This is a genomic window from Streptomyces beijiangensis, from assembly GCF_017315755.1.
In the GTDB taxonomy this organism is placed as follows: Bacteria; Actinomycetota; Actinomycetes; order Streptomycetales; family Streptomycetaceae; genus Streptomyces; species Streptomyces beijiangensis.
Genome location: NZ_JAFLRJ010000075.1, coordinates 1 through 57,671, shown reverse-complemented (window position 1 = coordinate 57,671; position 57,671 = coordinate 1). Strand labels below are relative to the sequence as shown.

At 70.1% G+C, this 57,671-nt stretch carries 50 protein-coding genes (1 of these 50 running past the window's edge); 11 read left to right on the top strand and 39 right to left on the bottom strand.

Annotation, left to right across the window (positions count from 1 at the left end):
- Positions 1-1,755 carry the 3' portion of an MMPL family transporter gene (locus J0695_RS08775; protein WP_307798506.1) on the top strand. 753 nt of this gene lie to the left of the window's left edge, so 1,755 of the gene's 2,508 nt are visible here — the last part of the coding sequence; its start codon lies off the left edge, out of view; it ends in the stop codon at positions 1,753-1,755.
- On the opposite strand, the gene J0695_RS08770 is transcribed toward J0695_RS08775, so the two are convergent.
- Positions 1,735-3,177, bottom strand: a complete 1,443-nt coding sequence (locus J0695_RS08770; RefSeq protein WP_206961311.1) for an RsmB/NOP family class I SAM-dependent RNA methyltransferase — start codon at positions 3,175-3,177, stop codon at positions 1,735-1,737. The two genes, J0695_RS08775 and J0695_RS08770, sit on opposite strands and share 21 nt — an antisense overlap.
- Before the next feature lie 102 nt (positions 3,178-3,279).
- A complete protein-coding gene (fmt, locus tag J0695_RS08765) occupies positions 3,280-4,212 on the bottom strand; it encodes a methionyl-tRNA formyltransferase (RefSeq protein WP_206961310.1) in 933 nt (310 codons plus the stop codon).
- Between the two features lie 230 nt (positions 4,213-4,442).
- Between fmt and J0695_RS08760 the strand changes: the two genes are divergently transcribed.
- Positions 4,443-4,991: a hypothetical protein gene (locus J0695_RS08760; protein WP_206961309.1), complete on the top strand. Its 549-nt coding sequence runs from the start codon at positions 4,443-4,445 to the stop codon at positions 4,989-4,991.
- Between the two features lie 80 nt (positions 4,992-5,071).
- Here J0695_RS08760 and J0695_RS08755 read toward each other — a convergent pair whose 3' ends face one another.
- A complete protein-coding gene (locus J0695_RS08755; RefSeq protein WP_206961308.1) occupies positions 5,072-7,213 on the bottom strand; it encodes a primosomal protein N' in 2,142 nt (713 codons plus the stop codon).
- Between the two features lie 195 nt (positions 7,214-7,408).
- Here J0695_RS08755 and J0695_RS08750 point away from each other — a divergent pair, with 195 nt between their 5' ends.
- Genes J0695_RS08750 through J0695_RS08735 form a run of 4 tightly spaced genes read left to right on the top strand, consistent with a single transcriptional unit; the run spans position 7,409 to position 12,570 of the window.
- Positions 7,409-8,677 carry a helix-turn-helix domain-containing protein gene (locus J0695_RS08750; protein ID WP_206961307.1) on the top strand — a complete coding sequence of 423 codons (1,269 nt, stop codon included), beginning with the start codon at positions 7,409-7,411 and terminating at the stop codon, positions 8,675-8,677.
- A gap of 32 nt (positions 8,678-8,709) precedes the next feature.
- The gene (locus J0695_RS08745) at positions 8,710-9,450 is read left to right on the top strand and encodes a toll/interleukin-1 receptor domain-containing protein (RefSeq protein ID WP_206961306.1); all 741 of its coding nucleotides are present in this window, start codon (positions 8,710-8,712) and stop codon (positions 9,448-9,450) included.
- Positions 9,443-11,440 (top strand): hypothetical protein, encoded by a 1,998-nt coding sequence (locus J0695_RS08740; protein ID WP_206961305.1) that lies wholly within the window; start codon positions 9,443-9,445, stop codon positions 11,438-11,440. The genes J0695_RS08745 and J0695_RS08740 overlap by 8 nt, the downstream gene beginning before the upstream one ends.
- Positions 11,437-12,570 carry a hypothetical protein gene (locus J0695_RS08735; protein WP_206961304.1) on the top strand — a complete coding sequence of 378 codons (1,134 nt, stop codon included), beginning with the start codon at positions 11,437-11,439 and terminating at the stop codon, positions 12,568-12,570. The genes J0695_RS08740 and J0695_RS08735 overlap by 4 nt, the downstream gene beginning before the upstream one ends.
- Positions 12,571-12,639: 69 nt before the next feature.
- On the opposite strand, the gene metK is transcribed toward J0695_RS08735, so the two are convergent.
- The 13 genes from metK to pyrR form a co-directional block, all read right to left on the bottom strand.
- Positions 12,640-13,848: a methionine adenosyltransferase gene (gene metK / locus J0695_RS08730; protein WP_206961303.1), complete on the bottom strand. Its 1,209-nt coding sequence runs from the start codon at positions 13,846-13,848 to the stop codon at positions 12,640-12,642.
- A 241-nt stretch (positions 13,849-14,089) separates the two neighbouring features.
- Positions 14,090-15,292, bottom strand: coding sequence for a bifunctional phosphopantothenoylcysteine decarboxylase/phosphopantothenate--cysteine ligase CoaBC (coaBC, locus tag J0695_RS08725; protein ID WP_206961302.1), 1,203 nt, complete (start codon positions 15,290-15,292; stop codon positions 14,090-14,092).
- Between the two features lie 99 nt (positions 15,293-15,391).
- Positions 15,392-15,664 (bottom strand): DNA-directed RNA polymerase subunit omega, encoded by a 273-nt coding sequence (rpoZ, locus tag J0695_RS08720; RefSeq protein ID WP_028814064.1) that lies wholly within the window; start codon positions 15,662-15,664, stop codon positions 15,392-15,394.
- A 26-nt stretch (positions 15,665-15,690) separates the two neighbouring features.
- Positions 15,691-16,248 (bottom strand): guanylate kinase, encoded by a 558-nt coding sequence (gene gmk / locus J0695_RS08715; protein WP_206961301.1) that lies wholly within the window; start codon positions 16,246-16,248, stop codon positions 15,691-15,693.
- A gap of 38 nt (positions 16,249-16,286) precedes the next feature.
- Positions 16,287-16,610 carry an integration host factor, actinobacterial type gene (locus J0695_RS08710; protein ID WP_206961300.1) on the bottom strand — a complete coding sequence of 108 codons (324 nt, stop codon included), beginning with the start codon at positions 16,608-16,610 and terminating at the stop codon, positions 16,287-16,289.
- A gap of 356 nt (positions 16,611-16,966) precedes the next feature.
- The gene (gene pyrF / locus J0695_RS08705; RefSeq protein ID WP_206961299.1) at positions 16,967-17,806 is read right to left on the bottom strand and encodes an orotidine-5'-phosphate decarboxylase; all 840 of its coding nucleotides are present in this window, start codon (positions 17,804-17,806) and stop codon (positions 16,967-16,969) included.
- Complete coding sequence (locus J0695_RS08700; RefSeq protein ID WP_206961298.1) at positions 17,803-18,915, bottom strand: quinone-dependent dihydroorotate dehydrogenase; 1,113 nt, start codon at positions 18,913-18,915, stop codon at positions 17,803-17,805. The genes pyrF and J0695_RS08700 overlap by 4 nt, the downstream gene beginning before the upstream one ends.
- 55 nt (positions 18,916-18,970) lie before the next feature.
- Positions 18,971-22,279: a carbamoyl-phosphate synthase large subunit gene (gene carB / locus J0695_RS08695; protein ID WP_206961297.1), complete on the bottom strand. Its 3,309-nt coding sequence runs from the start codon at positions 22,277-22,279 to the stop codon at positions 18,971-18,973.
- On the bottom strand, positions 22,272-23,444 hold the full coding sequence (carA, locus tag J0695_RS08690; RefSeq protein ID WP_206961296.1) for a glutamine-hydrolyzing carbamoyl-phosphate synthase small subunit: 1,173 nt from the start codon (positions 23,442-23,444) through the stop codon (positions 22,272-22,274). The genes carB and carA overlap by 8 nt, the downstream gene beginning before the upstream one ends.
- Entirely contained in the window at positions 23,441-24,028 is a 588-nt protein-coding gene (locus J0695_RS08685; RefSeq protein WP_206961295.1) for a PH-like domain-containing protein, read from the bottom strand. Before J0695_RS08685 ends, carA begins: the two co-directional genes overlap by 4 nt.
- Positions 24,025-25,311 (bottom strand): dihydroorotase, encoded by a 1,287-nt coding sequence (locus J0695_RS08680; RefSeq protein WP_206961294.1) that lies wholly within the window; start codon positions 25,309-25,311, stop codon positions 24,025-24,027. The genes J0695_RS08685 and J0695_RS08680 overlap by 4 nt, the downstream gene beginning before the upstream one ends.
- Positions 25,311-26,291 (bottom strand): aspartate carbamoyltransferase catalytic subunit, encoded by a 981-nt coding sequence (locus J0695_RS08675; RefSeq protein ID WP_206961293.1) that lies wholly within the window; start codon positions 26,289-26,291, stop codon positions 25,311-25,313. Before J0695_RS08675 ends, J0695_RS08680 begins: the two co-directional genes overlap by 1 nt.
- A gap of 79 nt (positions 26,292-26,370) precedes the next feature.
- The gene (gene pyrR, locus J0695_RS08670; protein ID WP_206961292.1) at positions 26,371-26,958 is read right to left on the bottom strand and encodes a bifunctional pyr operon transcriptional regulator/uracil phosphoribosyltransferase PyrR; all 588 of its coding nucleotides are present in this window, start codon (positions 26,956-26,958) and stop codon (positions 26,371-26,373) included.
- Between the two features lie 221 nt (positions 26,959-27,179).
- Here pyrR and bldD point away from each other — a divergent pair, with 221 nt between their 5' ends.
- Positions 27,180-27,680 carry a transcriptional regulator BldD gene (gene bldD, locus J0695_RS08665; protein ID WP_206961291.1) on the top strand — a complete coding sequence of 167 codons (501 nt, stop codon included), beginning with the start codon at positions 27,180-27,182 and terminating at the stop codon, positions 27,678-27,680.
- Between the two features lie 158 nt (positions 27,681-27,838).
- Here the strand turns inward: bldD and J0695_RS08660 are convergent, their stop codons facing one another.
- From J0695_RS08660 to J0695_RS08585, 16 genes are all read right to left on the bottom strand, one after another.
- Positions 27,839-29,275 carry a pyridoxal phosphate-dependent decarboxylase family protein gene (locus J0695_RS08660; RefSeq protein ID WP_307798504.1) on the bottom strand — a complete coding sequence of 479 codons (1,437 nt, stop codon included), beginning with the start codon at positions 29,273-29,275 and terminating at the stop codon, positions 27,839-27,841.
- Entirely contained in the window at positions 29,272-30,654 is a 1,383-nt protein-coding gene (locus J0695_RS08655) for an MFS transporter (protein ID WP_206961290.1), read from the bottom strand. The genes J0695_RS08660 and J0695_RS08655 overlap by 4 nt, the downstream gene beginning before the upstream one ends.
- A gap of 93 nt (positions 30,655-30,747) precedes the next feature.
- Positions 30,748-31,179: a transcription antitermination factor NusB gene (gene nusB, locus J0695_RS08650; protein WP_206961289.1), complete on the bottom strand. Its 432-nt coding sequence runs from the start codon at positions 31,177-31,179 to the stop codon at positions 30,748-30,750.
- Positions 31,180-31,181: 2 nt separating this feature from the next.
- A complete protein-coding gene (gene efp / locus J0695_RS08645) occupies positions 31,182-31,748 on the bottom strand; it encodes an elongation factor P (protein ID WP_206961288.1) in 567 nt (188 codons plus the stop codon).
- A gap of 49 nt (positions 31,749-31,797) precedes the next feature.
- Positions 31,798-32,913 (bottom strand): aminopeptidase P family protein, encoded by a 1,116-nt coding sequence (locus J0695_RS08640; RefSeq protein WP_206961287.1) that lies wholly within the window; start codon positions 32,911-32,913, stop codon positions 31,798-31,800.
- Between the two features lie 63 nt (positions 32,914-32,976).
- Positions 32,977-33,795 (bottom strand): AAA family ATPase, encoded by an 819-nt coding sequence (locus J0695_RS08635; RefSeq protein ID WP_206961286.1) that lies wholly within the window; start codon positions 33,793-33,795, stop codon positions 32,977-32,979.
- Positions 33,796-33,898: 103 nt separating this feature from the next.
- Positions 33,899-34,348 (bottom strand): type II 3-dehydroquinate dehydratase, encoded by a 450-nt coding sequence (gene aroQ, locus J0695_RS08630; protein ID WP_206961285.1) that lies wholly within the window; start codon positions 34,346-34,348, stop codon positions 33,899-33,901.
- Positions 34,345-35,439, bottom strand: coding sequence for a 3-dehydroquinate synthase (gene aroB / locus J0695_RS08625; protein WP_206961284.1), 1,095 nt, complete (start codon positions 35,437-35,439; stop codon positions 34,345-34,347). Before aroB ends, aroQ begins: the two co-directional genes overlap by 4 nt.
- Entirely contained in the window at positions 35,436-35,951 is a 516-nt protein-coding gene (locus tag J0695_RS08620; protein WP_206961283.1) for a shikimate kinase, read from the bottom strand. Before J0695_RS08620 ends, aroB begins: the two co-directional genes overlap by 4 nt.
- Positions 35,948-37,132, bottom strand: coding sequence for a chorismate synthase (gene aroC, locus J0695_RS08615; protein WP_206961282.1), 1,185 nt, complete (start codon positions 37,130-37,132; stop codon positions 35,948-35,950). The genes J0695_RS08620 and aroC overlap by 4 nt, the downstream gene beginning before the upstream one ends.
- A 148-nt stretch (positions 37,133-37,280) precedes the next feature.
- Complete coding sequence (locus J0695_RS08610) at positions 37,281-38,114, bottom strand: shikimate dehydrogenase (protein ID WP_206961281.1); 834 nt, start codon at positions 38,112-38,114, stop codon at positions 37,281-37,283.
- Positions 38,107-39,798 (bottom strand): endolytic transglycosylase MltG, encoded by a 1,692-nt coding sequence (mltG, locus tag J0695_RS08605; protein ID WP_206961280.1) that lies wholly within the window; start codon positions 39,796-39,798, stop codon positions 38,107-38,109. The genes J0695_RS08610 and mltG overlap by 8 nt, the downstream gene beginning before the upstream one ends.
- Before the next feature lie 101 nt (positions 39,799-39,899).
- Complete coding sequence (ruvX, locus tag J0695_RS08600) at positions 39,900-40,364, bottom strand: Holliday junction resolvase RuvX (RefSeq protein WP_206961279.1); 465 nt, start codon at positions 40,362-40,364, stop codon at positions 39,900-39,902.
- On the bottom strand, positions 40,364-43,033 hold the full coding sequence (gene alaS, locus J0695_RS08595) for an alanine--tRNA ligase (RefSeq protein ID WP_206961278.1): 2,670 nt from the start codon (positions 43,031-43,033) through the stop codon (positions 40,364-40,366). Before alaS ends, ruvX begins: the two co-directional genes overlap by 1 nt.
- Complete coding sequence (locus J0695_RS08590; RefSeq protein ID WP_206961277.1) at positions 43,033-43,371, bottom strand: DUF6167 family protein; 339 nt, start codon at positions 43,369-43,371, stop codon at positions 43,033-43,035. The genes alaS and J0695_RS08590 overlap by 1 nt, the downstream gene beginning before the upstream one ends.
- Before the next feature lie 7 nt (positions 43,372-43,378).
- Entirely contained in the window at positions 43,379-43,807 is a 429-nt protein-coding gene (locus tag J0695_RS08585) for a DUF948 domain-containing protein (protein ID WP_206961276.1), read from the bottom strand.
- Between the two features lie 117 nt (positions 43,808-43,924).
- Between J0695_RS08585 and J0695_RS08580 the strand changes: the two genes are divergently transcribed.
- Positions 43,925-46,102, top strand: a complete 2,178-nt coding sequence (locus tag J0695_RS08580; RefSeq protein WP_206961275.1) for an ATP-binding protein — start codon at positions 43,925-43,927, stop codon at positions 46,100-46,102.
- Here the strand turns inward: J0695_RS08580 and rpsD are convergent.
- Positions 46,090-46,704, bottom strand: coding sequence for a 30S ribosomal protein S4 (gene rpsD / locus J0695_RS08575; protein ID WP_206961274.1), 615 nt, complete (start codon positions 46,702-46,704; stop codon positions 46,090-46,092). The genes J0695_RS08580 and rpsD overlap by 13 nt on opposite strands.
- Before the next feature lie 189 nt (positions 46,705-46,893).
- On the opposite strand from rpsD, the gene J0695_RS08570 reads away from it, so the two are divergent.
- Complete coding sequence (locus tag J0695_RS08570; protein ID WP_206961273.1) at positions 46,894-47,574, top strand: DUF2470 domain-containing protein; 681 nt, start codon at positions 46,894-46,896, stop codon at positions 47,572-47,574.
- 1 nt (position 47,575) lies between these two features.
- Here J0695_RS08570 and J0695_RS08565 read toward each other — a convergent pair whose 3' ends face one another.
- From J0695_RS08565 to J0695_RS08545, 5 genes are all read right to left on the bottom strand, one after another.
- On the bottom strand, positions 47,576-48,283 hold the full coding sequence (locus J0695_RS08565; RefSeq protein WP_206961272.1) for an HNH endonuclease family protein: 708 nt from the start codon (positions 48,281-48,283) through the stop codon (positions 47,576-47,578).
- A gap of 24 nt (positions 48,284-48,307) precedes the next feature.
- Entirely contained in the window at positions 48,308-49,678 is a 1,371-nt protein-coding gene (locus tag J0695_RS08560; protein WP_206961271.1) for a replication-associated recombination protein A, read from the bottom strand.
- A gap of 9 nt (positions 49,679-49,687) precedes the next feature.
- Positions 49,688-50,308, bottom strand: coding sequence for a vitamin K epoxide reductase family protein (locus J0695_RS08555; protein WP_206961270.1), 621 nt, complete (start codon positions 50,306-50,308; stop codon positions 49,688-49,690).
- 433 nt (positions 50,309-50,741) lie between these two features.
- The gene (gene hisS / locus J0695_RS08550) at positions 50,742-52,004 is read right to left on the bottom strand and encodes a histidine--tRNA ligase (protein ID WP_206961269.1); all 1,263 of its coding nucleotides are present in this window, start codon (positions 52,002-52,004) and stop codon (positions 50,742-50,744) included.
- 10 nt (positions 52,005-52,014) lie between these two features.
- On the bottom strand, positions 52,015-52,701 hold the full coding sequence (locus J0695_RS08545; RefSeq protein ID WP_206961268.1) for an MBL fold metallo-hydrolase: 687 nt from the start codon (positions 52,699-52,701) through the stop codon (positions 52,015-52,017).
- Between the two features lie 139 nt (positions 52,702-52,840).
- Here J0695_RS08545 and J0695_RS08540 point away from each other — a divergent pair, with 139 nt between their 5' ends.
- Both J0695_RS08540 and J0695_RS08535 read left to right on the top strand, forming a co-directional pair.
- Positions 52,841-53,629 (top strand): peptidylprolyl isomerase, encoded by a 789-nt coding sequence (locus J0695_RS08540; protein ID WP_206961267.1) that lies wholly within the window; start codon positions 52,841-52,843, stop codon positions 53,627-53,629.
- A 152-nt stretch (positions 53,630-53,781) separates the two neighbouring features.
- A complete protein-coding gene (locus J0695_RS08535; protein ID WP_206961266.1) occupies positions 53,782-55,011 on the top strand; it encodes a DUF349 domain-containing protein in 1,230 nt (409 codons plus the stop codon).
- A gap of 81 nt (positions 55,012-55,092) precedes the next feature.
- Here the strand turns inward: J0695_RS08535 and J0695_RS08530 are convergent, their stop codons facing one another.
- On the bottom strand, positions 55,093-57,576 hold the full coding sequence (locus J0695_RS08530) for a RelA/SpoT family protein (RefSeq protein ID WP_206961265.1): 2,484 nt from the start codon (positions 57,574-57,576) through the stop codon (positions 55,093-55,095).
- Positions 57,577-57,671: the final 95 nt, after the last annotated feature.

Here is a 57,671-nt window from a genome sequence, read left to right as displayed (position 1 = left end):
CTCCCGGGCGTCCTGCGCCGCCGACCGCGCGAGGTGGCGGCCGTACTGGTCCCGGCCGCGGCCGTCGTCGCCCTCACCTATCTCCCGTACGTCCTCGCATCCCGCTCCTCCGTGTTCGGCTACCTCGGCGGCTATGCGCAGGAGGAGGGATACGACGACGCGGGCGCCCGCGACCGCTACGCCCTGCTCCGGCTCCTCCTGCCCGACAGCTGGGCGCTGCCCGCGGTGATCGTCGTCATGGCGGCGGTGTCCGGCCTCGTCCTGTTCAGAGGTGACCCCGAGCGCCCCTGGCGCGGCTGCCTGCTGGTGACGGGGACGGCCTTCCTGCTGATGACGCCCGGCTACTCCTGGTACGCGCTGCTGCTCGTCGCCCGCTACCGGGAGGAACTGCGCAAGCACGAGGACCGGCACGAGGCGATGGCGCTCGCGCTGCACCGTGCGGGCCCCGCCGTCCTGGCGAGCGGCGCCACCGTCGTCCTGGGGATGCTCGTCCTGATGGCGGCCGAGATGAACTCCACCAGGGGCCTGGGACCGGTCGCCGCGATCGGCGTGGCCATCGCCCTGCTCACCATGCTGACGCTCTTCCCGGCCCTGCTGGTGATCTTCGGCAGGTGGATCTTCTGGCCCGTGAAGCCCCACTACGGCTCGCCCGAGCCGACCGTGAGCGGCTTCTGGGCGCGTACGGGAGACCGCATCGCTCTGCGCCCGCGGGCCGTCTGGGTGGTCACCGCCCTGGTGCTCGCCGGGCTGTCCTTCGGGCTGCTGCAGCTGCGTGCGGACGGGATCGGCAACGCCGACGCCTTCACCGGGAACCCTGACTCGGTCGTGGGCCAGAAGGTCCAGGCCCAGTACTTCCCGGCCGGCAGCGGCGACCCGGTCGTCGTCATCGCGAATGCGGATCAGGCCGACGCGGTACGCAAGGCAGTGGCGGCGGATCCGGGCGTGGTCCCGGCGTCCATCGGCGTACCCCCGGGCTCGAAACCGGTGGTGAACGGGCGCGCGCTCTTCGAGGCCACCACGGTCGCCGCGGGCGACAGCGAAGCGGCCCAGCAGACCGTGAAGCGGCTCAGGCACACCGTGCACGGCATCCCGGCTGCCAGGGCCGAGGTCGGCGGGACCACCGCGACCCTGATCGACATGAACGCCGCGACCCGCCACGACAACATGCTCATCATCCCGCTGGTGCTGCTGGTGGTGCTGGTGATCCTCGGCGTACTGCTGCGCGCCCTGGTGGCACCGCTGCTGCTGATCGCGACAGTCGTGCTGTCGTTCGCCACCGCGCTGGGGATCAGCGCCCTCGTCTTCCGCTATCTCTTCGACTACGCGGGCGAGGGCACCGACCTGCCCCTTTTCGTCTTCGTCTTCCTGGTCGCGCTCGGCATCGACTACAACATCTTCCTGTCGACCCGTATCCGCGAGGAGGCGGGCCGACAGGGCGCCAGGAAGGGTGTGGTGACCGGTCTGGCGGCGACCGGCGCGGTCATCACCTCGGCGGGCCTGGTCCTGGCGGGCACCTTCGCGGTGCTCGGCACGCTGCCGATGGTCGCCTTCGCCGAACTCGGTTTCGCGGTCGGCCTGGGCGTGCTGCTCGACACCTTCGTCGTACGGTCGGTGCTGGTCACGTCGCTGTTCCTGGACGTGGGCCCACGGGTGTGGTGGCCGCACCGCCTCGCCCACGACGCCGCGGCCCTGGACGCCGCCGGCGCCGACCGCAGGACCGAGGTGCCGTCAGCCTCAGGCAGTACGCCGCAGTAGCGCCATGTACATCGCGTCGGTGCCGTGCATGTGCGGCCACAGCTGTACGTCGGGACCGTCGCCCAGCGCCGGAACACCGGGCATCAGCGGCCGTACGTCGATCCACTCGGCCTCGACCGGCTGCCCGCCGCGCCCCTTGAGCACATCCTCCACGACCACCCGCGTCTCGGCGAGGTGCGGCGAGCAGGTCGCGTAACCGACGATGCCCCCGATCCGCACGGCGCTCAGCGCCTCACGCAGCAGCCCGCGCTGGAGCGGCGCGAAGCCCTCCAGATCGCCGGGACGGCGACGCCAGCGCGCCTCGGGCCGACGGCGCAGCGCCCCGAGCCCCGTGCAGGGCACGTCCATCAGGACCCGGTCGAAGGATCCGGGCAGCCACGGCGGCCGGGTCCCGTCGGCGGCGATCACCTGGTACGGACCCGGGTTGCCCGCCAGCGCGCGCTCGACCAGGCGGGCGCGGTGCGGCAGCTTCTCCGAGGCCAGCAGCGCCGCACCACGCTTCGCGGCGAGGGCGGCGAGCATCGCGGCCTTGCCGCCGGGGCCCGCGCAGCCGTCGAGCCAGCGCTCGTCGCGGCCCTCGATCTCCGCGTTGGCCAGGGCGATCGCGACCAGCTGGCTGCCCTCGTCCTGGACGCCGGCGCGTCCGTCCCGCACCGCTTCGATCGCGCCGGGCTCGCCGCCCTCGGCCATCCGTACGGCATAGGGGGACCAGCGGCCCGGCAGCGCGGAGTCCTCGCCCACGACATCCAGCAGTTCTTCGGTGGTGGAGCGGCCGGGCCTGGCCACCAGCGTCACCTCGGGCCGCTCGTTGTCGGCCTCCAGGAGGTCCTCGATCCCGGCGCGGCCGCCGCCGAGGGAGTCCCAGAGCGCGGAAACGATCCAGCGGGGGTGCGAGTGGACGATGGCGAGGTGTTCCTCGGCGTCCTCGTCGTAGGGCGGCGCGACCCGCTCCAGCCAGCCTTCGAGATCCTCCGCGGAGACCTTGCGCAGCACCGCGTTGACGAACCTGGCCCGCCCGTCGCCGAGTACCACCCGCGCCAGTTCCACGCTCGCGGAGACCGCCGCGTGGGTGGGGATACGGGTGCCGAGGAGCTGGTGCGCGCCGAGCGCGAGCACATCGAGCACCGGCGGGTCGACCTCGCGCAGCGGCCGGTCGACGCAGGCCGCGATGATCGCGTCGTACGTCCCCTGGCGGCGCAGCGTCCCGTACACCAGCTCGGTCGCGAGCGCCGCGTCCCGCGCGTCGAAGTCGCCCTTGTCCCGGGCCTTCTTCAGCAGCGGCGGCAGGACGAGGTTGGCGTACGCGTCGCGCTCGTCGACCGCCCGCAGCGCCTCGAACGCGAGGATGCGCACCGGGTCCTTCTTGGGGCGGCGGTGCCCCTTCGGCTGCTGGGCGGGACGGCTACGAGGCTGGTCGTTCACGTGAAAGGTGCTCCGCTGATGGTGTCGGGGGACGAACCCTCTCAGCGTACTTCGGCGGCGCCCACATGCCCGCCCGTCACCCGGCCCCCCTCACGGACAGCGCTACGCGCCGAGAGTCTCACTCGGGGCGATCCGCACCCCGCGGGCCCAGTCCGCCGCGCGCATCGGCTTCTTGCCCTGCGGCTGGACCCAGAGCAGTTCGACGGCGTGCGAACCGGTGCCGACGTACACATTGTTCTTGGCCGCGGAGAGCTCGCCCGGGGCCAGGTCCGTGCGGTCGGGCACCGGCGTGACGGCGACGAGCTTGAGCCGCTCGCCGCGGAAGACGGTCCAGGCACCGGGCGCGGGCGTGCAGCCGCGGACGAGGCGGTCCACGCGGAGCGCCGGGGCAGCCCAGTCGGTCCGGGCGCCTTCGACGGTGAGCTTCGGGGCGAGCGAAATGCCCTCGTGCGGCTGCGGTACGGCGTGCAGCGTGCCGTCCTCGATGCCGTCCATGGTCGCGGCGAGCAGTCCGGAACCCGCGAAGGCGAGGCGGGTGAGCAGGTCGCCGCTGGTGTCGGTGGGCCGTACCTCCTCGGTCAGCACGCCGTACACAGGACCGGAGTCCAGGCCCTCCTCGATCAGGAAGGTGGAGGCACCCGTCACCTCGTCCCCGGCGATGATCGCGTGCTGTACGGGGGCCGCGCCGCGCCAGGCGGGCAGCAGCGAGAAGTGCAGGTTGACCCAGCCGCGGGCCGGGACGTCCAGGGCGGCCTTGGGCAGCAGGGCGCCGTACGCGACGACCGGGCAGCAGTCGGGGCCGATCTCGCGCAGCCGCGCCAGGAAGTCCTCGTCGCGCGGCTTCACCGGCTTGAGGACCTCGATCCCGGCCTCCTCGGCGCGCTGCGCGACGGGGCTGGCAACCAGCTTGCGGCCGCGTCCCGCGGGTGCGTCGGGCCGGGTGACGACGGCGGCCACCTCATGCCGGCCGGAGGCGATCAGGGCGTCCAGGGCGGGAACGGCGACCTCGGGGGTGCCTGCGAAGACGAGTTTCACTGATGTACCTCTCAGACCGGTCGGACCGGTGCGTACGACGGCGAACAGCGCACCAGTCTATGGGCCTCGGGCCTGGGGGGCGTACGCACGGCCGCGCGCCCCTCGCATATGCCCATACGCCCCCGCAGCGTGACCACAACAGCGGGTAGCGCGTTGGTCAAACGAGATTGACCGAAATGGGCCGCAGCGGCGGCCCGATTCCTTTCAACGCCGGTTCGAGAGGCTTGTTCATGGCCGACCACGCAACCCACGACGCCCAAGCGCGGGCCAGCCTGCACCTGTTGGTGCGGGACATCGAGCGGGTCCGCCGGCAGGTGGACGCACTGCGCACCCTCACCGCCCAGCTGGGCAACGTCTACCGCCCGCGCCGCTCCGGCCCTTCCACGGGCTTCGTCGTCTACGGCAGGGCTCCGGCCCCGACCGTCCGCCTCGCCCAGGAACTGCGGGACAGCGTCGAGACCCTGGTGACCGCGGCGGTGGACTTCGACCGCTCGCTGGGCTTCTCGTGGGACGCCGTGGGCTCCGCACTCGGCGTCACCAAGCAGGCGGTGCACCGCCGTTACGGCGCACGGCGCGCCGGTACGCAGGTCGACGCCGCAGAGCCGGAGCACTCCACGGCCGAGGCGCCTGTCGTCGCACCGACCCGCACGATGCCTGTCGGTACGGGGATCCCCGCGGTCCCCGCCGCCCGTGCCATGCCGTCCCAGCCGTCGGCGGGGACCCATTCCCTGCGAGAGGAATTCCGCCCCAACGCCTTCCCCGGTCCGCGCAACGGCTGACCCTTTCACCAGCTGCCCCTGCCGTGTCCGCACGGTCAGGGGCAGCGGTGTATCGAAAGCAGCAGTACGGCCGGCCCCGCTCAGCCGATGTCCGGCGGATCGACCCTGATCCGTACCGGATCGTCGCCACGCGTCAGCCGGGCCGCCTGCGCGCTCTTCAGCGCGGCGGCCAGCGCGGCCCCGCTGCCCGGCGGGACCCGAAGCAGCACACGCTCCCAGCTCTCCCCCGGCGGCGCGTCCCCCGGCCTGCGCGGCCTGCCCGGATCGGCGACCGGCATCGGGACAGGACCCAGCACCTCGGCATCACCCGGCAGTTCGACGGCGCCCAGAAACTCGGTCAGCGTCTCCGCTCTCCCCGACACGGCCGCCATCCGTGACACGGGCGGAAATCTCAGCTCGGCCCGCTCGGCCAGCTCACGCACCGCGTGCCCGACGGGATCCCAGCGCACCAGTGCCTGTACGGGCCTGAGCGTGGGCTCCGCGACCACCACGACCGTGCCCCCCTCGCCCTGTCCCCGGACCAGCGAGGCGGCGTCGATCCAGCGCCGCAGCGCCTCCTCGCCGGCCCGCAGGTCGGGCCGCCCGAGCATCGCCCAGCCGTCGAGCAGCAGCGCGGCCGCATACCCGCCGTCGGCGACCGGCTCGGCGCCCGGCGTGGAGATGACCAGCGCGGGCTGCCCCGGCACGGTGTCCAGCACATGGTCCCGCCCCGAGGTCCGCACCGGTACGGCAGGGAACGCGCGCCCCAGCTCCTCGGCGGTCCGCCGCGCCCCCACGATCTGCGCCCGCAGCCGATTGCTCCCGCACTCGATGCAGTGCCAGCCCGCCTCGCCACGCCCGCACCACGCGCAGTGCAGCGCCCGTTCGTCGGGGGCCTCCAGCGGCCCTGCGCAGTGCACACACCGCGCAGGCGTACGGCAGCGCTCGCAGGCCAGCCTCGGTACGTACCCCCGGCGGGGCACCTGCACCAGCACAGGACCGGTCTTCAGCCCGTTCCGTACGACCTCCCAGGCGAGACTGGGCAGCCGCGCCGCCCGAGCCGCCTCGTCCCGCGCCACATCGATGTCGCCCACGGTCCGTACGAGAGGAGCCGCGGCCCGCACCTGGTCCCGGCCGGCGGCGAGCGGCGCGGCCCAGCCGCTCTCCACCAGCTGGGCGGCCTCCACCGTGCAGCTCGTACTCCCCAGCAGGAACGCGCACTTGTCATGCGCGGCCCGCAGCAACAGCACCTCGCGCGCGTGCGGCAGCGGGGCATGCGGCTCGCTGTGACTGGAGTCCCCGTCCTCCCAGATCACCACCAGCCCAAGATCCTTCACCGGCGCGAACATCGCGGCCCGCGTCCCCACCACGGCCCGCACCGCCCCCCGCCGCACGGCGAGCCACTGCCGGTACCGCTTCTCAGGACCGGCCTCCGCGGTGAGCACCGCGTGCCGTCCCTCCCCCAGCACCCCGGTCAGCGCCGCGTCCACCCGCGCCGCGCTCCGCCCGTCGGGCACCACGACCAGCGCCCCCCGCCCGGACGCCAGCGCCGCCGCGACGACACGCGCCAGTTCGTCGGGCCAGTGCGGCCCGGGCAGCGCGGTCCACACGGCCCGCGGAGCCCCACCACCCGCCAGCGCCGCCAGGAACCCCGGCCCCTGCGCGTACCGCTCCCACGTACCCGCCGCCGGAGCCTCCGGCGGCGGCAAAGGCTCGGGGGACGGCTTCGACTCGGCCCGTGCGTTGCGCGGTGGCACGGCCAGCTGCAGCACGTCCGCCAGACTCCCCGCATACCGGTCGGCAACGGCCCGCGCCAGCCCCAGCAGTTCAGGACTCAGCACCGGCTCGTCCGACACGACCCCGGCCAGCGCGGCCAGTGTCCCCTCATAGTCCGACTTGGCAAGCCGCTCGATGACGAACCCGTCGATCAGCCCGCCGCCCTCGCGCCGCCCGTCGTGCACATTGCGGTTCCCGGCCCCGAACCGCACCCGCACTCGCACACCCGGCTGCGCGGCCTCGTCGAGCTCCTCGGGAACCGCGTAGTCGAAGTACTTGTCGAGATGGAGCACGCCCTTGTTCACCAGCACCCGCGCCACCGGTAGCTCCTTGGCCAGCGCGGCCCCGCGCCAGGTGCGCGGTTTGGCCCTGGGCACCTTGGCTTTCCGCACGGTCTCCCGAATCAGCGCAAGCTGCTCCGGCGCCTCGCCCCCAGGGCCCCCGGACTGCTCGTTCTCGCTGCTCACACCCGAATTCCTATCAGAGACCACTGACAGTCCCCATCAGCGGCGGGCCACGAGCCACGTGGCTGGTTTCCCCTTCTCGACACCTCTCCCCGGATCCGGTTCCCTCCAGTTCCGGAAACGGGAAACTCCGCGGACTGTCTTGCCCGTGCCGGCCGGACAAGCCGACTCTGGCTCACAACACCACCAGGGGGACATGTGCTGGAACGACCGCAGACCTTCGGCAGCGCGTTACGACGGGCACGTCTGAGCGCCGGGCTGACGCTGGCCCAACTCTCGGACCGTGTCCATTACAGCAAGGGACAGCTCAGCAAGGTTGAGACGGGGCACAAGCGGCCGACCGAGGAACTGGCCCGCCTGTGCGACGGCCAGTTGGACGCGGACGGCGTTCTGCTGGCCCTGCTCCCACGGCCCGCATCGACGGACAACGCGGCAGGCGGCCCGGAGTACGCCGGATCTCCTCCGCGACCGCACACCGTAGGGCGGCGCGACGTGATGACCACCGGCATGGCGTCCGCCCTCGGGCTGGCCGCGTTCGGCGGTACCGCTGCGCCCCAGGGGACCGCGGACGGAACGCTGCTCGACGTGTGGCAGTCCCTCTTCGACCAGTTCCGTCGGCTCGGTCAGTCGGCACCGCCCGCGGCGGTACTGCCCGCCCTGGCGGAGCAGACTCGGGCTCTGCGTGCACTGGCGGCCCGCAGCGGTCCGAGAACCGGTCGTTGCCTGATCGCTCTCTGCGCACGGTACGCCGAGTTCGCCGGGTGGATGGCCCAGGAATCCGGGGACGTGCCCGCCGCACAACGCTGGACCGATCACGCTGTCGACCTCGCCGATGCTGCCGGGGAGACCGAGCTCGCCTCGTACGCACTGGTCCGCCGGGGACTCATCGCCTACTACAAGGGCGATGCGGCCGACACCATCGCGCTGGCGCGGGCAGTCCCGTCCCGAGGGACGCCCGCCAGGGTTCTGGGCCTGGCCGCCCAGCGCGAAGCCCAGGGCCACGCCCTCACCGGGGACTACGGCGCTTGTATGCGGGCCCTGGACCGGGCACGGGTCCATCTGTCCCACGACGCCATGGACACGGACCGTCCGGTGCTCGGTACGACCCATCTTGCCGACCCGGTGGCGATGGTCACCGCATGGTCGCTGCTCGATCTGGGCCGCCCCGTACAGGCCGCAGCCGCCCTGGACACCGAGATGGCACACATCCCCCCGGGCGCGCTGCGTACCCGGGCCCGATACGGCACACGGCAGGCTCTTGCCCACGCGCTGTCCGGGGAGATCAGGCACGCATGCGAGTTGTCTGCACAACTCATGGACGCCGCACACCTCGTGGACTCCTCGACCATCGCGCACGACCTCCGCAGGCTCGCCCGCGTCCTGGGACGCCACCCCTCCCACCCCTCCGTTCACGAGCTGTCCCCGCTGCTCACTTTCGTCCTCTCGCCCGCCTCACCGCTCAGCTGACAACGCGCCCACAGTCCCTAGGAGGGCATGCCATGGCCGACGTCTTCATCAACTACCGCACCGGCGACGGTGAGGAAACCGCCACCACCCTCGAACGGGATCTGACCCGGCGCTTCGGCGCCGGGCGGATCTTCCGGGCGTCCCAGTCGATACAACCGGGAGAATTCTTCGACGACGAACTCCTCACCGCGGTGCGACGCAGCTCCCTGCTGATCGCTGTCATCGGAAAGGAGTGGGCCGGATCCCCCCGGCTCCAGGATCCCAAGGACTGGGTGCGCAAGGAGATCGTGGAGGCGTTCCGCTGTGCGATCCCCGTGGTGCCTGTCCTCGTGGGTCGCGGTACGGACCGCCTGGACTCAACTCAGCTTCCGCGCGCCCTCGGCAAGCTGGCGCGCTGTCACTCGGTGCGATTCGACACCCAGAACGCCGAATACGACATCTTGCGCATCGGTGACTTCCTCGCAAAGCGCCTACCGGAGCTGGCGGCCGCCGACAGGGCCGACGCGCCTTCTCCCGTACCGGAGTCCGGTTCGGTGCACCACACCGTCCAGGGCGATGTCGGCGAGTGGTCGGTGCAGGCCAGGGACATCACGGGCGACATCGGTGGAACCGTGATCCGGGAGGCACATGGCCCGGTGCACACGGGCACCGGCGATCAACATCTGCCGCATCTCTCGGGCGACGGAGCACAGTACGTCGCCGGGGACCATCACGGCGGAGTACACCAGCAGTTCGGCAGCGGGCGACGATCCGAGGCGAAGCCCGGTGAGTGAGTTCACCGCAACCTGGATCGGCGGGTCGAGCGGCCCCACGCACACGGGCTCAGGAACCCAGAACAATTTCATATCGCCGGAGAGTCTGACGAAGAATGCGAGCGGCCAGACCCCGCGGGCTGTCGCCAGAAGCGAACTCATCTGGCTCGACCGCCATTTCATCGAACCCGAGGGCTATCCCGATGCGTACGACACTCTGGTCGGCCGCCGCACCGTACTCCTGGACGGAGCGAACGGTGACGGCAGGCATGCGACGGCGCGGTGCCTGCTGCACAGGCTGCCGCCCGGTGGGGGTGCCCTGCACGAGATCCTCCTGGAGCGTGAAGAAGGATCGTCCCTGCTGCTGGATCCGGAGGTGGTGGCCGACGACGACCGCCTGCTGCTCGACCTGGCGGCCTCCGGGGAGCGACTGGGTGCCGCCGCCTTGGACGAGCTCTCGGCCTTCCGCAAGGCTGTGGAGGAGCGGGGGGCGGGCCTGGTGGTCGTCCTCCCCGCCGAGGCCCGGCATCTGCTCACACCCCAGCTCAATGATCTGCGCCGTGAAATCTCCAGGCCTCCGGAACGGGAGCTGGAACTGAGCATCATCGGACGGCACTTGCGCTACGCCGGCCGTGACCCCAGAGGGGTCGAACGCCTTCCGCCGGACGTCATGGCCTATCTCGGCACGGCGCCCCGTCTCTCGGACGTGGCAACCTTCGCCCAGTACCTCTGCGATGCGGCGCACAGGGCAGGCACGTTCACCGAGCAGTGTGCCTTGGCACTGAAAGGTCTGCAGGAACAGCCGCGTCTTGCAGTGGAGACTCTGCGCACGATTCGGAAGGGCGCACCCCGTGCCCTCCTCATCACCACCGCCATGCTGTCAGGTGCACGCGCCGACGCGGTCCACAAAGGAGCAGCGATGCTGCTCGACGACCGTCAGGCGTCCCCCCACATGCGGTACCTGCTGGAACGCCGCTCTCTTGCCGATCGGCTCGGCGCGATCAAAGCGGAGATCGGTCCCGCGGGCCTGGCCCGTTTCGAGTCCATCGGCTACGACAGCGCCGTCCGTATCCAGGTCTGGGAGAACTTCCCCGACCTCAGGGATCCTCTGCGGAACTGGGTGGCCAGGGTGTTGTCCCTGCCCGGACTCACCGACGGCAATCGTGACCAGCTGGTCGAAAGGTTCGCCGAGCAGTGTTTGAGCACCAACGACGCCACAACACTCCTCGACCTCGCGAAACACTGGGCGTCCCCCGAGAGCGGTACACCCCCACTCACCCGGCTCCGAGGTGCCGCCCACGCCCTGGAGTACGGCCTGAACAGCAGCCGGTGCGGCGGGGAGTTCCGGCACAAGATCTACGAGTGGGCGACGAGGCCGGTCGCCGCCCCCTTCCGGAAGGTCCTGGTGGGGGTCTGCGCCGAGACCATGACCGTGCGCCATCCCGAAGCGGCGCTGGTGCGGCTCCATCACCTCGCACGCCGGGAACCGCCGTCCGCCGAGGCGCGAAATGCCCTGATCGCTCTTGTACGCGAGGACCACCGTCTGCACAGACGCATGTTGAACCGGCTGGCACGGGGTCTTGAGTCCGGCGGCTGGGCGGCCGACACGGAGCTCTTCCTCGACCTCGCGGCGCCCGAACAGCTCGGCAACCCCGGCATCCGAGCCCACCCATTGATAGCCGAATCCGGCGTACGGAACGACCTGCTCGTCTGCTGGACGGCAGTCCTCAGAGCCCCGGCAGACGAGCAGTGGACGACACTCGCGGAGGCCTGGCTGGAAGCTGCCTGCGGCGACCCTCACGCCGCGGACCGTTTCCTCGATCTGCTCGTCACCGCGTGCGACCGACGAGGCGACCGTCTCGGTGTTCTCTACCGCGTAACCAGAGACTGGTCGGCTCGCCAGCCGGCAGGTCAGGGAGTGGCATCAGAACTGCCCTCCGTCCTGCTCCGGAAAATGCGCGCCTCCCCACACGTCAGGGTCACTCCACAGCAGGAGGCGACAGCCCCATGAGTTCCGGCCAGAAGACCGTCACGGCCTTCCTCACTCTCATCTCCGCCCTGCTCTTCGTCATCCTGGGCATCTGCGGCAGCTGGCCGCCCTGGATCTGGGCCGCCCTGGGCGCCGTACTCATCGCCGCTCCCGTCGTGGCGGTGTATGTCGCGGGCCAGCGCAAGGATCCGTTCCCCACGGAGCTTCTGCGGGAGCCCGATCTGCCCATCCCTCCGCTGGAGCGCCGTGAGCTGCGGATCACTGATGTCCTGCTGCCGAGTGTCTCGGAGGACTACGACTTTCTGTTCTCGGCCACGATCCGTTGGTGTCCTGTCCCCGTACCGACCGGATCCGCGCCGATCAACGCGAGCGGCCTGGCCGTCGACGCCGTGCTGGAGCGGGCGCGTCAGGTGACTGCGGTCCGAAAGCCCTCCCGTAGTTCGCTCGTGCAGCACGAGCTGAACGGGGTGCTGGGAGTGATGGCCGACGACGCCACAGGCCGAGTGGAGGCACTGGCCCTGGACGTCACGCTCACCCTGTCGGACCAGGACCGCGACAGGCTCGCGAAACTCGCAGCCGTTCGCAAGGACGAGGCGGTGTGGGAGCACGAACGCAAGTACGAGCAGAGCCGCCGTACCTATCTCGGCGACGACGTACTGAAGAACACCGGCAGCGCGATGGTGTGGTGGCTGCACCGCAATGACGACCAGGTCGACAAGGCGGTGAAGGACCTCGGTCTGCTTGCCCAGCTCACGTCTGCGGCCAACAACCAGGACATCGACGAGAGGTACCGCCACCTCATCGAGGGCCCTCCGGAACACGGCCCCGACGATCCGTCCGCCGGTGGGCCGGCCTTCTCGCCCGGCCTCGACGGGCCGCCCCGGCCACCGGGAGCGGCATCGCTGTATCCGCCCTCCGGCACCGGCCCCGGAGCCGCCTTCTTCTGGCTCCTGCACACGGTCGGGGTCTCTCCGGACGACCCCGTCGCCACGCTGCTGGCCGATCAGGTGACCGATCTGCTGGGCCATGTCGAAGGCGATCCGGCCGCAGAGATACGGGAGCGGTTCAGCCCGCGCCCACCCGAGCGGGAGGGAAAGGGAACGGGCCCCACAGCCGCCCCTCCACCACCGGAGTCCCTGTTCCCACAGTGAGACAGACGGAGGCCCGGCACCCCGCCGAGGGGGTACCGGGCCTCTGTGTCGTGCGTTTGCCGGTCGCGCCTAGAGGCCGGCTGCCTTGCGCAGGGCGTCCACGCGGTCCGTGCGCTCCCAGGTGAACTCGGGGAGCTCGCGGCCGAAGTGGCCGTACGCCGCGGTCTGGGCGTAGATCGGGCGGAGCAGGTCGAGGTCGCGGATGATCGCGGCGGGACGGAGGTCGAAGACCTCGCCGATCGCCGTCTCGATCTTGTCCGGGTCGACCGTGGCGGTGCCGAAGGTCTCGACGAAGAGACCGACAGGCTCGGCCTTGCCGATCGCGTACGCGACCTGGACCTCGCAGCGTGCGGCGAGGCCGGCGGCCACCACGTTCTTGGCGACCCAGCGCATCGCGTACGCGGCCGAACGGTCCACCTTCGACGGGTCCTTGCCCGAGAAGGCGCCGCCGCCGTGGCGGGCCATGCCGCCGTACGTGTCGATGATGATCTTGCGGCCGGTGAGGCCGGCGTCGCCCATCGGGCCGCCGATCTCGAAGCGTCCGGTCGGGTTGACCAGCAGGCGGTAGCCCTCGGTCTCCAGCTTGATGCCGTCCTCGAGGAGCTGCTTGAGGACGTGCTCCACGACGAACTCGCGGATGTCGGGGGCGAGCAGCGACTCCAGGTCGATGTCGCTCGCATGCTGCGAGGAGACGACGACGGTGTCGAGGCGGACGGCCTTGTCGCCGTCGTACTCGATGGTGACCTGGGTCTTTCCGTCGGGGCGCAGGTAGGGGATCGTCCCGTTCTTGCGGACCTCGGAGAGACGGCGCGCGAGCCGGTGTGCCAGGTGGATCGGCAGCGGCATCAGCTCGGGCGTCTCGTCGCAGGCGTAGCCGAACATCAGGCCCTGGTCGCCGGCGCCCTGCTTGTCGAGCTCGTCCTCATCGCCTTCGACACGCTTCTCGTACGCGGTGTCGACGCCCTGCGCGATGTCCGGGGACTGCGCGCCGATGGACACCGAAACGCCACAGGAGGCGCCGTCGAAGCCCTTCTTCGAGGAGTCATAGCCGATCTCGAGAATCTTGTCGCGCACGAGCTGCGCGATCGGCGCGTAAGCCTTCGTGGTGACCTCACCGGCCACGTGCACCTGGCCCGTGGTGATGAGCGTCTCCACGGCGACCCGGGAGGTGGGGTCCTCGCGCAGAAGCGCGTCGAGGATGGTGTCGCTGATCTGGTCAGCGATCTTGTCGGGGTGGCCCTCGGTGACGGACTCCGAGGTGAACAGGCGACGGGACACAACGCTCCCTGGGGTTGCAGCGGCTGCTGGCTGATCATTGGCGGAACGGCCGGGGGCTGCGCCCGACATCATTCCGAGACCAGTTTATCGGTCACTTCCGGCCGCTGGACCACGCGTCTCGCTCCGTGGGAGCAGTGTGATCCGCGACACTGCATTGTGCAGTATGACGATCGCCGGGCACCAGGGGGTTAAAGGCCGGATTTGCCGGACTTTTCCCGCCCGATGGGGCGAAACAAAGAATTCATCCGAGCCTGGGGACGACCAGATCCCAGACGGTGTCGGCGAGGGCTTCCTTCGGTCCGTACGGCACCGGGGTCTCGCCGCCGTCCGCCGCGAGGACAACAGCTTCGTTCTCCTCCGACCCGAACGTCTTGCGCTCCCCCACCTCATTGACGACGAGCAGGTCGCAGCCCTTGCGGCGCAGCTTCTCCCGTCCGTTGGCGAGGACGTCGTCGGTCTCGGCCGCGAAGCCGACCACCACCTGTCCCGGCCCGGCACGCTCGGCCGAGATCTCGGCCAGGATGTCCGGATTGCGGACCAGGGCGACCGGCGCGGGCTCCTGGCCGTCCTTCTTCTTGATCTTCCCGGTGGCGTACGACTCCGGCCGGAAATCGGCCACGGCTGCGGCCATGACCACGGCATCGGCGTCCGCGGCGGCCTTCAGTACGGCCTCACGCAGCTGTACGGCGGTACCGACGTGGACCACATCGGCACCCGCCGGGTCCGCGAAGCCGGTGTTCGCCTCGATGAGCGTCACCCTGGCGCCGCGCGCGACAGCCGTACGGGCGAGGGCGTACCCCTGCTTGCCCGAGGAACGGTTGCCCAGATAGCGGACAGGGTCGAGCGGCTCACGGGTGCCGCCCGCGCTGATCACGACGTGCTTCCCGGCCAGATCGGGCTCGGTCACGCCCCGGGCCAGGACCCTGCGGCAGACCTCGAAGATCTCGCCCGGGTCGGGCAGCCGTCCCTTGCCGGTGTCGACGCCGGTCAGACGGCCCACGGCGGGCTCGATGACGACGGCGCCCCGGCGGCGCAGCGTGGCGACATTCTCCTGAGTGGCGGGGTGCTCCCACATCTCCGTGTGCATCGCAGGTGCGAAGACCACGGGACAGCGCGCGGTGAGGAGCGTGTTGGTGAGGAGGTCGTCGGCGAGCCCGTGGGCCGCCTTGGCCAGCATGTCGGCGGTGGCGGGCGCGACCACGACCAGGTCGGCGCCCTGCCCGATCCGTACGTGCGGGACCTCGTGGACGTCGGACCACACCTCGGTCGAGACGGGGTGGCCGGAGAGGGCGGACCAGGTCGCGGCTCCGACGAAGTGCAGTGACGCGGCCGTGGGCACGACGCGTACGTCATGGCCCGACTCGGTCAGCCGCCGCAGCACCTCGCACGCCTTGTACGCGGCGATGCCACCGCTGACCCCCAGAACGACCTTCGGCTTGGCCACAGCGTCTCCCCGCACTCGGTTCCGTACGACTCCATCACACACCACAGGCCCGGCAGTCGCGCTGCCGGGCCTGTGGTGACGGTGCTTGGTGCTACTTGCCTACTGGGCGGGGCCCTCAATGGCCTCGGAGGTCAGCAGACCCGCGTTGATCTCGCGAAGCGCGATCGAGAGGGGCTTCTCGTGGACGTGAGTGTCCACCAGGGGACCGACGTACTCGAGCAGGCCTTCGCCGAGCTGCGAGTAGTACGCGTTGATCTGGCGCGCGCGCTTGGCCGCGTAGATCACAAGGCTGTACTTGGAGTCGGTTGCTTCGAGGAGCTCATCAATCGGCGGGTTGATGATGCCCTCGGGCGTGGAGATGGAAGAGGACACTCTCTGCCTTCCGATGGGTTAAAAAACTAAAGAACCTTCATCAAGGCTAGCAGCTCACGGGCCACGTCCTCGACGGAGGTGTTGACGAGGGTCGTATCGAACTCCGATTCGGAGGCCAGTTCGACTTTCGCGGCCTCCAGACGGCGTTCGATGACCTCAGGCGCCTCGGTCCCCCGGCCGGTGAGCCGGCGGACCAGTTCGTCCCAGCTCGGAGGGGCCAGGAAGACCAGCTGAGCCTCGGGCATCGACGCCCGCACCAGCCGGGCGCCCTGGAGATCGATCTCCAGGAGCACCGGCTCCCCCGCGCTCAGGCGGTCGAGCACAGCCTGGCGCGGGGTGCCGTAGCGGTTGCCCGCGAACTCGGCCCACTCCAGCAGTTCGCCATTGGCGACGAGCTTCTCGAACTCCTCGTCGTCCACGAAGAAGTACTGGACGCCGTGACGCTCGCCGGGGCGTGGCTTGCGGGTCGTTGCCGACACCGAGAGCCATACCTCGGGGTGGACTTTGCGCATATGGGCGACGACCGTGCTCTTGCCGACCCCGGAGGGGCCGGAGAGCACGGTCAACCGCGGACGTTCGTTCATGCGGCGATTATTCCAGCTTCCCGGGGGTGCCCAGGACGTCAGGCGCCAGCGCCGCCGAACTCGCGCTCCAAGGAGGCGATCTGATTGGAGCCGAGACCACGCACTCGGCGGCTTTCGGAAATCCCGAGCCGCTCCATGATCTGCTTGGCGCGGACCTTGCCGACGCCGGGCAGGGACTCAAGAAGAGCGGAGACCTTCATCTTGCCGATGACGTCGTTCTCCTGGCCCTGCTTGATGACGTCATGGAGCGAGGCACCGGAGTGCTTGAGTCGATTCTTGACCTCGGCCCGCTCCCGGCGAGCCGCGGCGGCCTTTTCGAGCGCGGCTGCGCGCTGTTCAGGGGTAAGGGGCGGAAGAGCCACGCCTACGTCACCTCGGATGTCGATCTGTCGGATACGGACCGGTGAGGAACCTAGTCGCCCCACACCAGGGGAGCAACGAGCAAAGCACTGCCCGTTCGCTCTCGACGGAGACTAGCGGTCTGCGCCGCTCCAGTCAGCGAGAACAGACGAAAAGTCCTGGTCAGCTGCGACCCGATGGGATATTTGGTGCATAACACCCAGGTTTTCGGCCTGTGAGACGGCAAAGAATGTTCAACGTGGTGAGTGCACGCGTCCAAAGGCGTCTTCCAGAGGCGCGAATCCGTACGCGACGAGCACCGATCGGTGCTCGTCGCGTACGCCGGGACCGCGAAAACCCCCGCCGTCCCGGCCCGCGCTCACGCCCCTGCGACCGCCACGCGCACCTCGTCCGCGAACCGCGCCGCGGACTCCCGCAGTCCGGTCACGTCCGGGCCGTGCCGCAGCACACCGCGGCTGACGCTCGGGACGACGTTGCCCACCGACGAGCCGAAGACTCCGGGGAGGTCCGCCGGGGTCGCTCCCTGGGCGCCGATGCCGGGTGCGAGGAGCGGGCCGTTGATGGCCAGATCCACTCCCGCGTCGCCGAGCGTCGCCCCGACGACCGCACCCACGGAGCCGAGCGGCGTCGCGCCCTCGTTCTCCGCGGCCATGTGGTCCAGCATCAGCTGCGCGAGGGTCCTGCCGTCCGCGGCGGTCGCGCGCTGCACCTCGGCGCCCTCCGGGTTCGACGTCAGGGCGAGGACGAAGACGCCCGCACCGCTGATCCTGGCCGCGTCCAGGGCCGGGCGCAGCGAGCCGAAGCCGAGGTACGGGGAGACTGTCACCGCGTCCGAGAAGAGCGGCGACTCCTTGTCGAGGTACGTCGCCGCATAGGCGCCCATCGTCGAGCCGATATCGCCGCGCTTGGCGTCCATCAGGACCAGCGCACCGGCCGCACGCGCCTCCTCGACCGTCTTCTCCAGGACCGCGACACCGCGCGAGCCGAAGCGCTCGAAGAAGGCCGACTGCGGCTTGAGCACGGCGACCCGGTCGGCCAGGGCCTCGACGACCGTGCGGGAGAAGCGCTCCAGGCCCGCGATGTCGTCGTTCAGGCCCCAGGCGGAGAGCAGCGAGGCGTGCGGGTCGATGCCCACGCAGAGCGGGCCCCTGGTGTCCATGGCGTGGCGCAGACGGGCGCCGAAGGGTTCTAGGGTCACGGCTGGGTCGCCTTCCGGTTGTCGGCGCCGACGGCCTCGGCGAGGGTGGCGTACGGGCTGGCCTGGAGGCGGGCCGCGAGGCCCTTGTGGATGGCGCGGCTCCAGAAGGGGCCCTCGTAGATGAAGGCGCTGTAGCCCTGGACGAGCGTGGCACCGGCGAGGATCCGCTGCCAGGCGTCCTCCGCGGTCTCGATGCCGCCGACCCCGACGAGGGTGATCCCGTCGCCCACACGGACGTGCAGACGGCGCAGGACCTCCAGGGAGCGCTCCTTGAGGGGGGCGCCGGAGAGGCCGCCGGTCTCCTTGATGATCGCCGGGTCGGACATCAGGCCGAGTCCTTCGCGGGCGATGGTCGTGTTGGTGGCGATGATGCCGTCCAGGCCGAGCTCGACGGCGAGGTCGGCGACCGCGTCCACGTCCTCGTCGGCGAGGTCGGGGGCGATCTTCACCAGGAGCGGTACCCGGCCCGAGGTGACGGTGCGGTCGGCTGCTTCACGTACGGCCGTCAGCAGCGGTCGCAGCGACTCGGTGGCCTGGAGGTTGCGGAGTCCGGGCGTGTTCGGGGACGAGACATTGACGACCAGGTAGTCGGCGTGGGCGGCGAGACGCTCGGTGGAGGCGACGTAGTCGCCGACCGCCTCTTCCTCCGGGACGACCTTGGTCTTGCCGATGTTGACACCGACCGTCGTCCGGAAGACCGGGTTACGGGCCTCCAGGCGGGCCGCCACGGCCGCGGAGCCCTCGTTGTTGAAGCCCATGCGGTTGATGAGCGCGCGGTCCTGCACAAGGCGGAACAGACGCTTCTTGGGGTTGCCGGGCTGGGGCTGGGCGGTGACCGTGCCGATCTCGATGTGGTCGAAGCCGAGCATGGTCATGCCGTCGACAGCGACAGCGTTCTTGTCGAAGCCGGCGGCGAGCCCGAAGGGGCCGTGCATGCGCAGGCCGAAGGCCTCCGTGCGGAGCTCCTTGTGGCGGGGCGCGAGAAGGGCCGCGACGCACGTCCGCAGTACGGGGACGCGGGCCGCGAGACGGATCCAGCGGAAGGCCAGGTAGTGGGCGCGCTCCGGGTCCATCCGCTTGAAGACGAGATTGAAGAACAGCTTGTACATGGTGACGTCCTCATGAAAGAGGGGGACACCGGTTCGGTGTCCCCCTCGTGGGCTGCTAGTCGCGGGCCGCGGTCAGTCGTTCCGCGTGTTCCTGGAGGGAGCGCACGCCGACGTCTCCGCCGTTGAGCGCGTCGATGCCCTGCACGGCGGCCGCGAGGGCCTGGACCGTGGTGAGGCAGGGGACGGAGCGGGCGACGGCCGCCGTACGGATCTCGTAGCCGTCGAGGCGTCCGCCGGTGCCGTAAGGGGTGTTGACGATCAGGTCGACCTCACCGTCGTGGATCAGCTGGACGATGGTCCTCTCGCCGTCCGGGCCCTCGCCCTCGCTGAGCTTGCGCACCACGGTGGCGTTGATGCCGTTGCGGCGCAGCACCTCGGCGGTGCCCGAGGTGGCGAGCAGCTCGAAGCCGTGGGCGACGAGTTCGCGCGCCGGGAAGATCATCGAGCGCTTGTCGCGGTTGGCGACCGAGATGAACGCGCGGCCCTTGGTGGGCAGCGGACCGTAGGCGCCGGCCTGCGACTTGGCGTACGCCGTGCCGAAGACCGTGTCGATGCCCATGACCTCACCGGTGGAGCGCATCTCCGGTCCGAGCACCGTGTCGACGCCGCGTCCGTGGATGTCGCGGAAGCGGCTCCACGGCATCACAGCCTCCTTGACGGAGATCGGCGCGTCCAGCGGCAGGGTGCCGCCGTCACCGTTCCTCGGCAGCATGCCCTCGGCGCGCAGTTCGGCCACGGTCGCGCCCAGGGAGATACGGGCGGCGGCCTTGGCGAGCGGCACCGCGGTCGCCTTCGAGGTGAAGGGGACGGTGCGCGAGGCGCGCGGGTTGGCCTCCAGGACGTAGAGGATGTCCCCGGCCAGCGCGAACTGGATGTTGATCAGTCCGCGGACGCCGACGCCCTTGGCGATGGCCTCGGTCGAGGCGCGCAGCCGCTTGATGTCGTGGCCGCCGAGGGTGATCGGGGGCAGTGCGCACGCCGAGTCCCCGGAGTGGATCCCGGCCTCCTCGATGTGCTCCATCACGCCGCCGAGGTAGAGCTCGGTGCCGTCGTAGAGCGCGTCGACGTCGATCTCGATGGCGTCGTCGAGGAAGCGGTCGACCAGGACCGGGCGGGTGGGGCTGATCTCGGTGGACTCTTCGATGTACGAGGCGAGGCGGGTCTCGTCGTACACGATCTCCATGCCGCGGCCGCCCAGTACGTAACTGGGGCGGACCAGCACCGGGTAGCCGATCTCGTCGGCGATCTTCTTCGCTTCCGTGAACGTCGTCGCGGTGCCGTGCTTGGGGGCGGGGAGGCCCGCCTCGGCGAGGACCCGGCCGAACGCGCCGCGGTCCTCGGCGGCGTGGATGGCCTCCGGCGGGGTGCCGACAACGGGGACGCCGTTGTCCTTGAGCGCCTGGGCGAGGCCCAGCGGCGTCTGGCCGCCGAGCTGGACGATGACGCCCGCGATCGGGCCCGCGAGGGACTCGGCGTGGACGATCTCCAGGACGTCTTCGAGGGTGAGCGGCTCGAAGTAGAGGCGGTCGGAGGTGTCGTAGTCGGTGGAGACCGTCTCCGGGTTGCAGTTGACCATCACGGTCTCGTAGCCGGCGTCGCTGAGCGCGAAGGAGGCGTGGACGCAGGAGTAGTCGAACTCGATGCCCTGGCCGATGCGGTTCGGGCCCGAGCCCAGGATGATCACGGCGGGCTTCTCGCGCGGCGCGACCTCGCTCTCCTCGTCGTAGGACGAGTAGAAGTACGGGGTCTTGGCGGCGAACTCGGCCGCGCAGGTGTCGACCGTCTTGTAGACGGGACGGACACCGAGGGCGTGGCGCACCTCACGTACGACGTCCTCACGCAGCCCGCGGATCTCGCCGATCTGGGCGTCGGAGAAGCCGTGGCGCTTGGCCTCGGCGAGGATCTCGGGGTCGAGCTTCTCGGCGGCGGCCAGCTCGTCCGCGTACTCCTTGATGAGGAACAGCTGGTCGACGAACCAGGGGTCGATCTTCGTCGCGTCGAAGATCTCCTCGGGCGTCGCACCGGCGCGCATGGCCTGCATGACGGTGTTGATCCGGCCGTCGGTGGGGACCTTGGCGGTCTCCAGGAGGGCGGCCTTGTCGCCGGGCTCGCCGATGAAGGTGAACTGGCTGCCCTTCTTCTCCAGCGAGCGGAGCGCCTTCTGCAGCGCCTCGGTGAAGTTGCGGCCGATCGCCATGGCCTCGCCCACCGACTTCATCGTGGTGGTGAGGGTCGCGTCGGCCAGCGGGAACTTCTCGAATGCGAAGCGCGGGACCTTGACGACGACATAGTCGAGGGTCGGCTCGAAGGAGGCCGGGGTCTTCTCGGTGATGTCGTTGGGGATCTCGTCGAGCGTGTAACCGACGGCGAGACGGGCCGCGATCTTCGCGATCGGGAAGCCCGTCGCCTTCGACGCGAGCGCCGAGGAGCGGGAGACACGCGGGTTCATCTCGATGACGATGATCCGGCCGTCGACGGGGTCGATGGCGAACTGGATGTTGCAGCCACCGGTGTCGACACCGACCTCGCGGATGATCGCGATGCCGATGTCGCGCAGTCGCTGGTACTCGCGGTCGGTCAGCGTCAGCGCGGGTGCGACGGTGATCGAGTCGCCGGTGTGCACGCCCATCGGGTCGAAGTTCTCGATGGAACAGACGACAACGACGTTGTCGTTCTTGTCGCGCATCAGCTCCAGCTCGTACTCCTTCCAGCCGAGGATGGACTCCTCCAGGAGCACCTCGGTGGTCGGGGAGAGCGTGAGGCCCTGTCCGGCGATGCGGCGCAGCTCCTCCTCGTTGTGCGCGAAGCCGGAGCCGGCTCCGCCCATGGTGAAGGAGGGGCGGACGACGACCGGGTAGCCGCCGAGGGTGTCCACGCCGCCGATGACGTCGTCCATGGAGTGGCAGATGACCGAGCGGGCGGACTCGCCGTAACCGATCTTGGCCTTGACGGCCTCGACGACGCCCTTGAAGAGCTGGCGGTCCTCGCCCTTGTTGATCGCCTCGACGTTGGCGCCGATGAGCTCGACGCCGTACTTCTCCAGCACACCCTGCTCGTGCATGGAGATCGCGGTGTTGAGCGCGGTCTGGCCGCCGAGGGTGGGCAGGAGCGCGTCGGGGCGCTCCTTGGCGATGATCTTCTCGACGAACTCGGGGGTGATCGGCTCGACGTACGTGGCGTCGGCGATCTCCGGGTCGGTCATGATCGTCGCCGGGTTGGAGTTGACCAGGATGACCCGCAGGCCCTCGGCCTTGAGGATGCGGCAGGCCTGGGTACCGGAGTAGTCGAACTCGGCGGCCTGGCCGATGACGATCGGGCCCGATCCGATGACCAGGACGGACTGGATATCGGTGCGCTTAGGCACGCTGGGCTCCCTTTTCGGACATGAGCTCTACGAAGCGGTCGAACAGGTACGCGGCATCGTGCGGGCCCGCGGCTGCTTCGGGGTGGTACTGGACGGAGAAGGCGGGCTGGTCGAGCAGTTGGAGGCCTTCGACCACGTTGTCGTTGAGGCAGACGTGGGAGACCTCGGCACGGCCGAAGGGCGTGTCGCTGACCTTGTCGAGGGGCGCGTCGACGGCGAAGCCGTGGTTGTGCGCGGTGATCTCGACCTTGCCGGTGGTGCGGTCCTGGACGGGCTGGTTGATGCCGCGGTGGCCGTACTTGAGCTTGTACGTGCCGAAGCCGAGCGCCCGGCCCAGGATCTGGTTGCCGAAGCAGATGCCGAACAGCGGGGTCTTCTTCGCCAGCACGGCCTTGACGACGGTGAGGTCGACCGTGGACGGGTCGCCCGGGCCGTTGGAGAGGAAGAAGCCGTCGGGGTCGATCGCGTACACGTCCTCGACCGTGGCGGTCGCGGGCAGCACGTGCACCTCGATGCCGCGCTCGGCCATGCGGTGCGGGGTCATGCCCTTGATGCCCAGGTCCAGGGCGGCGACCGTGAACTTCGCGCTCCCGATGGGCAGGGCTTCGCCGCCGGGCCCGATCGCGGGGACGACGTACGTCTCCTTGGTGGAGACCTCGGTGGACAGGTCGGCGCCGGTCATCTCGGGCGCCTCCTTCACCCGGGCGAGCAGCGTGGCCTCGTCGGCGAGTGCCTCGCCGGAGAAGATGCCGACGCGCATCGCGCCGCGCTCGCGCAGATGGCGGGTGAGGGCGCGGGTGTCGATGCCGCTGATGCCGACGACGCCCTGCTTGACGAGCTCGTCGTCGAGCGAGCGCTGCGAGCGCCAGTTCGAGGGGACGCGCGCGGGGTCGCGTACGACATAACCGGCGACCCAGATCTGGCCCGACTCGGCGTCCTCGTCGTTGACGCCGGTGTTGCCGACGTGCGGCGCGGTCATCACGACGACCTGGCGGTGGTACGAGGGGTCGGTCAGGGTCTCCTGGTAACCGCTCATGCCGGTGTTGAAGACCGCTTCGCCGAAGGTCTCCCCCACGGCCCCGTAGGCGCGGCCGCGGAAGCTGCGGCCGTCCTCCAGGACGAGTACGGCGGGAGCCTTGGTGGCTCCCCGGGTGGAGGTCGTCATCGTGCGATGCCTTCCGTCGTGAGGGATGTCGTCGTGAGGGATGTGGTGCGCATGGAGTTGATGGCCTCGACCCAGGCGGCGTGCTCGGCCGCCCTTTCCGAGCGGAAGCCGGAGTCGATCATTTTGTCGCCGTGCTGCCAGGTGACGATCAGCAGACCGCCCTCGGCGAGGACCTTGCCGGCGATGCCCTTGTCGAGCCGGGCCTCGCGCAGCGCGTCCCTGGGGACGAAGAAGTCGGTCGCCCCGGGGCGTACGACGTCCAGGCCCTCGTCGGTGAGCGTCAGCTCGACCTTGCTGCGCGTGCCGAGGCCGCGCGCGACAATCCGGTCGAGCCACTGACCTGCGGTGGTCGAGCCGTGGTACCGGCCGCTCAGTTCAAGTTTCGGCTCACCGGGCCCGGACGGCGCGGTGGGGAGCTCGGGCAGGTCGCCCTGGAGCGTGCCCCGCCACTTCCACCCCTCGCGCATCAGCCAGTACACGAGTGCGATGAAGAGCAGCAGCCCGACGACCCAGCCGATGCGTCCGGCCCAGTCGGTCACGTCCGCCGACTTCTGCTCGGCTGCCAGATTGATGAGAGGTGTCACGCCAGCTTCCCGTCCACGACCGTTGCCCGGCCCCGGAGCCAGGTGTGAGTGACACGTCCCGGCAGCTCACGACCCTCGTAGGGGGTGTTGCGGCTGCGCGAGGCGAAGCCCGCGGGGTCCACCTCTCCACGGTAAGCGGTGTCGACGAGGGTGAGGTTCGCGGGCTCACCTGCCGAGACGGGGCGTCCGTGGCCGGTGAGCGAGCCGATGCGGGCCGGCTTGTACGACATGCGCTCGGCGACGCCGGACCAGTCGAGCAGCCCGGTCTCCACCATCGTCTGCTGGACGACGGAGAGCGCGGTCTCCAGGCCCACCATGCCCATGGCGGCGGCGGCCCACTCGCAGTCCTTGTCCTCGTGCGGGTGCGGGGCGTGGTCGGTGGCGACGATGTCGATCGTGCCGTCCGCGAGGGCCTCGCGCAGCGCCAGGACGTCGGCCTCGGTGCGCAGCGGCGGGTTCACCTTGTAGACCGGGTTGTACGAGCGGACCAGCTCGTCGGTCAGCAGCAGGTGGTGCGGGGTGACCTCGGCGGTGACGTCGATGCCGCGCGACTTGGCCCAGCGGATGATCTCGACCGATCCGGCGGTCGACAGGTGGCAGATGTGCACCCGCGAGCCGACGTGCTCGGCGAGCAGGACGTCCCGGGCGATGACCGACTCCTCGGCCACGGCCGGCCAGCCGCCGAGGCCGAGCTCGGCGGAGACGATGCCCTCGTTCATCTGGGCGCCCTCGGTGAGGCGGGGCTCCTGGGCGTGCTGGGCGACGACGCCGCCGAAGGCCTTCACGTACTCCAGCGCGCGGCGCATGATCACGGCGTCGTCGACGCACTTGCCGTCGTCGGAGAAGACGGTGACCTGGGCGGCGGAGTCGTGCATGGCGCCCAGCTCGGCGAGCTGCTTGCCCTCCAGGCCGACGGTGACGGCGCCGATGGGCTGCACGTCGCAGTAGCCGGACTCCTTGCCGAGGCGCCAGACCTGCTCGACGACGCCGGCGGTGTCGGCGACGGGGAAGGTGTTGGCCATGGCGAAGACCGCCGTGTAACCGCCGCTCGCGGCGGCCTGCGTACCGGTGAGGACGGTCTCGGAGTCCTCGCGGCCCGGCTCGCGCAGGTGGGTGTGGAGGTCGACGAGGCCCGGCAGGAGGACCTTGCCGTCGGCCTCGATCACCTGGGCGCCCTCGGCGATCAGGCCCGTACCGACCGCCTCGATCGTCTCGCCGTCGATCAGCACGTCCTGCGGCTCGCCGCCGAGGACCTTGGCGCCACGGATCAGGATCTTGCTCATCAGTTGTTCTCCTCGGTACGGGTCGTGCTGATGGCGGGCTCGGAGCCGCCCAGAAGCAGATAGAGGACGGCCATCCGGGCCGAGACACCGTTGGCGACCTGCTCGACGGCCGTGCAGCGGTCGGAGTCGGCGACCTCGGCGGTGATCTCCATGCCGCGGACCATGGGGCCGGGGTGCATGACGATGGCCTCGCCGGGCATCTTCGCCATCCGGTGGCCGTTGAGGCCGTACCGGCGCGAGTACTCGCGCTCGGTCGGGAAGAACGCCGCGTTCATCCGCTCGCGCTGTACGCGCAGCATCATCACGGCGTCGGACTTCGGCAGTACGGCGTCGAGGTCGTAGCTGACTTCGCACGGCCAGCTCTCGACGCCCACGGGGACGAGCGTCGGCGGGGCGACCAGGGTGACCTCGGCGCCGAGGGTGTGCAGCAGCAGGACGTTGGAGCGGGCGACCCTGCTGTGCAGTACGTCGCCGACGATCGTGACCCGGCGGCCGTCCAGGCCCTTGCCCATGCCCGCGTCGCGGCCGACGAGGCGGCGGCGCAGCGTGAAGGCGTCGAGGAGAGCCTGGGTGGGGTGCTCGTGGGTGCCGTCGCCCGCGTTCACAACGGTGGAGTCGATCCAGCCGGAGTTGGCGAGGCGGTAGGGGGCGCCGGAGGCGGGGTGGCGGATGACGACCGCGTCGGCGCCCATGGCCTCCAGGGTCAGCGCGGTGTCCTTGAGCGACTCGCCCTTGGAGACCGAGGAACCCTTGGCGGAGAAGTTGATGACGTCCGCGGACAGCCGCTTGGCGGCGGCCTCGAAGGAGATCCGCGTCCGGGTCGAGTCCTCGAAGAAGAGGTTGACGATCGTACGGCCGCGGAGTGTCGGCAGCTTCTTGATCGGCCGGTCGGCGACCCGGGCCATCTCCTCGGCGGTGTCGAGGACGAGGACGGCGTCGTCACGGGTGAGGTCGGCGGCCGAGATGAGGTGACGCTTCATCTGATTGCAGCTCCAGTGAAAGCGGAGATTTCGGGCATGAGGGCGCGCGGAGAGACCACCGGAAGGTGGTCCTGAGGGGTTACGCGCCGGTGGTCTGCTGCTTGGAGCCGAGCAGCACGGTGTCGCGACCGTCCTCCTCGGCGAGCTGGACCTTGACCGTCTCCCGCAGCGACGTGGGGAGGTTCTTGCCGACGTAGTCGGCGCGGATCGGGAGTTCGCGGTGGCCGCGGTCGACCAGGACCGCGAGCTGCACGGCGCGCGGGCGGCCGAGGTCGCCGAGGGCGTCCAGGGCCGCACGGATGGTACGGCCGGAGAAGAGCACGTCGTCGACGAGGACGACGAGTCTGCCGTCGAGCCCGTCGGCGGGGATCTCGGTGCGGCCCAGGGCCCGCGCGGGCTTCATGCGCAGGTCGTCGCGGTACATGGTGATGTCGAGGGAGCCGACCGGAATCTTGCGGCCGGTGATCTCTTCGAGCTTCTCGGCCAGCCGGCGGGCGAGGAAGACACCGCGGGTCGGGATTCCGAGGAGCACGACGTCTTCGGCGCCCTTGGCGCGCTCGACGATCTCGTGCGCGATGCGGGTCAGAACCCGCGCGATGTCCGGGCCCTCGAGTACCGGGCGGGCATCGGTGTTGCCTGCTGTGCTTGCGTCCGTGCTTGTGTCCATATGAAACGGACCTCCTTCTCCGCCTCACGGGACGGACCTTAAAGGACGTCAAAATTACGTTCTCCACGGTACCAGGGGGTCTGCGGCCCTTCTCACGACCCCTGGGAGGGGGGCGGTACGGACCATTCGGCTTGACGCATCCAAGTAACGCTGCGTAACCTCACAGTGAGTTACCAGCCGCGCGGCGGAGCCGCACATTGACTCAGTGTCCGGGGAGCCTTATGTCCAGCGAATACGCAAAACAGCTCGGGGCCAAGCTCCGTGCCATCCGCACCCAGCAGGGCCTCTCCCTCCACGGAGTGGAAGAGAAGTCCCAGGGCCGCTGGAAGGCCGTCGTGGTGGGTTCGTACGAGCGCGGCGACCGTGCCGTTACCGTGCAGCGCCTTGCCGAGCTGGCGGACTTCTACGGCGTCCCGGTGCAGGAGCTGCTGCCGGGTACGACGCCGGGCGGGGCCGCCGAGCCGCCGCCCAAGCTCGTCCTGGATCTCGAGCGCCTCGCGCACGTCCCGCCGGAGAAGGCCGGGCCGCTGCAGCGTTACGCCGCCACGATCCAGAGCCAGCGCGGCGACTACAACGGCAAGGTGCTGTCGATCCGCCAGGACGACCTGCGCACTCTCGCCGTCATCTACGACCAGTCGCCCTCGGTCCTGACCGAGCAGCTCATCAGCTGGGGCGTGCTGGACGCGGATGCCCGCCGTGCGGTCGCGCACGACGACGTCTGATCGTCTCCCGGTTTTTAGCGGAAGAAACGTCACGCCCGAGGGCGGACCCGCCTGTGGCGGGTCCGCCCTCGGGCGTTGTCCGGCCTGCGCGTTCTGTACGGCGCGGTCCGTCCTGTGCGGTCCGTCCTGTGCGGTCCGGCCTGTGCGGTCCGGCCGGCTCAGGTGTAGAGCCGGCCGATGAGCTCGGGCAGCAGCCGTTCGGTGAGCTTCGGCGGCAGCACCTGGAGCACGGCGAGCACCGGCGCCATCCGCTCGGGCAGCTCCCCGCCCTCGCCGACCCCTGCGAGGCCCAGGGCGAGGGCCGCCTCCTCCGAGGTCAGGGTGTCGGGGTCCAACAGGCCTGCCGCCGCGACCAGTTCGGGGTCGATCTCGACCGGGCCGAGCGCCCTGGCAGCTCCGACGGCCTCGGCGAGGTCGGCGAGCAGTTGCCGTACGGTCTCCTCCCCCGCGACCGCCGCGGTCACCGTCAGATGCAGATTGGCCGGGGATCCGCCGAAGGCAGGCTGCGGCTGCAGGTACCAGCCGCGCCCGCGCATCTCGTCGGCCACCACGAAGGGGTCGATGCCGGGACCGTCCGCGGCGACGGCGATCAGTGAGGACTCGGGGCTGCCCAGGACGCGCAGGCCCTCGATCCCTCGGACGCCCTCCGCCAGTGCGGCGGCCGCGAGGTGGACCCGTCTCGACAGATCGACATAGCCCTCGGTGCCGATGCGCTCCAGGACCGCCCAGGCGGCGGCGAGCGGCGCGGCCGACTTCGTGCCCTGCAAGGTCGCGTTGACCACCGGGTATCCGGGCCACGACGCATGCGCGAACCAGCCGTGGCGGCGCAGTTCGGCATCCCGGAAGAGCAGCACCGATGCGCCCTTGGCCGCGTAACCGTACTTGTGAAGATCCACGGAGAGCGAGGTCACCCCCGCCACGGACAGGTCGAACGGCGGCAGTCGGGGTGCGTCGGCCGCCAGCCGCAGATGTCCCAGATACCAGCCGCCGATGCAGGCGTCGACATGGCAGAGCACCCCGCGCCGGGCCGCTTCCGCGGCTGCCTCCGCCACCGGGTCGATGACCCCGTGCGCGTAGGAGGGCGCGGAGAGGACGACCAGAGCGGTGTTCCCGGTGATGGCCGCCGCGATGTCCCCGGCGCGGACCTTGTACGTCTGCGGGTCCGTCGGCACCACGACCGGCTTCAGGCCGAAGAGCGCCGCCGCCTTGTGGAAGGCGGCGTGCGCGGTGTCGGGCAGGACCAGTTCGGGCGCCTCGACGCCGCGGGTCCGCCGTGCGTGCTCGCGTGCCGTGTACACGGCGAGCAGACAGCTCTCGGTTCCACCGCTGGTGAAGGTGCCCGCCGTTTCCGTGTCCCCGCCGAGCAGCCGCGCCGCGCGTCCCACGATGTCGTTCTCCAGCGCCACCACGCTGGGGAAGACCGTCATGTCGAGCCCGTTGACCCCCGCGAACCTGGCGGCGGCCTCCGCCGCCAGCTCCTCGATGCCCTCAAGACCCGAGTCGTAGACGTACGCCATGGTGCGCCCGCCCTTCACGGGCAGGTCGGCCGCACGCAGGGCGCCGAGCCGGTCGAGTATGTCTCGGTCTGTGCTCACAGTTGCTCCACGGTCGATACGGACGGATCGGTTCCGGCGGCGTCGCGCAGCCGGATCAGTTCGCTCTCGCTCAGCCGGTAGCGGCCGAGCAGGGGCAGGCTGAGCAGAAGGAGGCAGGCGGGCAGCGCGCCGAAGCCCATGACGATCGCGGTGAGTGCGGATCCCGGCTGGTGGACGCGGTGGTCGGCGTCGGAGGAGACGAAGCCGCCGAGGGTCAGGACAAGGCCGAAGAGGCCGGGGCCGAGGGCGAGTCCGAGGGTCTCCCCCGCCGTCCAGAGCCCGGTGAACAGCCCGGCCCTGCGCCGCCCGCTGGTGTAGGCGTCGGCCGCTATGGCGTCGCCGAGCATGGCCATCGGCAGCATCTGCATCCCGGCGTAACCGATCCCGGCCAGTGCGACAGCTCCGTACACCGCGCCGCTCGGCACGTGCCTGGCAAGCGCCGCGACCACCGCGCCCGCCAGGAAGCAGCAGGAGGCGGCGATCGCCGCGGTGCGCTTGCCGGTGCGCCGCCCGGTGGCCAGCCAGAGCGGCATGGCGAGCAGCGAGGGCACGATCAGACAGGCGAAGAGCAGGGTCGTGGCGCTCGGTCTGCCCAGGATGTACGTGGCGAAGTACTGGGTCCCCGCCAGCATCAGCCCGGTCGCCGCCGCCTGTACGACGAAGGCGGACAGCAGCCAGAGGAAGGGCCGGTTGGTGCGGGCTGCCCTGAGCTGGGCGGGGAGTCCGCCCTCACTGGTCGTACGGAGCACCCCACGGGCCCCTGCGGTGGCGGCGAAGGCCGCGAGCATCCCCGCACAGAGCAGAGCGCCGACGACCACCCCCATCAGCCGGTAGCCGCCCGGTGTGCCCCGTTCGTCGTCGGTGGCCCCCGCGAGCAGCGGCGCCACGGCTCCGGAGAGCAGGATCGCCGTACCGAGGAAGGCGACGCGCCAGGACATGATGCGGGCGCGCTCGTCCGGATCGTCGGTGAGCTCGGCGGGCAGGGCGACGTAGGGCACCTGGAAGCAGGCGTACCCGGTGGCCGTCAGCAGGAAGAGCAGCGCCACGTAGGCGGCGGCGGGGCCGGTGCCCAGATCCGGTGCGGCGAACATCGCGGCGAAGCAGAGCGGCATGGTGAGGGCGCCCAGCAGCATCCAGGGACGGCGCGGGCCCCAGCGGTGCTCGGTGCGGTCGGAGAGGCTGCCTATCCACGGGTTGAGCAGGACGTCCCACGCCTTGGGCAGGAAGACCAGCAGCCCCGCCACCCCGGCGGCGACGCCCAGGATGTCGGTCAGGTAGTAGAGCAGCAGCAGGCCTGGGACGGTGCCGAAGGTGCCGGTGGCGAACGAGCCGAGCCCGTAGCCGATCCGGACCCTGGCTCCCAGCGCGGGTTCGGGCATGGGCCGAAACCTAGATCACCACTCCGGACATGCACCAGGCCCGGAGCTGAAGATTGTTCATCTTCTGCTCCGGGCCCGGGAAGAGCTGTACCCCTAGTCGCGGCGCAGGCTCGGCTTGAGGTCCTTGAATCGGGCCAGCAGGCCGTTGATGAAGGACGGCGACTCGTCGGTGGAGAACTCCTTGGCGAGTTGCACCGCCTCGTCGATCACTACCGCGTCCGGCGTGCCGTCGACCCACACCAGTTCGTACGCACCGAGGCGCACGATGTTGCGGTCGACGACCGGCATCCGGTCGAGCGACCAGCCCACCGCGTAGGTGGAGATGAGGTCGTCGATGCGGTCCGCGTACTCCGCGTACCCCTCGACGAGCTCCATCGTGTACTCGCTGACCGGCGGCTGTCGGTCGTCGCCGCTGCGGGAATGACGGATCCAGTCCGCGAGGACCGTCTGCACGGATACCCCGCGCTGGTCGGCCTCGAAGAGGATCTGGAAGGCGCGCTTGCGCGCCGTGTTCCGGGCAGCCACGGTTAGCTGTTCACCCGGCCGAGGTAATCGCCGGTGCGGGTGTCGACCTTGATCTTCTCACCGGTCGTGATGAACAGCGGAACACCGATCTCGTACCCGGTCTCCAGCGTCGCCGGCTTGGTGCCACCGGTCGAACGGTCGCCCTGGACGCCCGGGTCTGTGTGCTGGATGACGAGCTCGACGGCGGCCGGCAGCTCGACGTAGAGCACCTCGCCCTCGTGCTGCGCGACGGAGGCGGTGAAGCCCTCGATCAGGAAGTTGGCGGTGGTGCCGACGGACTTGCGGTCGACCATGAGCTGGTCGAACGTGCTCATGTCCATGAAGACGAAGTACTCGCCGTCCATGTACGAGAACTGCATGTCACGGCGGTCGATGGTGGCCGTCTCGACCTTCGTGCCGGCGTTGAACGTCTTGTCGACGACCTTGCCGGACATCACGCTCTTGAGCTTGGTGCGCACGAAGGCAGGGCCCTTGCCGGGCTTGACATGCTGGAACTCGACGACGGACCAGAGCTGGCCTCCGTCGAGCTTGAGCACCAGGCCGTTCTTGAGGTCGTTCGTGGAAGCCACGGTTGAGGTTCTCCTGGACTGCGCGTATGTGGGACCGAGGGTCCGCACGCTAGAGAGCGAGCAGTTCCTTGGTCGTAATGGTGAGTAGCTCGGGTCCGCCGTCCGCCTCGGGGCGGACGACCAGCGTGTCATCGATCCGGACTCCGCCCCGGCCAGGGAGGTGGACCCCCGGTTCGACGGTGACCGGCACGCAAGCGTCCAGTTTACCCATGGCCGCAGGTGCCAGCTGCGGGTCCTCGTCGATTTCGAGCCCGACACCGTGTCCGGTGGTCTCCGCGAGGGCTTCCGCATGACCTGCCGCGTCCACCACCTGACGGGCCGCACGGTCCACGTCACGGCAGGCGGTGCCGGGCGCCAGAGCCTCCCTGCCCGCCCGCTGAGCGGCGAAGACCAGGTCGTAGAGCTCGATCTGCCAGTCCGCGGGAGCCGTGCCGATGACGAACGTACGGCCGACCTCACAGCGGTATCCGCGGTAGTTCGCACCGAGGCACACAGAAAGGAAATCTCCCTCCTCGACCCTGCGGTCGGAGGGCCTGTGCTTGCCCCGGCCGGAATTCGGCCCCGTGCCCACCGAGGTCGCGAAGGCCGGGCCGTCCGCGCCGTGGTCGACCAGTCTGCGCTCCAGCTCCAGCGCGAGATGCCGTTCGGTACGGCCCACCAGAATCGATTCCAGGAGCTCCCCGAGGGCCTGGTCGGCGATCTCGGCCGCGGTCCGCAGACAGGAGATCTCTTCCTCGTCCTTGATGATCCTCTGCTGTTCCACGGCGCCGGCCAGACCGTCGAGGCGCAGCCGCGGCGCCACGGATCCCATGGCCCGGTGCCGGGCGACGGTGAGATGGTTCTCCTCCACGGCCAGGGAGCCGGTGCCCGCCGCGGCGAGAAGGTCCGCCGCGGCGACGGCGGGATCACCGCCGGGAGTGGACAGGACGGTCAGCCGCAGCGACTCGTCCGGGCGTCCGTCCGCAGGATCACCGCCGGGCGTACGCGGGCAGAGCAGTACGTCGTCGCCACCGCCCGCACCGCCGAGCAGCAGGACGGCACCGGGGGGCGCACCGCCCGCGAGATAGCGCACATTGGCCGGGCGCGAGACCAGCGCGGCCTCGCTGCCCGTCGCGGCACACCGGTCGCGCAGATGGTTTCGCCGGACCGCAAACACCTCTGACATGCGTCGAGCGTAAGAGCGCGGACCGGGACCGGCCGGTTCAGCGCGTCCGACCGGGGGGCTCGGCTACCAGTTCGGCGGGCTCGCGATCGAACGGGCCAGGACGTCATCGAGGACCTGGGCGGTCGTCGCCACGTCGTAGCCTGAGTTGTCGATGATGGGCAGTCCCGATCCGTACCACCCGGCCATCCGCCCGTGGATCCTGGCGACCTCCTCGTCGCTGAGGCGGCGGTTGCCGCTGCGCGCCGCATTGCGCTCCAGGACGACCTCCAGACCGGGCAGGAGCACCACGGGCAGCAGGCCGGGCCCGACATGGCGCTTCCAGCCGCCGAGCCCGACGACCGGGCGATCGGGAAAGACGGCGTCGTCGAGGATGCAGGAGATGCCGTTGGCGAGGAAGTTGCGGGCGGCAAATCCGCAGGTGCGGCGGGCCAGCCGGTACTGCGCCTCGGAGTGGCTGTTCCAGCCGGACTGGGGGTCGGCGAAGCCCGAACAGACCCATTCGCGGACGTCGTCGAGGCTGATGTGGGCGGTGGGGACCCGGCGGCTCTGCGCCCAGTGCCGGGCGACGGTCGTCTTTCCGGCACCGGCCGGGCCGATGAGCAGCACGGCGAGGGTGGTGGCGCCGGTGTCCGCCTGCGCGGTCGCCAGGGGCGGCGCGGGCAGCGGTACGGGGCCTCCCGGCGGCAGCTGGACGTGTCCCGTGGTGTCCAGGCCTGGCGGTACGGACTGCGGGGGCGGTCCGGACCATCCAGGGGCGGGCGGCGGCGGTCCTTGCGGGGGCGGCGGCCCTTGCGAGGGCGGCGCACCCGGGAATGGGGTCTCCCCTGCTCGAACGGAGTTGAGAGCTTGGGGATGGGTGCCCTGCGCCCATTGGTGCTGCATCCCGTGCCACTCCGTCTCGTACAGGCGACTGGTCGTCGCTACCGAACGGTACCCTCCCCGGCCATCATCCTGTGAACGGCCGGGGAGGGCTCAAAGTGCCGCGTCAGCTTGCCAGTTCGTCCGCCAGCGCGCGCAGCGCGAGCCGGTACGAACCGATACCGAAGCCCGCGACCGTACCGCTGGCGACTGCGGCGATCACCGAGTTGTGGCGGAATTCCTCGCGTGCGTACGGATTGGAGATGTGCACCTCGATGAGGGGGGCGGTGCGCTGGGCGGCCGCATCCCTCATCGCGTACGAATAATGGGTGAAGGCCCCGGGGTTGATGACGACCGGAATCGCGCCGTCCGCCGCCTCGTGGAGCCAGCTGATCAACTCGCCCTCGTCGTTGGTCTCCCGGACCTCGACGTCGAGGCCGAGCTCCTTGCCCAGCGACTGGCACGCCTCGACGAGTCCGGCGTACGAGGTCGCCCCGTACACGTCGGGCTCGCGGGAGCCGAGCCGGCCCAGGTTGGGGCCGTTCAGCACGAGGACCGGACTGCCGGGGCTGCTCATACGGAGACCTCCCCGTACGCCGCCAGCAGGACCGCCGGGTCGGGGCCCTCCAGGACGGTGGGCTTGGCCAGGCCGTCCAGGACGATGAAGCGCAGCAGATTCCCGCGGGACTTCTTGTCGACCTTCATGTTCTCCAGGAGCTTGGCCCACTGGTCGCCGCGGTAGGTCAGCGGCAGTCCGACCGATGCCAGTACGGAGCTGTGCCGGTCGGCGGTCGCGTCGTCGAGACGGCCCGCGAGCCGGCCGAGTTCGGCGGCGAAGACCATGCCGATGGAGACGGCCGCACCGTGCCGCCACTTGTAGCGCTCGTTCTTCTCGATCGCGTGGGCGAGGGTGTGGCCGTAGTTGAGGATCTCGCGGAGCCCCGACTCGCGGAGGTCGTTGGAGACGACCTCGGCCTTGACCCTGATGGCCCGCTCGATGAGCTCGGCCGTGTGCGGTCCCGCGGGCGTACGGGCCGCCTCCGGGTCCTCCTCGATCAGGTCCAGGATCGCCGGGTCGGCGATGAAACCGGCCTTGATGATCTCGGCGAGGCCCGACACGTAGTCGTTGACCGGCAGCGAGTCCAGCGCGGCCAGGTCGCAGAGCACACCGGTCGGCGGGTGGAAGGCGCCGACCAGGTTCTTGCCCTCGGCGGTGTTGATGCCGGTCTTGCCGCCGACGGCCGCGTCCACCATGCCGAGGACGGTCGTGGGAACGGCGATCCAGCGCACCCCGCGCAGCCAGGTCGCCGCGACGAACCCGGCCACATCGGTGGTGGCTCCGCCGCCGACTCCGACGATCACGTCGGTGCGGGTGAAGCCGGTCTGCCCGAGCGCCTTCCAGCAGTAGGCGGCGACCTCGACGGTCTTCGCCTCCTCCGCGTTCGGCAGCTGGATCGCGATGGCCTCGTACCCCTGGTCGGCCAGGTCCTGGCGGAGCGCCTCACCGGTCTCGGCGAGCGCCTCCGGGTGCAGTACGGCGACCCGCTGGGTCTGCGCACCGATCAGCGAGGGCAGCTCGCCGAGGAGCTGTCGTCCGACGAGCACCTCGTACGGGTCGCTGCCGTCCGTGCCGCCGACCTGGATCCGGGTGGGGGCGTCCTGCGTCATGCGTTCTTCAACTCCAAGGCGTCGAGGACCGCTTGTGCGACCTCTTCGGGGGTGCGTTCGTCGGTGGCGACCTGCGCGCGGGCGACTTCGGCGTACAGCGAACGGCGTGCGTCCATCAGCTCGCGCCACTGGCGGCGCGGATTGACGGCGAGCAGCGGGCGCGCGGTGTTGAGCCCGGTGCGCTTGACCGCCTCGTCGACGTCCATCGAGAGATAGACGACGGGGTGCCCTGCGAGCAGCGCGCGGGTCCGCTCGTCGAGGATCGCGCCGCCGCCCAGTGCCAGCACACCGTCGTGCCCGGTGATCGCGTCGAGCACGGCAAGGCGCTCCAGCTCACGGAAGTGCGGCTCGCCGTCGTCGACGAAGATCTCCGCGATCTCCCGGCCCTGGGCCGCCACGATGTCGGCATCGGTGTCGCGGTAGACGGCGCCGAGCCGCTCGGCGAGGAGGGCTCCGACGGTGGACTTGCCCACGCCCATCGGCCCGACCAGGACGACCAGTGGCCCGCTCATCGGATGCGCAGATTCTTCAGGTACGACTCGACGTTGCGGCGGGTCTCCCCGACGCTGTCGCCGCCGAACTTCTCCGCGACCGCGTCCGCGAGCACCAGCGCGACCATCGCCTCGGCGACGATGCCCGCGGCCGGCACGGCGCACACGTCGGAGCGCTGGTGGTGCGCTGCCGCGACCTCGCCGGTGGCGGTGTCGATGGTGGCGAGCGCGCGGGGCACCGTCGCGATGGGCTTCATCGCGGCCCGTACCCGCAGCAGCTCACCGGTGGACATGCCGCCCTCGGTGCCGCCGGAGCGCCCGGTGGTGCGCCGTACGCCGTCGGCCGTCGGCACGATCTCGTCGTGCGCCTGCGATCCCGGCACCCGGGCCAGGTCGAAGCCGTCGCCGACCTCGACGCCCTTGATGGCCTGAATGCCCATGAGGGCCGCGGCCAGCCGGGCGTCCAGGCGCCGGTCCCAGTGCACGTGCGAGCCGAGGCCCACGGGCACGTTGTACGCGAGGACCTCGACGACCCCGCCCAGGGTGTCGCCGTCCTTGTGGGCCTGGTCGATCTCCGCGATCATCGCCTTCGACGCGTCCGCGTCCAGGCAGCGCACCGGGTCCTCGTCCAGCTTCGCCTCGTCCGCGGGGACGGGCAGCACTCCGTACGGGGCCTTCGCGCCGGCCAGTTCCACGACGTGGCTGACGATCTCGATCCCGGTCGTCTCCTTGAGGTACGAGCGGGCGACCGTGCCCAGCGCCACGCGGGCCGCCGTCTCCCGTGCGCTGGCGCGCTCCAGGATCGGCCGGGCCTCGTCCAGGTCGTACTTCTGCATGCCCGCCAGGTCGGCGTGGCCGGGCCGCGGCCGGGTCAGCGGGGCGTTGCGGGCCAGCTTGGCCAGCTCGTCGGGGTCGACCGGGTCGGCCGACATGACCTTCTCCCACTTGGGCCACTCGGTGTTGCCGACCATCACGGCCACCGGGCCGCCCATGGTCAGTCCGTGGCGTACCCCGCCGAGGAAGGTGACTTCGTCCTTCTCGAACTTCATCCGGGCGCCGCGGCCATAGCCGAGCCTTCGCCGGGCAAGCGCGTCCGCCACCATGTCCGTGGTGATCGGAATGCCGGCGGGAAGACCCTCCAGCGTCGCCACCAGTGCGGGGCCGTGCGACTCCCCCGCGGTCAGCCAGCGCAACCTGCTCAACGGTGCTCCTCTTGCTCGCGCCTCCAACTGCAACGGCACGACCGGGCGCGCGACCCGGACTCGCCACCCCCGATCCTCCCATGCCGCCGAAGGAAGCTCTGTCGGGTGTCCACTGCCCGGACATCGCCCGCGTGGGCGGTCCCGCCGCTCAGCCCGTGGCGTGCAGCGCCCGCTCGCCCGCCGTACGCATCGCGGCGAGGGGCGCCGGGGTCCTTCCGGTCATCTGCTCGACCTGGAGCACGGCCTGGTGCACCAACAGGTCGAGCCCGCCGACGACCGCGCCGCCGCGCGCCGACCAGCGGGCGGCAAGGACCGTGGGCCACGGGTCGTACAGCACGTCGAAGAGCGTCCCCGGCGCGTCCGGCACGGCCGCCGCCAGGGCGTCGGTGGTGCCGGCCGGTGTGGTCGCGATCACCAGCGGCGCGGCGAACGCCTCCGCCGCGTCCGCCCAGTCGGCGGTACGGATGTCGACGCCGAGCCGCTCGCCCCAGCCGCGCATCTCGGCCGCACGGGCCGCGCTGCGCACATACGCGGTGACGGGACCCGTGCAGATACGGGAGAGGGCGGCCAGCGCGGACGACGCGGTCGCACCCGCCCCGAGGACCGCGGCGGACTCCGCCTTGTCCGCCCCGCGCTCGCGCAGGGCGGCGATCATGCCCGGGATATCGGTGTTGTCGCCGAGGCGGCGGCCGTCCTCGGTGAGGACGACGGTGTTGACCGCCTCCACCGAGGACGCCGTCTCACTGATCTCGTCGAGCAGCGGGATGATCGCGCGCTTGAGCGGCATGGTCAGCGAGAGGCCGGCCCACGACGCGTCAAGCCCCTCGACGAAGCCGGGGAGAGCGGCCTCGTCCACCTCGAAGCGGTCGTACGACCAGTGGGCGAGCCCCAGTTCGGCGTACGCGGCCCGGTGCAGCACCGGGGAGAGCGAGTGCGCGATGGGCGATCCGAGGACCGCCGCCCGTCGCTTCCGGTCACCCAATGTTGTGCTTCTTATTGAATTCCCGAGTGAGCTTGTCGTGCTCGGCCAGGGTCTTGGTGAACTGGGTCGTCTTGCCGTCGAGCGAGATGAAGTACATCCAGCCGCCGCTGGTCGGGCTCAGCGTCGCCGCGAGCGCGTCCGCGCCGGGGTTCCCGATCGGACCCGGGGGGAGGCCGGTGTGGTAATAGGTGTTGTACGGGTCCGGGTTGGTGCGGATCTCCTTCGTGGAGATCTTGATCTTGCTCTGGTTCTTCAGGTAATTGAACGCGGAGTCGAACTCGAGCTTGCCGTTGGACACGTCGTTGCTCGGCTTCAGGCGGTTGTAGACGACCTCGGACATCTTCTTGAAGTCGTCGTGGGAGATGCCCTCGGCCTGGACGAGGCTGGCCACCGTGATGACCTGGAGCGGGGACTTGAGGTTCAGCCTCTTCGCCTCGGCCACGAGATCCTGCTTGCCGTACGCCTCATTGGCCTGGTCGACCATGCTCTTCAGGATGGCCTCCGGCTTCATTCCCTTGGCGGCCGGGTAGCTGGCCGGGTAGAGGAATCCTTCCAGCGGATCCTTGATGTCCTTGTCGCTGTTGGCCCAGCCCGGCAGGCCGAGGCTCTTGACCTGCGCCTTGGCCACAGCCTCGGTCGAACCGGCCTTCAGCGCGAGCTGGGTGTCGATGGCGGCGTAGACCTGCTTGTTGCGCTCGCCCGGGACGACCATGACGACATTCAGGCTCTTCGGGTCGACGATGGCGTTCACCGCGTTCGCTGCCGACATCTTCTGGTTCAGCGAATAGACCCCGGCCTGGAGGAACTTCCCCTTGGGGTTCTTCTCCGTGGCGGAAACGAAGGCTTCGACGCTCTTGACGACGCCCTTCTCCTTCAGGAGACGCCCGAACCCGGCGATGGTCGTGCCCTTGGGGATTTCGACCTGTACGGGATCGGCGCCCATGCCCGAGTAGTCCGCAGGGGCCGAGAAATGGCTCTGGTAGTAGCTGTAGCCGAAGTAGGCGACACCACCCCCGCCGCCCACCAGGACAGCGGTGACCACCAGACAGGCGCAGCCGCTGCGGCGCTTCTTCGGTTTGGACTTGTTTCTTCGGTCGCCCCGGCCGCCGCGGCCGGGCTCGTCCTCGAAGTCGTCGTCGGCATCGCCACCGTCGCCGCCTCCACCGGTGAAGAAGGGATGGTCCTCCTCGGCGGGGGGCGCCTCCGGCTGCCACTCGTCGCGCCGGCCCGGAGGCTGCGGCGGCGGGTAGGCATCCGGGGTCCGGTAGTAGTCCGGGTTCTCGCCGCTGTACTGCGGCTGCTGGCCGCCGTAGGGGTCAGCAGGGTTGGCGTTGTAGGGCATCGCCGCCTGCTGGCCCGTGTCCCAACCGCCGTTGTACTGCGGCTGCTGGGGCTGTTGGGGGTGCTGCGGCTGCTGCTGCGGCTGCTGGGCATACGGATCCTGCTGGTACGGGTCCTGCTGGTACGGATCCTGACCGTACTGCTGGTTCCCGTACTGCTGGTTCTGCTGGTCCTGCTGGTTCCCGTACTGCGGCTGCTGCTGCGGATACTGCTGCTGCTGTCCGCCGCCGTACGGATCCTGGTGACCGGGCGCGGCCTGCTGGCCTCCCCATCCCTGGTCCCCGTACAACGGGTCTTCGGGATGCCACGGTTCGGAGCCTGCGCCCCGGCCATACTCAGTCATCGGTCCCCTAGAGCCGCGAGGCCTCCGGATCGTCCGCCTCGTTTACTGTGCGGCAGCTATTCGAACACTGTCGCATGGCGCGGAACGTTACCGTATCGCGATCAGACAACCACTTCGACGCCCTCGCCCGGGGCTTTACCTGACGCCCGTTCGGACTCGAGCGCGTTCTGAAGGATGACGATCGCCGCCGCCTGGTCGATGACAGACCGGCCCTTTTTGGACTTTACGCCCGAGGCGCGCAGCCCCTGACTGGCCGTCACTGTGGTCATCCTCTCGTCGACAAGACGTACCGGAATCGGTGCGACGGCCCCGGCGAACACCTGGGCGAACGCCCTGACCTTGACCGCGGCCGGGCCCTCGCCCCCGTTGAGGGAGCGGGGCAGGCCCACGATGATCTCGATCGGTTCGTACTCGTCGACGATGGCCCGCAGCCGCCGGTGGGCGGCCGGGACGTCGCGTCCCGGCACGGTCTCCACCGGCGTGGCGAGGACCCCGTCGGGGTCGCACGAGGCGACCCCGATCCGGGCGTCCCCGACATCGATCGCCAGGCGACGGCCTCGTCGCATCAGGCGGTCTCTCCGACCAGGCGCTCGACCGCGGCCACGGCGTCGCCGATGGCGTCGGGGTTCTGGCCGCCGCCCTGGGCGACGTCCGGCTTACCGCCACCGCCGCCGCCGAGGGTCTTGGCGGCCGTACGGACCAGGTCGCCGGCCTTGAGACCGCGCTCGCGGGCGGCCTCGTTGGTGGCGATGACGGTCAGCGGGCGGCCGTTGGCCGTGGTGAAGAGCGCCACGACCGCGGGACGGTCGGACGCGATGCGGCCACGTACGTCGAGGACCAGCCTGCGCAGGTCGTCCGCGCCCGTGCCGTCGGGGACCTGGCCGGTGACGACAGCGACCCCGCGCACGTCCTTGGCGCCTGCGGCGAGTCCGGCGGCGGCCTGCAGGACCTTCTCCGCGCGGAACTTCTCGATCTCCTTCTCGGCGTCCTTCAGCTTGCCGAGCATGGTGGAGATCTTCTCAGGGAGCTCGTCGACGCGGCCCTTGACCAGCTCCTGGAGCTGGGCGACGACCGTGTGCTCGCGGGCGAGGAAGTTGTACGCGTCCACGCCGACCAGGGCCTCGATGCGGCGGACGCCGCTGCCGATCGACGATTCGCCGAGCAGCTTCACCAGGCCGAGCTGGGCGGTGTTGTGGACGTGCGTACCGCCGCACAGCTCCTTGGAGAAGTCGCCGATGGTCACGACGCGCACGCGCTCGCCGTACTTCTCGCCGAACTCCGCGATGGCGCCCTGCTTCTTGGCCTCGTCGATCGACATGACCTCGGCGTGCACGTCGAGTTCGTGCGAGAGGACCTCGTTGATCTTCTGCTCGACATCGGTGAGGACACTGCCGGGAACGGCGGCCGGGGAACCGAAGTCGAAGCGGAAGCGGCCGGGCTGGTTCTCCGAACCCGCCTGGGCGGCCGTCGGGCCGAGCGCGTCGCGCAGCGCCTGGTGGGTGAGGTGCGTGGCGGAGTGGGCGCGGGCGATGGCCCGGCGGCGGGTGATGTCGATGGTGGCCTGGGCGGCCGCACCGACCGTGACCTCGCCGACCTGGACGACGCCCCGGTGGACGTACACGCCGGGGACCGGCTTCTGGCAGTCCCGTACCTCGATCACCGCGCCGGAGTCGAGGCGGATACGGCCGGTGTCGCCGACCTGGCCGCCGCCCTCGGCGTAGAACGGGGTGCGGTCGAGGACGATCTCGACCTCGTCGCCCTCGGTGGCGGCCGGGGACGGCACACCGTCGACGAGGATGCCGACGACCGTGGACTCGCCCTGGATGTTGGTGTAACCGATGAAGTCGGTCTCACCGGCGGCGTCCGCGATCTGGCGGTAGCCGGACATGTCGGCGTGGCCGGTCTTCTTGGCCTTGGCGTCGGCCTTGGCGCGGTCCCGCTGCTCGGTCATCAGGCGGCGGAAGCCGTCCTGGTCCACCGAAATGCCCTGTTCGGCGGCCATTTCGAGGGTGAGGTCGATCGGGAAGCCCCACGTGTCGTGGAGCAGGAACGCCTTCTCGCCCGCAAGAACCGTGCCGCCGGCGGCCTTTGTCTCGGTGACGGCGGTGTCGAGGATGTTGGTGCCGCCCTTGAGCGCCTTGAGGAAGGCCGCCTCTTCGGCGAGGGCGACGGTCTCGATGCGCTTGCGGTCGGTGATCAGCTCGGGGTACTGCAGCCCCATCGTGTCGATCACGACGTCGACGAGTTCCTGGACGACCGGACCGGTGGCGCCCATGAGGCGCATGTTGCGGATCGCGCGGCGCATGATGCGGCGCAGGACGTAGCCACGGCCCTCGTTGCCCGGGGTGACACCGTCGCCGATGAGCATCGCGGAGGTGCGGATGTGGTCGGCGACGACGCGCAGCGAGACGTCCGTGCCCTGCGCCGCGCCGTACTGAACGCCCGTCAGCTCGGTGGCCTTGTCCATGACCACGCGCAGGGTGTCGGTCTCGTACATGTTCTGTACGCCCTGCAGGATCATGGCGAGGCGCTCGAGACCCAGACCCGTGTCGATGTTCTTCGACGGCAGGTCGCCGAGGATCTCGAAGTCCTCCTTGCCGTCACCGGCACCGCGCTCGTACTGCATGAAGACCAGGTTCCAGATCTCCACGTAGCGCTCGTCGTTGACGGCAGGGCCGCCCTCGACGCCGAACTCGGGGCCGCGGTCGTAGTTGATCTCCGAGCACGGGCCGCAGGGTCCGGGGACGCCCATGGACCAGAAGTTGTCCTTCTTGCCCAGCCGCTGGATGCGCTCGGCCGGTACGCCGATCTTGTCGCGCCAGATCTGCTCGGCCTCGTCGTCGTCGAGGTAGACCGTGATCCAGAGCTTCTCGGGCTCCAGGCCGAAGCCGCCGTCCGCCACGGAGCTGGTGAGCAGCTCCCAGGCGTAGGAGATGGCGCCTTCCTTGAAGTAGTCGCCGAAGGAGAAGTTGCCGCACATCTGGAAGAACGTGCCGTGGCGGGTGGTCTTGCCGACCTCTTCGATGTCCGGGGTACGGACGCACTTCTGCACGCTGGTGACGCGCGGGGCGGGCGGCTTGACCTCGCCGAGGAAGTACGGCTTGAAGGGGACCATGCCCGCGGGGACAAGCAGCAGAGTCGGGTCGTCCGCGATGAGCGACGCCGAAGGCACGACGGTGTGCCCGCGCTCCTCGTAGAAGCTCAGCCAGCGGCGGCGGATTTCAGCCGACTCCATCAGTGGTCCTCATTCCGGTTGTACGAGTTGAGCGCGTTGCGCGTGTTGAGCGAGTGCTTGGTGTTCTCGAGGGCGGCGAGGCGCCGCTGCGCGGGGAGTTCGGGGTCCGGCGGCGTCTCCAGGCCCAGTGCCTCGCCGAGTTCGGCTTCGCGCTGGGCCATCCCCGCGCGGACGTCGACGGCGAAGTCCCTGAGCCGGTGACCCGCGTCGAGCGCCTTGTTCGCCGCCTGCGCGGCGAGGCTTTCGGGGGTCAGCTGCCTGATCTTGCGGTTGACCTTGGTGGTGGCCCACACACCGGCGGCGGCGCCCGCGGTGAACCAGAACGTACGGCGGAACATCAGCAGGTCAGCCCTTCCGCTTCTTGCGCCGTGCGGCCGGCACGGTACGGCCGACGATCACGGCACGGCGCGAGCGCTCCGGCTCGGCGGCGTCCTTGCGGCTCAGCGCCTGGCGCACCCCGTACCCGAACGCCGCGACCTTGACCAGCGGACCGCCGAAGGTGGAGGCGACCGTGCTCGAGAGCGCCGACGCGTTGGAGGTGACCTCCTGGACGTCCGACGCGATGGCGTCGACCCGGTCGAGCTGGGTCTGCGCGGAACGCACGGCCGCCGAGGCGTCGGCGAGCAGCGGTACGGCCTGGTCGGTCACGTCCGCCACCAGTTTGGTGGTCGCCCTGAGCGTCTGGGCCAGCCTCACCAGCACCACGGCGAGGAAGGAGACCAGGATCGCCCAGAAGACGGCCACCAGGAGGCCGGCCACCTCTCCACCGGACACGTCGCACCGCTCTCTGGTCGTTGGTTTTCGGTCTCCCGAGCCTATCGCGCCGGGGCTCGGGTCCCCTACCCGATTCGCGCTGCCTACGGACCGGTTTACGGGTTGGGATTGTACGGAATGCTTACTTCCCAGTACTCTCCGTGTCTCATGCGACATGGCAATCTTCCGGCAGAACTGAACCAATTCGTGGGGCGCGAGAGCGAACTGGCCGAGCTGGTGTGCCTGTTGAACGACGCGCGCCTGGTGACGGTGGTGGGAGTCGGCGGGGTCGGAAAGACCCGATTCGCCTCGCACGGCGCGGCAAAACTGCAGGAACGGTACTGCGACGGCGTCTGGCTGGCGGAGCTGTCCACCGTGCGCGACCCCGACCTCCTGGAGCACGCGCTGGCCGAGGCGCTGGGACTGACCGACCACACCAGCAGGTCGCCTCGCGACGCACTCCTCGCCCATCTCGAGGAGCGCAGGCTCCTGCTCGTGCTGGACGGCTTCGAGCAACTCGTGGACGCCTGCGCCGAACTGGTGCGGGAGCTGCTCCGCGGCGCCCCGCACCTCCAGGTGCTCGCCGTGGGCCGCCGGCCGCTGCGTATCGACGGCGAGAGCACCTTCCCGCTGGCCCCGATGGTGGACACGGACGCGGTACGCCTCTTCGCCGACCGTGCCGCCGCAGGACAGCCCTCGTTCCGGCTGACGGGCGGCAATCTTCCGCACGTACGGGAACTGTGCCGGCGCCTGGACGGGATCCCGCTCGCCCTGGAGCTGGCCGCGGGGCGGACCGGGGCGCTCTCCGTCGAGCAGTTGCTGCAGCGGCTCGACGACCGGTTCCGGCTGCTGACCGGGGGCAGCCGGGGCGCGCTGCCACGCCATCAGACGCTGCGTACGGCGATCGGCTGGAGCCATGAGCTGTGCACGTCCGAGCAACGGCTGCTGTGGGCGCGGCTCTCCGTCTTCAGCGGGCAGTTCGACCTGGAGGCGGTCGAGTACATCTGCGGCGGACCCGATCTGCCTGCGGAGCAGATCCTCGATGTTCTCGGCGAGCTGCTCGCCCAGTCCCTGGTGGTGCCCGAGGACGGTCCGGCGGGACGGCGCTACCGGATGCTGGACACGGTCAGGGAGTACGGCGGCGAGTGGCTCGCGGCGACGGGTGACACCGACCGGCTGCGGCGGCGCCACCGCGACTGGTACCTGGGTCTGGCGACCTGGTGCGAACTGGACTGGTTCAGCCCGCGCCAGTCCGAAGTGGCCGCACGCATCGACAGCGAGCTGCCCAATCTGCGGACCGCGATGGAGTGTTCGCTTGAGTTCCCCGGCGACGAACATCTGGCGCAGTACCTCGCCGGCACGCTCTGGTTCTACTGGGCCGGCTGCGGCCGGCTCTCCGAAGGCAGGCACTGGCTCGTCCAGGTGCTCGAAGCCGAATCCTCCCGCGACACGTCACGGCTCAAGGCGTTGTGGGTGCTGGGGTACGTGGCGGTGCTGCAGGGGGACGCGGTCGCGGCGGTGGCCGCCCTGCAGGAGTGCCTCGAGGAGGCCGAACAGGCCGGGGACGCGACGGCGGCCGCGTACGCACTGCACAGGACCGGCTGTCTGGCGCTGGTCACCGACGACATGGAACGCGCGGAGCAGCTGATGCGGCAGGCGATCGCGCGCTACGGGGAGATCGGCGAGCTCAACAGCAATGTGCTGATGGCTCAGGTCGAACTGGCGATGGCGGTGGCCTTCCGCGGCGATGTGCCGCAGGCGGCCGCGATCTGCGAGGAGGTCGTGGCGGTCTGCGAGGACCACGGGGAGCGCTGGACGCTGGCCTACGCGCTGTACGTACTGGGCTATGCGCACTGGACGCGCGGGGAGATGGGCCGGTCCAGGGAGCTGCTCACCGAGTGCCTGGTCATCAACCACGCCTTCAACGATCTGCTCGGCACGGTGCTCGCCCTGGAGGTGCTGGCGCTGGTCACTCTGGAGGAGGGCGATGCCACGGAGGCCGCGCTGCTGCAGGGTGCCGCGGAGCGGATCTGGCCCTCGGTCGGGCTGCCGCTCTTCGGTTCGGCCTACTACAGCGGTCCGCACGTGCTGTGCGAGGAGCGGGCCCGCGAGGAGCTGGGCGACGGTTCGTACGAGCGGATCCGGCGCGAGGGCGCCCTGCTGGAGGCGGACGACGCGGTGGCCCGTGCCGTGCACGGGCCCCTGCGACGCGAGAACCCGCCGGCCCCTGCTCCGCAAGGAGCGAGGGGACGACGGGTCGACGTGGTGCTGAAAGCCTCGGAAAGCCCCGAGCTACGTCCGGATCAGCGGGCGTAGTACTCGACGACCAGCTGCTCGTCGCAGATGACCGGGATTTCCTTGCGGTTCGGGTCGCGGTCCAGGCGGAAGGCCAGGGCCTTCAGGTTCACCTGGAGGTAGCGCGGGGTCTCGCCGTCCGTGTCGTAGCCACCCTCACGGGCGACCTGGAACGGGACCTTCTCGCGGCTGCGCTCGCGGACCATCACGACGTCGTCGGGACGGACACGGAACGACGGCTTGTCGACCTTGCCACCGTTGACCTGGATGTGACCGTGAACGACCATCTGGCGGGCCTGGTAGATCGTGCGGGCGATGCCCGAACGAAGGACCAGCGCGTCGAGGCGGCGCTCGAGCTCGACGACCAGCGCCTCGCCCGTCTTGCCGCCGGCCTTCTTGGCGCGGTCGTAGGCACGCGCCATCTGGCGCTCGCTGATGTCGTACTGGGCGCGCAGACGCTGCTTCTCGAGCAGACGGACCTTGTAGTCCGAGTTCTGCTTGCGGCCACGGCCGTGCTCGCCCGGCGGGTAGGGGCGGGACTCGAAGTACTTGACAGCCTTCGGCGTCAGGGCGATGCCGAGCGCGCGAGACTTCTTGACCTTGGGACGCGACTGGTTAGGCACGTTCTCCAGACCTCCATAGTTGGGTTAGGTTAGGCTCACCTTACTCAAGGAGATCGCATGTCTCGCCCTGGGAACACCACACACGTCACGGACAACACGACAGAATCGACGCACACAGAAGGCGTCGATATGACGGAGGACCGATCAGATCGTGGTCAGCCGCGTCCCAGCGGGCTTGAAAACACTCAGATGCCGTCAGCAGCTGAGCGCACACGAACTCTCGTACAGAGTACCTGCTCCGCCGTACTGCTCGTGACCGGCCTAGAACCGGCCCACCCCTGGCAGGCCGTCCCTGAGTCCAGGAGGGTCGGACCCGAGGGGGATCTGTTCCTGGAATTCCCCGCGGACTCCCCCGTCGTACGGGCCGCGACCCACGCCCAGGACGACGAACTGACCGCTGTGCTGGAGATCACGGACGTCGCCCCGGTCTCGGTCCCCCATCGTATCCGCGGCCGCGCCCGGGTCTCCGGCTGGCTCACCTCCGTGCCCGGCATGGCCGAGCCCGGCCGGATGATACTGCGGCTGGAGACCGCGGAGGCGTACGTCGACGATCTGTGGGGAGCGGGCGGCGTCGAGCCCGAGGAACTGCGGGACGCCGCCGCGGATCCGCTGGCCGTACACGAGGCGGAACTCCTGCAGCACCTGCACGCCGCCCACGGCGAGCAGGTGCAGACCCTGTGCACGCTGCTCGGCGAGCGCGTCGGCGCTCAGGGGAACGTGGTGCCCGTGGCGCTCGACCGGTTCGGGCTGCGGGTGCGGTGCACCGGCGCGGAGTGCTTCGACGCCCGGTTCGACTTCCCCGAACCGGTACGGGACGTGGCGGAGCTCCGCCATGCCATGCACACGCTCTTCGAGGCGGCGGCCAGGTAGGTCACTTCGGGCAGGTGGCCAGCATGTCCTGGAGCGCGGCCTTCTCCGGCGGCGTCACGGCCAGCCGGTACCTGGTCTTGATGCCCGTGTAGCGCTCCGCGTAGGCGCACCAGTACTCCTTGCGCGGTTTCCACTTGTCGGCGGTCTTGCTGCTCTTCTCGTAGTTGGCCTGTTTGTCGACGGCGAGCAGGACGTCCAGGTCGTTGGCGTACTCAAGACGCTTCTGCGGCGTCCAGGCCCAGGCGCCGCCCCGCCAGGCCGCGCCCAGCGCGACGACATGGTCGGTCTGGATCTGGGAGGCGCGGCGGTAGGAGTACGGGTGTTCCTTGCCCGTGTACGGATCGTGCAGGACGCCGGAGAGCACCACACAGGGGTTGCGGTCGCCCTGCCTCATGTCCGTCAGGTCCCGCCGCAGGACGTCGTCCCGGGTGTCGCAGCCGTTGCGCCCACCGGGTGCGTCCGTCGCGTCCGACCAGGTCTTGCCGAACTCCTCGCGCTTGTACGTCTCCCAGTGCTGACCCCAGGCGACCGTCAGCCGGGCCAGGCCTGCGCGGGCCTGCGCGGGGGAAGGCGGGAAGCCGGGGCTGACCAGCGGGACCGCGGAGACCGGGCCCGTGTCCGGCATGCCACCGCCGACCGCGTGGCAGCCGGTCGCGGCGACGGCGCCGACCAGCGCGACGACGGCGGGGAGCAGGGCGCGAGGGGCCATGATCCGGAGCGTAGGCCCGCTCGGTCAGTGGCGCCCGTCGGCGGGGCTCTCCCCGCTCAGCCGCTCGCGCACCTTCTCGACGACGTCGGCATAGCGGGCCTCCGCGCCGTAACGGGTGGGCGTGTAGTAGCGCTTTCCCTTGACCTCGTCCGGGGCGTACTGCTGGGCGGCGATCCCGCCCGGGACGTCGTGCGGATAGACATAACCCTGGGCGTGGCCGAGCTTGGCGGCGCCCTTGTAGTGGCCGTCGCGCAGATGCGGCGGGACGGCCCCCGCCAGACCGTTGCGCACATCTGCCTGCGCGGCGGAGATCGCCATGGTCGCCGCGTTCGACTTGGGTGCCAGGGCGAGCGCGATCGTGGCGTGCGAGAGGGTGAGTGCGGCCTCGGGGAAGCCGATCATGGCGACGGCCTGGGCCGCGGCGACCGCGAGGGGCAGCGCGGTCGGGTCGGCGAGGCCGATGTCCTCGCTGGCCGAGATCATCAGCCGCCGGGCGATGAAGCGGGGATCCTCGCCCGCCTCGATCATCCGCGCCAGATAGTGCAGGGCCGCGTCCACGTCGGAGCCGCGGATCGACTTGATCAGGGCGCTCGCCACGTCGTAGTGCTGGTCCCCGTCGCGGTCGTACTTCACCGCCGCACGGTCGACCGTCTCCTCCAGCGTCTCCAGGGTGATCTCCGGATCGCCCTTGGAGATGGCGGCCCCCGCGGCGGCCTCCAGGGCCGTCAGCGCGCGGCGGGCGTCACCGCCCGAGATCCGCAGGAGGTGCGCCTCGGCGTCCTCGGCCAGCGTGACCGCGCCGCCCAGACCGCGCTCCTCGGTGAGGGCCCGGTGCATCAGGGAGCGCAGGTCGTCGTCGGTGAGCGACTCCAGCGTGAGCAGCAGGGAGCGCGAGAGGAGCGGCGAGATGATCGAGAAGTACGGGTTCTCGGTGGTCGCCGCGATGAGCGTGACCCAGCGGTTCTCGACCGCCGGGAGCAGCGAGTCCTGCTGGGCCTTGGAGAAACGGTGGATCTCGTCGAGGAAGAGGACGGTCTCCTTGCCGTAACCGCCCGAGGCCCTGCGGGCGCCGTCGATGACCGCCCTGACCTCCTTGACGCCCGCGGTGATCGCCGACAGCTCGACGAAGCGCTTCTGGGTGGCCCGGCTGACGACATAGGCGAGGGTCGTCTTGCCGATGCCCGGCGGACCCCAGAGGAGCACCGACGAGGGGCCTGCCGGTCCGCCGCTCCCCTCGCCCACCAGGCGGCGCAGCGGAGAGCCCGGCTTCAGCAGATGCTGCTGGCCGACGACCTCGTCGAGGGTGCGCGGACGCATCCGTACGGCCAGCGGACTGCTGGACGGGTCCTTCTCCTGGCGTTCTTCGGCTGCGGCGGTGAAGAGATCGGGTTCCACCCAGGAACCCTAGCTGGTCCAGAAGTCCCACCAGCGGGTCAGGATCAGCATCCCGATGATGCCGACGTGCAGCACGGGCACGACCCAGGTGAACTCGGAGAAGAAGCTCCGCAGCCAGGACGGGGCGGGCAGGTGCCCCTTGCGGACGTTGTACGAGGTGACGTACCAGAACATGGTGATCGTGGCGACCCACGCGAGGCAGCACCAGAGGCAGAGCGAGTTGATGTTGTAGAGCGACTCGTACTGGAGCCAGGAGACGAAGCCGACGCCGAAGAGGCACCCCGCGTTGAAGGTGAGCCAGTACCAGCGGCCGAAGCGGCCGCCGGCCAGCAGGCTCATCCCGACACAGATCACCATGCCGTACGCGACCAGGCCCATCATCGGGTTCGGGAAGCCGAAGGCCGACGCCTGGTCGCTCTTCATGATGTTGCCGCAGGAGACCACCGGGTTGAGGCTGCAGCCCGGGGTGAAGTTCGGGTCCTCGAGCAGCTTGAACTTGTCGATGGTGATCACCCACGCGGCGAGCAGTCCGGCCGCCCCCGTGATCACCAGCAACCAGGCGAAGGCGCGGCTCCCGCCGGTCCTGCGTCCCTGGTCCTCGGACGCCTCATCCACCGCTGTCGTCGTCATATCGCCGATCCGTGTTCCTGTGACCTGCCGGGCCCGGTTATTCTGCCGCACCGGCCGCCGTGTCCGCCGTTCGGTGGACATAAGCACGCACTCCCGGTCCCTCCGGCCTGTTCAACTCCGCGGAGGACCCGGCGACATGAGATCGCTCACGGTGCACGGACGCGGACTGCGCCGGAACCGCGGCGAAGTGGCCGCCGCAGACGGACTGGCCTGGGCTTTCGTCAGGGCGGGAGCCGCCGCCTGCGGGACGCGGGCGCCTGCGGGACGCGGGCGCAGTGTCCTTTCTGCGCCCGCGTCCCGCCCCCGTGCACCGCGCGCGGCGCTCACGCGTCGAAATCATGTAGCAGGACGAATCCGCGCCCGCCGCGTTGACGCGACGCGATGCGGAAGTGCCCCGGACAGGTGTCCTGTCCGGGGCACTTCTGGATGCGTGTCAGCCGAGGCGGGAGCGTACGGCCTCGACGATGCCCTCCAGCGGGAGGGCGGTCTGCTCACCGGACTCCATGTCCTTGAACTGGACGACGCCCTCGGCGAGATCGCGCTCGCCCGCGACGATCGTGTAGCGCGCGCCGGAGCGGTTCGCCGACTTCATCGCGCCCTTGAGGCCGCGGCCTCCGAAGGCGAAGTCCGTGGCGATCCCGGCCTTGCGCAGCTCGGTGACCACGCCGAAGAGGATCCGACGGGCCTCCTCGCCGAGCGGCACCGCGAACACGCTGGTGGTGGCGGGCACTTCGAGCTCCACGCCCTCCGCCTCCAGCGCCAGCACCGTACGGTCCACGCCGAGCGCCCAGCCCACCGACGGGAGCGCCGGGCCACCGATCATCTCCGAGAGACCGTCGTAGCGGCCGCCGCCGCCGACCGCGGACTGCGAGCCGAGTCCGTCGTGGACGAACTCGAAGGTCGTACGCGTGTAGTAGTCGAGGCCGCGCACCAGCTTCTCGTCGTCCTCGAAGACCACGCCCGCAGCGGTGATCAACGCGCGTACCTCCTCGTGGTACGCCTTGCACGCGTCACACAGGAAGTCGCGCAGCACCGGAGCACCGACCAGCTGCTTCTGTACGTCGGCCCGCTTGTCGTCAAGCACCCGCAGCGGGTTGATCTCGGCCCTGCGACGGGTCTCCTCGTCGAGGTCGAGGTCGCGCAGGAAGCCCTGGAGCGCCTCGCGGTAGACCGGACGGCACTCCTTGTCGCCCAGCGAGTTGAGCAGGATCCGGAAGTTCCGCAGCCCGAGCGTCCGGTACGCCTGGTCGGCCAGGATGATCAGCTCGGCGTCCAGCGCCGGGTCCTCCGCACCGATCGCCTCGGCACCGACCTGCGAGAAGTGGCGGTAGCGACCCTTCTGCGGGCGCTCGTAGCGGTAGTACGAGCCGGAGTACCAGAGCTTGACGGGCAGGTTGCCGAGCTTGTGGAGGTTGGCCTCCAGCGCCGCGCGCAGCACGGACGCGGTGCCCTCGGGACGGAGCGCGAGCTTGTCGCCGCCGCGCGTCTCGAAGGAGTACATCTCCTTGGACACGATGTCGGTGGACTCCCCGACACCGCGGGAGAAGAGCTCGACGTTCTCGAAGCCGGGCGTCTCGATATAGCCGTAACCGGAATTCCTCAGCGGCGCGGCAATCGCCTCACGCACCGCAAGGAACTTCGCGGAATCCGGCGGGAGCAGGTCGTACGTGCCCTTGGGGGCCTGGAAAGTACTCACGGAAGAAACGTCACATTCCTCGTCGGGGAGCGGCCAGTCCCTGCAGGTAGGGGTTGGTGGCGCGCTCACGGCCGATGGTCGTCTGCTGGTTGTGGCCGGGCAGGACCACGGTCGAGTCGTCGAGCGGCAGGCACACACGGGCCAGCGACTCGAGCATCTCGGCGTGGGAGCCGCCCGGGAAGTCGGTGCGTCCGATGGAGCCGGCGAAGAGCAGGTCGCCCGAGAAGAGGATCTGCGGGATGTCCGCGGCCTCGGGCAGTCTGAAAGTCACCGACCCCTTGGTATGTCCGGGCGCGTGCGAGACGGTGAGTTCCATGCCGGCGAGCCTCAGCTCCGTACCGTCGGCCAGTTCCCTGACGTCCGCCGGCTCCCCCACGGTCAGCTCGCCCATCAGCGGCATGCCGATGGTGCGGCCGATGCCCTTCTCGGGGTCGCTCATCATGAACCGGTCGGCGGGGTGGATCCACGCCGGTACGTCGTGCGCTCCGCACACCGGGACGACAGAGGCCACGTGGTCGATGTGGCCATGGGTGAGGACGACCGCCACAGGCTTGAGCCGATGCTTCTTGAGCGCGTCCTCGACACCCTGGGCCGCCTGGTGGCCCGGGTCGATGATCACGCACTCCTCGCCTGCGGCGGGGGCAACCACATAACAATTGGTGCCCCAGGCCCCGGCGGGGAACCCGGCAATGAGCACGATCGTCCTTAAATGTCGGGGCGGTGGGAGATTGCAGCAGATCAGAGCCTACCGGCGCTGCTCATCACACAGCGAACCCATATACGGTACGGGCTAACTCAGCCAGGACCCGTTCACGAGACGCACGAGGAGTACACCGGTGGTCAGCAGCGATCAGCGGCGGCGCCAGCTCGCCCGAGAGAAGTTCGAGCGGCAGCAGCAGCGCCGCGCAACGGCCCAGCGCAAGACCCGCCAGCGCACCGCGGTGATCGCCGCGGTCGTCGCCGTGGTGGTCGCGGCCGGTGCCACGGCGTTCGCGACGGGAGCTTTCAAGAGCGACGGTACGAAGAAGAGCGCGGACGCCGCCCCGTCCGCCACGCCCTCGCCCTCGGCGACCAAGCCCGCGGCACCCGAGCCCGCGATGGCGATCGACAAGTCGGCGAAGTACACCTTCACGCTCAAGACGAACCAGGGCGACATCGCGCTGGCCATGGACGCGAAGAAGACGCCGCACACCGTCAACTCCTTCAAGTCGCTGGCGGACAAGGGCTTCTTCAACAAGACGAAGTGCCACCGTCTGACCACGAGCGGCATCTACGTACTGCAGTGCGGCGACCCCAAGGGCGACGGCACGGGCGGTCCCGGCTACACGATTCCCGACGAGAACCTGACCGCGTACGGCAAGGCGGGCTCCGACGGGACGGTCACCTACCCGGCGGGGACGGTGGCGATGGCCAACACCGGCCAGGCGCACACCGGCGGCAGCCAGTTCTTCCTGGTCTTCAAGGACAGCAAGCTGCCCCCGACCTACACCCCGTTCGGGACGATCGACGCGGCGGGCCTGAAGACGGTCAAGGACGTGGCAGCGGCCGGAGTCACCGGCGGAGCGGCCGACGGTGCGCCGAAGAAGGCGGTCACCATCTCGAAGGCCACTGTCAGCAAGTCCTGATTCGGGATATCGGGATGGACGGGATGCGGACAGCCACCCCGCCGTTCGCCTATGTTGGCGGTGTGCAGGGCGCATGTGGCCCAGCCGAAGAAACTGTGGACGATGCCCGGGGGCCGAACAGTCCTCGCAGGCATCATGTGGATGGAGGCGCTGTGAGCAGCGACCCGTGGGGCCGTGTCGACGAGACAGGCACCGTATACGTGCGTACTGCCGATGGCGAGAAGGTCGTCGGTTCGTGGCAGGCAGGTTCTCCCGAGGAGGCTCTGGCCTACTTCGAGCGCAAATACGAGGGCCTGGTGGTCGAGATCGGCCTCCTCGAGCGGCGGGTGAAGACCACCGACCTGTCGGCGAAGGACGCCCAGACCGCCATCGATCATCTGCGTGGGCAGGTCGAGGAGCATCACTCCGTCGGCGATCTCGAAGCGCTGCGCAAGCGGCTCGACGGGCTGGTCACGACGGTCGACGCGCGCCGTGAGGAGCGCAAGGTCGAGAAGGCCAAGCAGACCGACGAGGCGAAGGTCGCCAAGGAGGCGCTGGTCGTCGAGGCCGAGGAGCTGGCGCAGAGCGACCAGTGGCGGTCGGCAGGCGAGCGCCTGCGCGCGCTGGTGGACACCTGGAAGGGCCTTCCGAGGCTCGACCGCAAGTCCGACGACGAGCTGTGGCACCGCTTCTCGCACGCCCGCTCGGCGTTCTCCAAGCGTCGCAAGGCGCACTTCGCGTCGCTGGACGCCCAGCGCGAGGACGCCCGCAAGGCCAAGGAGAAGCTGGTCGTGGAGGCCGAGTCGCTGTCCGGCTCGACCGACTGGGGTGCGACGGCGGCCCGATACCGCGATCTGATGACCGAGTGGAAGGCGGCGGGCCGCGCCCAGCGCGAGTCCGAGGACGATCTGTGGAACCGCTTCCGCGGCGCCCAGGACGTGTTCTTCGCCGCCCGCAGCGAGGTCTTCGCGGAGCGCGACGCCGAGCAGACCGAGAACCTGACGCTGAAGGAGGAGCTCACGGCCGAGGCCGAAAAGCTCCTTCCGGTACGGGATCTCAAGGCGGCCAGGGCCGCTTTCCGTGCGCTCAACGAGCGCTGGGAGGCCATCGGTCACGTACCGCGCGACGCCCGTCCCAAGGTCGAGGGGCGGATGCACACGGTGGAGCGTGCGCTGCAGGAGGCCGAGGAGTCCGAGTGGCGCCGTACGAACCCGGAGGCGCGTGCGCGTGCCGCGGGTCTGACGGGTCAGCTGCAGGACGCGGTCGACAAGCTGCGGACGCAGATCGACACGGCGCGTACGGCGGGCAACAACTCCAGGGCCGACAAGCTGGCGCGGGAGCTCGAGGGCCGGCAGGCGCTGCTCGACCAGGCGCTCAAGGGTCTGGAAGAGTTCGGCGGCTGAGCAGCCGACAGGACGCACAGGGCGGCCCCGGTACGGAATTCCGTACCGGGGCCGCCCTGTCTGCTGTTGCGGTCCGGCCGGCTACGGGCGCCGCGCCGAGGTGACCCGGTAGACGTCGTAGACGCCCTCCACGCCCCGTACCGCCTTCAGGACGTGGCCGAGGTGCTTCGGGTCGCCCATTTCGAAGGTGAAGCGCGAGGTGGCCACCCGGTCCCGGGAGGTCTGTACGGCCGCCGAGAGGATGTTGACGTGCTGGTCGGACAGGATCCGGGTGACGTCGGAGAGCAGCCGGGAGCGGTCGAGGGCCTCGACCTGGATGGCGACCAGGAAGACCGAGGACTGGGTCGGCGCCCATTCCACTTCGAGGACCCGCTCGGGCTCCTGGGACAGCGAGTCGACGTTGACGCAGTCCGCGCGGTGCACGGAGACGCCGCTGCCGCGGGTGACGAAGCCCATGATCGGGTCGCCGGGGACGGGTGTGCAGCAGCGGGCCAGCTTGACCCACACGTCGTCGACGCCCTTGACGACCACGCCGGGGTCGGCGTTGGCGCGGCGCTTGCTGCGGCCCCGGGAGGGCGGCGCGCTCTCCTCCATGTCCTCGTTGGCCGCGTCCTCGCCGCCGAGGGCCTGGACGAGCTTCTGGACGATGCTCTGCGCGGTCACATGGCCTTCGCCGATCGCCGCGTACAGCGAGGAGATGTCCGGGTAGCGCATCTCGTGGGCGAGCGTGACGAACGAGTCCCCGGTGAGGATCCGCTGGATCGGCAGGTTCTGCTTGCGCATGGCGCGCGCGATGGAGTCCTTGCCCTGCTCGATCGCCTCGTCGCGGCGCTCCTTGGAGAACCAGGCGCGGATCTTGTTGCGCGCCCGCGGCGACTTGACGAAGCCGAGCCAGTCGCGGGAGGGTCCCGCGCCGGCCGCCTTGGAGGTGAAGACCTCCACCAGATCGCCGTTGTCCAGGGTGGATTCGAGCGGTACGAGCCGCCCGTTGACCCGTGCTCCTATGGTCCGGTGGCCGACCTCGGTGTGGACGGCGTACGCGAAGTCGACCGGGGTGGCCCCTGCCGGAAGCGCTATGACGTCGCCCTTGGGCGTGAAGACGAAGACTTCGTTGCGCGACAGGTCGAAGCGGAGCGACTCCAGGAACTCCGAGGGGTCCTCGGTCTCCTTCTGCCAGTCCAGCAACTGGCGCAGCCACGCCATGTCGTTGACCGCGTCGTCCTCGTGCCGGGGGACGTCGGTGCGGACCTTGGAGGTGCCGGCGACGGCTTCCTGCTTGTACTTCCAGTGCGCGGCGATGCCGTACTCGGCACGGCGGTGCATGTCGAAGGTGCGGATCTGGAGCTCGACGGGCTTGCCGTTGGGTCCGATGACCGTCGTGTGCAGCGACTGGTACATGTTGAACTTGGGCATCGCGATGTAGTCCTTGAACCGGCCGGGGACCGGATTCCATCGCGCGTGGACGGTGCCGAGCGCCGCGTAGCAGTCGCGGACGGTGTCGACGAGGACGCGGATGCCCACCAGGTCGTAGATCTCGGCGAAGTCGCGGCCTCGCACGATCATCTTCTGGTAGACGCTGTAGTAGTGCTTGGGGCGTCCGGTGACGGTCGCCTTGATGCGGGCCGCGCGCAGGTCCGACTGCACCTCGTCGGTCACTATGGCGAGGTACTCGTCACGCTTGGGGGCCCGTTCGGCGACGAGGCGCACGATCTCGTCGTACATCTTGGGGTAGAGGATCGCGAAGGCGAGGTCCTCCAGCTCCCACTTGATGGTGTTCATGCCCAGCCGGTGGGCCAGGGGCGCGTAGATCTCAAGCGTCTCGCGGGCCTTCTTCTCCTGCTTCTCCCGCTTGAGGTAGCGCATGGTGCGCATGTTGTGGAGGCGGTCGGCGAGCTTGATGACCAGGACGCGCGGGTCCTTGGCCATGGCGACGACCATCTTGCGTACGGTCTCGGCCTGCGCGGCCTCGCCGAACTTGACCTTGTCGAGCTTGGTGACGCCGTCGACGAGCAGCGCGACCTGGTCGCCGAAGTCGCGGCGCAGGGTGTCCAGGCCGTACTCGGTGTCTTCCACGGTGTCGTGCAGCAGCCCGGCCATCAGGGTCGCCGGGTCCATACCGAGCTCGGCGAGGATCGTGGTGACCGCGAGGGGGTGGGTGATGTACGGGTCGCCGCTCTTGCGCTTCTGGCCCCGGTGCCAGCGCTCGGCGACCTGGTACGCGCGCTCGATCTGGCGCAGCGTGGTGGTCTCGATCTTGGGGTCGTTGCCGCGGACGGCCCGCAGGAGGGGTTCGAGGACGGGGTTGTACGGGGAGGAGCGCTGGACGCCGAGCCTGGCGAGCCGGGCGCGTACCCGGTTCGACGATCCGCCGCCGGTGCGCGTGGCCGGGCTCTGGGCGGCGGGCTTGGCGGCGGAGAGCGGGGCCGTGCCTCCCGCGCGCACCGGTGCGTCCGCGGGCCTGGGCTTGTCCGCGGACGGCTCGGGGGGCGTGGTGGGGGCCGCAGCGGGCTTGTTCTCCGGCTGGTCGGGCTGCGCGGCGGCTGCGGGCTGGGCCTCGTCTGGCAAGAGCGCTCCTCGTGCGGGTCCGGGTCCCCCGGTCAGGTCCGGAAGAACCCATGGTATCGACCCCTGGCTGTGAGCTCGCCCTGGGCCGGTCCGCG

Excerpts from the sequence above, each read along its gene's own strand:
- J0695_RS08655 (WP_206961290.1), bottom strand. The coding sequence starts at position 30,654 with ATGCCCGAACCCGCGCTGGGAGCCAGGGTCCGGATCGGCTACGGGCTC.
- J0695_RS08680 (WP_206961294.1), bottom strand. The coding sequence starts at position 25,311 with ATGAGCAAGATCCTGATCCGTGGCGCCAAGGTCCTCGGCGGCGAGCCG.
- J0695_RS08760 (WP_206961309.1), top strand. The coding sequence starts at position 4,443 with ATGGCCGACCACGCAACCCACGACGCCCAAGCGCGGGCCAGCCTGCAC.
- carA (WP_206961296.1), bottom strand. The coding sequence starts at position 23,444 with ATGACGACCTCCACCCGGGGAGCCACCAAGGCTCCCGCCGTACTCGTC.
- gmk (WP_206961301.1), bottom strand. The coding sequence starts at position 16,248 with ATGAACGAACGTCCGCGGTTGACCGTGCTCTCCGGCCCCTCCGGGGTC.
- J0695_RS08700 (WP_206961298.1), bottom strand. The coding sequence starts at position 18,915 with ATGTACAAGCTGTTCTTCAATCTCGTCTTCAAGCGGATGGACCCGGAG.
- J0695_RS08635 (WP_206961286.1), bottom strand. The coding sequence starts at position 33,795 with ATGCAGCACCAATGGGCGCAGGGCACCCATCCCCAAGCTCTCAACTCC.
- J0695_RS08675 (WP_206961293.1), bottom strand. The coding sequence starts at position 26,291 with ATGAAGCGTCACCTCATCTCGGCCGCCGACCTCACCCGTGACGACGCC.
- aroQ (WP_206961285.1), bottom strand. The coding sequence starts at position 34,348 with ATGAGCAGCCCCGGCAGTCCGGTCCTCGTGCTGAACGGCCCCAACCTG.
- pyrR (WP_206961292.1), bottom strand. The coding sequence starts at position 26,958 with ATGGACACAAGCACGGACGCAAGCACAGCAGGCAACACCGATGCCCGC.
- J0695_RS08735 (WP_206961304.1), top strand. The coding sequence starts at position 11,437 with ATGAGTTCCGGCCAGAAGACCGTCACGGCCTTCCTCACTCTCATCTCC.
- alaS (WP_206961278.1), bottom strand. The coding sequence starts at position 43,033 with ATGGAGTCGGCTGAAATCCGCCGCCGCTGGCTGAGCTTCTACGAGGAG.
- ruvX (WP_206961279.1), bottom strand. The coding sequence starts at position 40,364 with ATGCGACGAGGCCGTCGCCTGGCGATCGATGTCGGGGACGCCCGGATC.
- J0695_RS08640 (WP_206961287.1), bottom strand. The coding sequence starts at position 32,913 with ATGTCAGAGGTGTTTGCGGTCCGGCGAAACCATCTGCGCGACCGGTGT.
- J0695_RS08590 (WP_206961277.1), bottom strand. The coding sequence starts at position 43,371 with ATGTTCCGCCGTACGTTCTGGTTCACCGCGGGCGCCGCCGCCGGTGTG.
- J0695_RS08620 (WP_206961283.1), bottom strand. The coding sequence starts at position 35,951 with ATGAGCGGGCCACTGGTCGTCCTGGTCGGGCCGATGGGCGTGGGCAAG.
- aroB (WP_206961284.1), bottom strand. The coding sequence starts at position 35,439 with ATGACGCAGGACGCCCCCACCCGGATCCAGGTCGGCGGCACGGACGGC.
- bldD (WP_206961291.1), top strand. The coding sequence starts at position 27,180 with ATGTCCAGCGAATACGCAAAACAGCTCGGGGCCAAGCTCCGTGCCATC.
- J0695_RS08580 (WP_206961275.1), top strand. The coding sequence starts at position 43,925 with ATGCTTACTTCCCAGTACTCTCCGTGTCTCATGCGACATGGCAATCTT.
- mltG (WP_206961280.1), bottom strand. The coding sequence starts at position 39,798 with ATGACTGAGTATGGCCGGGGCGCAGGCTCCGAACCGTGGCATCCCGAA.
- J0695_RS08745 (WP_206961306.1), top strand. The coding sequence starts at position 8,710 with ATGGCCGACGTCTTCATCAACTACCGCACCGGCGACGGTGAGGAAACC.
- J0695_RS08570 (WP_206961273.1), top strand. The coding sequence starts at position 46,894 with ATGCCGTCAGCAGCTGAGCGCACACGAACTCTCGTACAGAGTACCTGC.
- J0695_RS08555 (WP_206961270.1), bottom strand. The coding sequence starts at position 50,308 with ATGACGACGACAGCGGTGGATGAGGCGTCCGAGGACCAGGGACGCAGG.
- J0695_RS08565 (WP_206961272.1), bottom strand. The coding sequence starts at position 48,283 with ATGGCCCCTCGCGCCCTGCTCCCCGCCGTCGTCGCGCTGGTCGGCGCC.